Source organism: Acinetobacter sp. MF4640, assembly GCF_002018895.1.
Classification (GTDB): domain Bacteria; phylum Pseudomonadota; class Gammaproteobacteria; order Pseudomonadales; family Moraxellaceae; genus Acinetobacter; species Acinetobacter johnsonii.
In genome coordinates, this window is sequence record NZ_MVOM01000001.1 from 57,672 (window position 1) to 115,342 (window position 57,671).

The window sequence follows — 57,671 nt, forward strand, 5'->3', positions numbered from 1 at the left end:
TAAGGCATTATTATTACGTGAGTTAGCCGATAAGATGGGCATTTCTCTTGAGCAGGCGATTGCAGTGGGCGATGGTGCAAATGATTTACCGATGCTGTCGATTGCTGGCTTAGGTGTCGCTTTCCGTGCGAAACCGCTGGTGAGACAAAACGCCAATCAAGCCATTTCAAGTGTCGGCTTAGATGGGGTGTTGTATTTATTGGGTGTGCACGATAAAGATTTAAATCGTGCTTAAAGCTTGTCCCTGTTATAAAAAACGCAGCCTTTGAGCTGCGTTTTTTTGTTGCAAATTTAAGCGAAAAACGATGAGCGGTCAGTGAAAAATGTCGATAAAAACAACGATCAACAGAATTGGAAAAAATATTTTTAAGCGCTGAAAATACGGGTTTTATTTTGTAATGACACGCCAAGACTGAGCGCGTCTTTGTTTTGGAAAAGTTCAAATCTAAAAAAATGTAATGACAATATAATATGGCGACAAGGTATGTCGCATTCTAAAAATACAAGCCTTTTTTTCTTTTCAAAACTGCTCATAATGCATGCATAGAGTTTGAAAGCTACATAATCCATTAATTTTAAACGGTATCGGGGATGAGTTCAGCACAGTGTATCAGTCGCCTGAATTTATCTTAGACGGAGGTTTTTATGGTAACAGCGAATTTAGCAACCATCGTTGGCTTAAGTTTAGTCGCCGCTGCGTTAATTGCTGTTTTCTTTTCGCCTTATCGTCGCTGGTTGAGTTTTATGGTGGCGGGTATGGTGTTTTGGGGAATCTTGGAAGTCATTCGCCTAGGTGTGCAAGCAGTGTTTGAAATGCCGATCACTTATAGCTACTTAACTGCTTTAACTTCAGCGATGCTTATTGTGACGATGTTGCTTCTACGTGAAGACCGTCGCGCAGAACGTGCACTGGCGCAGCGCCGTTGTATTGAACATACACCTGTATATGAAGATGACCAACAGCAGTGTTCTAGCCGCTAAGTCATAACCTCATACCGTAAAAGAAGATGCCTAGAGCATCTTTTTTACGTTCTTACATGATTGTTATACAAAGCCTAGCGGTAAAAATGGCAACTTGTGGTAGCATTGAAAACAGTCAATTTATCAACAATTACAATAGGCTTTCATGTCATGAAACTATCTTCAATTCCTGTGGTTAAACTTCCATTGGTTGATGTCAGCACGGATCCGCTGGATTTAATGGTTACTGGTTTGGCACTTCGTATGAAACAGCTGGCGCGTACCAGTCCAAAATTTATTGAATTAGTTCATGAACGTCAGTTCCGTATTCAAATTGGTACGGATCTGGGTATGGCACGCCAAATTATTGTGAACAATGGTCAGATTGATACCGTTTCAGGTGATGTTGAAAAAGCCGATTTTATTTTACAGTTTGCGGACAGTGAGCAGGGTGTGAAAACTTTAATCAAAGGTGACCCAACCGCATTTATGACGGGCATGCAAAACGGCAGCATTAAAATGGAAGGTGATTTTGGTCTCTTAGTTTGGTTTAACCAAGTTGCAAAATTGGTTCCACCCAAGCTACCAAAGCCTGTGAAAGCAAAAATTAAAGCCGCTCGCGCATTTTTGAAAGAAAAAACAGGTAAGTAAAAAGATTTTTTAAACGTCTCGATTCCGTCTCCTTTATAAAAGGCAGATTGAGAGTGATGAAATCGAAAAGCCCTCTATCGAGGGCTTTTTTATGCATGGTGTTTTATTCGACTTCTAAATTGAAAGTCACGGGTCCATTATTGACCAAATGTACTTTCATGTCGGCAGCAAAAATACCTGTTTGCACATGCTCAAACTGGGTCTTGGCATAGTCAACCAGTTGTTCGTATAAGGCCTCGGCATCATCCGGTGGCATGGCCGGTCCAAAGTCAGGACGTAAGCCTTTTTGGGTTTGCGCCATCAAGGTGAACTGAGAAACCAGAAGAATTCCACCACCAGCTTGACTGACATTCCAGCCCATTTTGCCTTGTTCGTCGTTAAAAAAACGATACTTTAAAATTTTATCGATCAGTTTTTTGCCTTTATCTAAAGTGTCTTCTTTCCCAAGACCTAAGAAAACCAAGATACCGTGTTGAATTTCGCCTGTGGTTTCACCATCGACCACCACTTTGGCTTCGAGAACGCGTTGTAATAAGGCCCGCATGACTGATTCTATCTACCTTTTGATTGTGCAGACTGAAATTGTAGCAATTCTAGGGCAGCACAGGAGAAACATCGATTGAAAAAACAAGGCCGTTGCGTTGATATCCATAGCAATGTTTAAGTAAAAGAACATAGGCCAAGAGCGATGACAATAAAGACATCAACACTTGAATTCTGAATAGAGAGAAACAAGAGATGTACTGAGTAATTGGTCGAATAGCAAGACCGAATTACCAAAACATGGCTATGCAGCTTAAAAAAATGTGCTTTAATGCAATAAGTTGCTAAAAACCGAAAATGATATGTCTGCCATCATCCAATCCTTATTAGATACTGATCTGTACAAATTTACGATGCTACAGGTGGTTCTGCATAAGTTTCCCCAAGCGCATAGTGTGTACCAGTTCCGTTGTCGCAATTTGGATGACACGGTCTATCCTTTGGTCGACATTCTCGATGATTTAAATCACCAATTAGATTTGCTCTGCCAATTACGTTTTCAAGACGATGAGCTGCAATACCTGCGTGGTTTGCGCTTTATCAAAAGTGATTTTGTCGATTATTTAGAGTTGTTTCAGCTCAAACGCCGTTTTATTGTGGCCAGTATCGATCACCAAGGCCGTTTAGACATTCGCATTGAAGGGCCGATGGTTCAAGCTATGATGTTTGAAATCTTTGTGCTTGCCATCGTCAATGAGCTGTATTTCCGCCGTATTCGAACTGATGAGGTGATGGCTGAAGGTGAACGTCGCTTACAGGCCAAAGTGGCTTTATTAAAACACTATGAAACATCGCAGACCCCAAATGATCCCCCATTTTTAGTCTCTGATTTTGGTACGCGGCGCCGCTATAGTTTGGCGTGGCAAAAACATGTGATTGAAGTGTTTAATCAAGCTGCACCGCATATTTTCCGTGGCACCAGTAATGTCTTAATTGCGAAGCAATTGGGCCTAACCCCGATTGGCACCATGGCACATGAATTCCTACAAGCATTCCAAGCGTTGGATGTACGTTTACGTAATTTCCAAAAATCAGCACTGGAAACCTGGGTACAAGAGTACCGTGGTGATTTAGGTATTGCTTTGACGGATGTGGTGGGGATGGACGCATTCCTGCGAGATTTTGATTTGTATTTTGCCAAGCTGTTCGATGGTTTGCGTCATGACAGTGGCGACCCGTATGAGTGGGGCGATAAAGCCTATGCTCACTATAAAAAGCTGAAAATTGACAGTAAAACCAAAATGCTGACCTTTAGTGATGGACTGAATTTAGAGAAAGCGTGGGATCTGCACAATTATTTCAAAGACCGTTTCCAAGTCAGCTTCGGGATTGGCACCAATTTGACCAATGATATGGGACAAACTCCTTTAAATATTGTGCTTAAACTGGTCGAGTGTAATGGCCAGTCGGTTGCGAAAATCTCAGACAGTCCGGGCAAAACCATGACCGATAACGACACCTTTTTGGCATATTTACGTCAGGTTTTTGAGATTGCTGAAGCAGAAACCAATTAATTCAGAATATATACAATGCCAGAATCCGTTCTGGCATTGCGCATTAAAAAACTGGTGAATAGTGATATCTCTAATTCTGCTAAAAGAATGCAAAAAATCAGAATAATTGTAAAAATGAGTTGTGCTAAGATCAAAGCATGATCTGAAAATATACGAAATAATATGACACATTCTGCCTTTGATTTTGGCTTGTTGATAGACGCAGAGCAGTTGGTTCCGCATTTAGGGAATGACAAATTACGCATCGTCGATTTAAGTCGAGCTTCAGTCTATGACCAATTGCATATTCCACATGCTTTACATTTAAAGCCAAAATTTTTGGTGCGCCAAGATGAACAAGCCACCGGCCTACTTCCTGATGTAGAAGGTTTACAAGAGCTGATTCGTTATTTGAATATTTCACCTGAGCATCATGTGGTGGTTTACGATGATGAAGGTGGCGCATGGGCAGGGCGTTTGATTTGGAATTTACACTGCTTAGGTTTTGAAAATACCAGCTTGCTGAATGGTGGAATTCATGCATGGCTTGCAGCAGGACTTCCAACCACTTCCGAAGTGGAGCAGTTTGAACCTGTCAGTGCTTTAGTACAGGTCGATCAAGCCAAAATACAGCAGTATCGAATTGAATATGCTGAGTTATTAGAGAAAGTTCAAAGCGGCCAAGTCCAACTCTGGGACTGCCGCACAGAAGACGAATATACCGGCCTGCGCCTTGCAGCGCGACGCGGCGGTCACATTCCAAATGCACTACATTTTGAATGGAGTACTGCCCTTAACCGTGAAAATCATTTAAGATTGCACCCTTTAGAACGCACGCAGCAACGCTTAGAACAATTGGGTTTTAACTTAAATGAACCTGTGGTGGTGTACTGTCAGTCACATCACCGTTCAGGACTGGCTTATATTTTAGGTCGTTTATTGGGTTGGAATATTCAGGCGTATGACGGTGCGTGGAGTGAATGGGGCAACCGCCTCGACAGTCCTATCATTACCGGAGAGATGCCGTCTTGAGCCTCACATCACGCTTAAAAAAACAAATTTTCATTCAAGCTCAACGTGTTGTACCCCAACATCAGTTATCACGTGTCGTGGGCAGAGTCGCAGCCAGCGAAAATCCGATTGTGAAAAATGCGGTCATCACCGCGTTTAAAGCGCAGTACGGCATTGATATGTCGATTGCTGAGCAGAGCAATGCACTGAAGTTTAAGTCCTTTAATGAATTCTTTACCCGTGCATTAAAAGAGGGTGTACGTGATATTGATACCGATGTGACCAGTATTGTATCGCCTGCGGATGGTGCGATTTCACAGTTGGGTCCAATTGTGGAAGGGGATATTTTCCAAGCCAAAGGACAAAAATTCACCGTTGATAATTTAATTGCAGATCCGCAGTTGGCTGAACCGTTTAAAAATGGTCAGTTTGCAACAGTGTATTTATCGCCTAAAGATTATCACCGTGTGCATATGCCATTTGCAGGCACATTGACGGAAACCTTATATGTGCCGGGTGAATTGTTCTCGGTCAATCAAACCACTGCTGAAAATATTCCAGGCCTGTTTGCCCGCAATGAACGGATGGTCTGTTTATTTGATACGGAAATCGGCCGTATGGCCGTGGTCCTCGTTGGCGCCATGATTGTGGCGGGGATTGAAACTGTTGCAACAGGAAAAGTGAAGCCAACTGGTCGTTTAGAGCTAAATCAGCATAATTTATTCTTGGACAAAGGTGCCGAACTGGGGCGCTTTTACTTAGGCTCAACAGCTGTGGTACTGTTTGAAAAAGACAAAATGACGTGGGATGCCGCCTTTAAAGCCAACTCGACTGTGGTCATGGGTGAAGCGATGGGACATACAGTTTAATCGTTTCAGCTCTCGGTCACCGTCCTTGTTAAACGGACAGTGAGAGACAAAAAAGCACCGATATCGGTGCTTTTTTTATGTTTCTGAAGAAAGGTTTATTCAGGATTATAGGTGCGTTCTTTGGGAAAAATCACTTTAAAAATAGAGCCCTGATTTTCTTTGGATTCAATTTCTAAATGTGCTTGGTGTTGCATTAACACGTGTTTCACAATTGCGAGTCCTAAGCCTGTGCCACCCGTTTGTCGACTGCGCGCGCTGTCAACACGGTAGAAGCGTTCGGTTAAACGGGGTAGGTGCTTAGGATCAATGCCGATACCAGTATCTTCCACAGTAAAATAAGCCTGTTCACCATTGTCATGCCAACCCATGGTCACCGTTCCGCCTTTCGGCGTGTATTTGATGGCATTGGTAATCAGATTACTAAAAGCGCTGGCTAACTCCATATCTGAACCGATTAAGTCGCAGTGACTGTCGATATCGAGATTGAGCGTATGTCCATAATCAATATTATAGGCATGCGCATCGTCATAAAGTTGGTTCATTAAGCTAGGCATATCAATGATTTGATTTTTAGCAATTTGCTTGTCATTTTCTAGGCGTGACAGTAATAGCAAATCATTCACCAAGGCATTCATGCGTTTGGCCTGTGCTTGCATTTGGTCAAAGGCCCGCTTCCAACGTGGGTTGAGGTCTTCTTGGTCTGTAAAGGTCTCAATATAACCACTGAGTACCGTCAGCGGTGTGCGTAGTTCATGTGAAATATTATCGACAAAGTCTTTACGCATTTGTTCGAGATTGTGCATGCGGGTCACGTCATAGGCGACCAGTAAGCGACTTTCTCCACCAAATCGAGTCATTTTGACTTGAACATAATGTTCATCAAAACTGGATGACTTCATTTTTAAGCCATCTGGTGCAGCATCAATATTATTGTAATAATCCACAAAACTCGGTTGGCGTAATAAAGTCAAAATATTACGGCCACGGTCATTTTGTTCGATGCCTAATAACCGTTCTGCGGCAGGGTTCCACCATTCAATTTGTTGCATGTCATCGATCAGCACCACGGCTTCTTGCAAAGCGACCAATGATGACTGCGCCCGATCAATCAACCCAACCATTTCCGCTTGTACAATCCGTTCTTGGCGCTGTGCCCGATAGACATTGAACAATAATGCTCCCCAAATGCCCCCAAGGTTAGGTGGAACTTCGTAGGGACGATTGGAAATCCAGTCATTGACCAAATACAAAGAGCGCATTTGCAGAATAAAAAAAACGGCAAAGGCAAAGGAGATACACGTCCAAAAATAACCGACGCCAAAGCCAATCAAGCTTGCAATCAGCAAGAAAAAGGCAAGGAGACGTAAGTCCTGTTTGGCAAAGCCCCATAAACTGCTGTATCGCGTTTTTTTATGCTCGCGTGCGAGTTCAGGGACCGGGTAGGGTTCATACATAAAACAAAATTAACCTAGGGCGATATCCGCACGTGTAGAGAATCGATAGCCTGTACCCCGAACTGTTTGCACAAAGCGATCTGCAGCATAAGGCTCAAGCACTTTACGTAAGCGGCGAATATGCACGTCGATGGTACGGTCTTCAATATACACGTTTCCGCCCCAGACTTGGTCAAGAAGTTGTGCACGGGTGTAGGCACGCTCAGGATGAGTCATGAAGAAGGCCAATAAACGATACTCGGTTGGCCCCATGTCGAGGAAATTATTGCCAAAGCTGACCCGTTGGCTGACAGGGTCTAAGATTAAGCCATTGGCATCAATCGATTTTTCACCACTGAGCGCGTTAGCGCGGCGTAAAACGGCTTTAATCCGTGAAACCAATTCGCGGGTCGAAAACGGTTTGGTCATGTAGTCATCTGCACCAGCGTCCAGACCTTGTACTTTATGGTCTTCTTCACCACGTGCCGTGAGCATAATCACTGGAATTTCAGAGAGATTTTCATCGCGCTTGAGACGGCGACATAAGTCTACGCCACTGACGCCACCAGGCATCATCCAGTCGAGCAAGATCAAAGCAGGGCGCTGATCCACAATCATTTGGTGGGCTTGTTTTGCATCTTCGGCTTGTAAGCATTGAAAGCCTGCCATATCCAACGAGGTGTGAATCATTTCTCGAATGGGAAGTTCATCATCGACGATTAAAATGTAGTCATCTTTCACAACGCAATATCCTATTGTAGGTAACGGCAGGCCGTTTTAATTTTATGACAGGCTTATTACAAAGATTAATTATGACAGTATCATTGCAAAAAACAGACGATTGATGAAATTTGCAAAAAAATGTGACAAAAAATCGTCATATTGGAATTTAAAATTAATGGAAGTTTAATCTAAATTTCATTCGAAAATGCCGATCTCATCCAAGTGAAAAGTCTTAGACATCCAATTTTTCCCGTGTATTCGGGTCTGAAAAGGTTTCTAGGAGTGAAATAAACACAATACGGCTGGAGGTTAAAACTTCTTCAAAGGATTGTTTAAACCCACTGACCACCCAACGGATCGCAATTTGCGTAACATAGCCATTGAGGCCTGTGGCGACCAGCGAAATTTCTCGTTCGGAACGATTAATTTGCGGCATCATCAGCATGACAAAGGCCTGAATCATTCGGTCAAAACGGGTCATGGTTTCATGAATGGTGGCTTGGTTATGTAATTCTTGGACCAACATTGCATCGATATAAATAATACGCGCCATGCGGGGATTATCTTTTAAGGTGGTGAGCAGGGCACGCAGTCCAGCATCAATCATTTTGTGTGGATCTGAAGAAGCTTGCATGATGGCTTGCATGACATTGTGCTGTAACTCATCGATCAGCTTTAAAAAAATGGTTTGAAATAGTTGCTCACTTTTTTTAAACGACTCATAAAAATAACGTTCAGTAAGTTTGGCTTCATTACAAATATCTTTCACCGTCACGGCAAAAAAGCCGTGAGTGCCGTAGGCTTCAATTCCAGCTTCAATGAGTTTTTCACGACGCATCTGTTTACGTTCAGAAAGCGATAAGCCCTTGAATTGTCTTTCTTTGGTTTTATTGTTATCGCTGTTTTGTTGTACTGGTTCAGATGCCGTCATCAGATTTCATCGCCCTATTTGAAAGCCAAGGTTTTGCATAGTTTAGCAATAAACCACGACTCTACCTATGCGTAGGCTTTAATCTCTATGTGGTTTTCATGGACTTGACACTTTTGGCTATTAAATTTATGACAATTGATATTGTCAATTATAAAAAAAGCATCTACAGTCGATGTACAAAGATAAAGGACAACCACAATCTCATGAAGAATTTTAAAAATAAAGTTGCAGCCATTACAGGTGCAGGATCGGGTATTGGCCAACAATTGGCACTTTTATTGGCCAAGGCGGGCTGTCATGTTTCATTGAGTGATGTCAATGAGCAAGGGTTGGCGAAAACGGTTGAACTGCTACAAAGCAGCAATGTACGTGTCACCACGAAAAAATTAGATGTTTCGGACCGTTTAGCGATGCAAGCGTGGGCTGAAGAAACTGTACAAAATCATGGTTCTGTGAATATGATTTTTAATAATGCTGGTGTTGCTTTGGGTTCAACCGTAGAAGGTGCATCCTATGAAGAGTTGGAATGGATCGTGGGAATTAATTTCTGGGGCGTGGTCTATGGCACCAAAGAGTTTTTGCCTTATATTAAGAAAACAGGCGATGGACATATCATCAATATTTCCAGCTTATTTGGCCTAACCGCTCAACCGACTCAGTCTGCTTACAATGCCACTAAGTTTGCGGTGCGTGGCTTTACGGAGTCATTACGCCAAGAGTTAGATATGGAAAACTCTGGCGTGAGCGCGTTGTGCGTGCATCCGGGTGGGATTCGAACCAATATTGCCAATGCTGCCAAAGTGAATGACAGCTTGCGTAGCATCGGGATGAACCCTGAGAAATCTGCGCAGACCTTTAATAAATTATTACGCTGTCCACCCGAAGAAGCAGCGCGTCAAATTTTAGAGGCGGTACAAAAAGACAAGCGTCGTTTATTGATTGGCAACGATGCGAAAACCTTAGATTTGATTCAACGTATCTTACCGACGGGCTACCAAAAAGTGACTGCTTTTGCGACCAAATTAAGCCAAAGAAAGTCTTAATGTCGTGATGTAAAAAACCCGCCTTGGCGGGTTCTTTTATGCTTAATTTTAAAGAGTGTCATGATCAAAAACGTGTTCTATCAAATATCCGTTTAGCTTTAAATGAGCGTTTCAATGGTCTTTTTCTTCCAAACAAATTGATAATAAAGCCCTTGCATGATGCATAAGCTGACAAAGGCCAGTGCATAAGCATACCAAATCCCTTGCAGTCCCCACCATTCACTAAATAAGTAGGCACAGGGCACTTCAATCGCAATAATCGCAACGATATTGATCACCATGGGCATGGTGACTGTACCGCTGGCCCGCATAATGGAGGCAAAAATGGCACTGGCACCAAAGAATAAAATGGACCACAGCACAATGAACAACAGCTGTTGCCCTAGCTCAACTACTGCATGGTCCGTGATAAACAGTGCCATGAGGTATTTGGAGAAAAGATAAGCCAAGACCACCAAGGAGCCTGTAATGATAATGTTCATGCCAAGCGCGGTACGTGTGACTTTGGCCAACAACTCAGACTTGCCTGCGCCAATGGCTTGTGCACCAAAAATCGATGCAGCAATGGCAATCGATAGAGCAGGGAATTGAATATAATTCAGGACCTGATTGACCGCACCATAAGCTGCGGTCGCATCGGCCCCGTGGCGGTTGACTAGGCCCACAATCACAAGACCCGCGACGGAGGTGGTGATCATTTGAATGCCTGTTGGAACTCCTAAGCGGAGAATGATTTTACTCAGCTGGCGGTCAAAGCGAATATGACGTAGCAGTTGTGCATCAAGCCTGAGTGGGTGCTGTTTATAGTTCAAATAGAAATACAAAAAGGTCAGCACAGAAACAAAGCCTAAAATGGTCGCAATGGCAGGTGCAACAATCCCCAGTTTGGGAAAGCCAAAATAACCCGCAATCAGAACTGGCGTGACACAAAGCCCAATCAAGATGGTTATGCCAGAAGCAATCAGAGGTGTCGTGCTGTCTCCGACACCGCGTAAAATTGAGGTATAAATAATATATACAAACAGTAGGGGACTACCTGCCAACATCCATTGCACATAAGGTAGCGAGAGATGCATAACATCTTCATCGATACCCAAAGCCGATAAAATTGGTCGCGCAAAAACTACCCCTAAAAATGCAATAAAGCTGCCACCAATGAGAGTCATAAAAATAGTGGAGCCGACTACCGCACGGACTTTTTCAATATTCTGTGCGCCCCATGCTTGACCAACCAAGACGGTAGAACCCGCAGATAGCCCAATTACGAAGGCCATTAAGCAAAATAGGATGGGGAAGAACACTGCAACCGCTGCAATCGCCTGCACACCCATCATCTGTCCGACAAAGATGGTATTAATTGTACCCGACAGATTTTGCAGAATATTGGTGGCAATCAAAGGCATCAGGAAAATAAAAAAGGCTTTCCATAGCTTTTGCTGTTGCACCAATGGGGTGTGTACGGACATAAGTCATCCTGAGGTTATTTTTATTACATTTCTAAGGCTTACCCTAGCATAGTTCAGTGCTGAAAAGCCGATGTATTTCAGCAAGCGAAGCCTGTTCTTGTGCAAAAGCAAAGCTGAAAAAGATTTAAACGCTTTGCAAAATTTCTGCTGCCTGAGCCAAGGTTTGATCGGTCTTGGCAAAGCAAAAACGAATCATGCGCAAAGCTTCCGGCGCCTGCTGATAAAACACCGAAACAGGAATGCCAACAATGCCATGCTGCTCTGCCAAAAAGCGGCAAAATTCAACATCGTTTAAATCGGGACGAATGTGGCTGTAGTCGACATTTTGAAAGTAAGTGCCTTGCGAAGGCAGCCATTGAAAGCGTGAACCGGTTAAACCCTCAATAAAACGATCACGTTTTGTTTGATAAAAGCCCGCTAAGTTTTGAATATGCTCAGGATGTTGCTGCATATAATTGGCCAAAGCCAATTGTACTGGGGTGACTCCGCAGAAGTTGGCAAACTGATAGACCTGACGGAATAGTTGCATGAGCGCAGGTGTAGCAACGCAGTAGCCCGTTTTCCAACCGGTCACATGAAAAGTTTTGCCAAAGGACCCCACCACCACACTACGCTCACGCAGTTCAGGAAAAGACAGCGCCGAATAGTGACGTTGACCATCAAATACCAGATGTTCATAGACTTCATCGGACAGGACTAAAATATTGCTGTCGCGAATCAGTTCAATTAGGGTGAGCCAATCTTGCTTGCTCCAAATGGCACCACTTGGGTTATGTGGTGTGTTGATAATGATCAGTTTGGTTTTGGCCGTAATGGCTGATTTGACCTGCTCCCAATCGACCGAAAAATGCGGTGCTTGGAGCGCAATATGAATGGCCTTACCCCCGACCAAAGCCACACTTGGCGCATAGCTGTCATAACTGGGGTCAAAAATGATGACTTCATCATCCGCATGGACTACGGCTTGAATGGTAGCAAAAAGGCCAATGGTTGCGCCTGGAGTGATGGTAATTTCAGTCATCGGGTCGAGCTGAATCTGATCGCGTTGTGCAAATTGCTGCGCCAGTTGCTCGCGTAATAACCAGACTCCATCACCGGGAGCATACTGATTGAACCCACTTTGAGTGGCCTGTGCTAAAGCATCCAGCAGTTCAGCGGGGGCTTCGAAGTCTGGAAAACCTTGGGATAGATTTAGGGCATTTAAGCGCTGTGCCATGGCAGTCATGGTGCTGAAAATAGTGACGCCTTGTGCAGGCAGTTTAGATGAAGGCAACTGAATCATGAATGCTTAAAAGTGTCTAAATATCAGCCCAAAATAGCATATTCATCCCTTTTTACTTATGCAAATTTTGCATGTAGGGCAGGGGTAAAGTATGCATTTTTGTGGATTGCTTTTATAAGAGCAGTTCAACTGCCGCGCGAATAATCCCCAGTGCTAAGCCAATAAATGCACCGACCACCACACCATTGACTCGAATCATATGCAAGTCGCCACCGACTTCATTTTCGATCTTGTCAATCATCACACTGGAGTCCCATTCGTGAATACGTTCGCTGATAAAACGAATGACTTTTTCGCTGTATTGGTCGCTGAGATTGACCGCAATGCCGCTGAGGCGTTGATTAAGCAAGTCTCTGACGGCTTGATTGGAGATGATGTTTTCCCCGATTTGTTGAATGGATACACGGATGTTGTGAGCAATGCCAGAGTCTGGTTTTTGTAGGTCTTGTTTAATGGCATCACATAAAATGACCACTGCACCGCTAATAAAATTCAGCACTTGTGGGCTATCTAGCAGGGCATCTTTGGTTTGGTTTAAACGCTGGCTGGCTTTACTGTCTGTGTCTGCCAGTTCGAGCATGAGCGCGTGCCCTATCGCTTCAATCTTTTGACGCCACGGATGCTCAGGATCGGCCAACATCGACTCGACTCGTTGAATGAGTGAGTCGATGGTTCTTTGCTGCACATCGATGCCAATCCAACTGGCTCCTTTGGCCAGTTTCCAGACCCCGAGTTCTTTGAACAAGGTTCGGGTCAACTCACGACTTTGTTCAGGGTGTTGGGTCATCCAGTCATGCGCCAAGTCGAGTCCGCGTTGTAATACATCTTGATGGAAATCATTTTCTAGCACTGCACGCAGCATTTCACTGGCCAAATGATTGACTTGAGTGTTGCGCACCCACTGCACGCTGTTACTTTGGATAAAGCGTCCGATTTGTTCTTGGCCCACAAACTCAAAGACTTTAGGCACCGTTTGTTGAATGACTTGGGTGACTTGTAGATTGTTTTGTGGGTTGGCAAGCCATTGGCCAACCGCCAAAGACAGATCGGTACTTTGCAGGCTTTTTTCCACCACTTGTGGAGAAAGAAAATTCTCTTGTACAAAGCGGCCCATAGACTCTGCAATACGGTCTTTGTTACGGGGAATAATTTCGGTGTGATCGCGTAAAAACTTTGGAATTGGCATTTTCCCAAAGGGATTACGGAACAGCACAGTAATGGCATACCAGTCAGCCAAGCCGCCGACCACACCTGCTTCGGCGGATAACATTAAAATATGAATGATCCAAACCTTGTCTGTGGGGACAAACTTGGCAACGACCATCAGCAGCAGCCATGTCACCACTGCCGTGATTAAGGCAATGGTGGCAAAGCGTTTACTGCGTTTCAGACTCGATGGGACGGCTTGAAGTTCATTCATAGGCAGGCTCTATGCTTTATTTACTGGTCGACGCTGGACTGCTGGGTTCGGGCGGTGGGAGCACTTCACCAGTTGGACTCAAACCGTATTTTCCACCCAGCGATTTTAAAATCAGCGTGGCATCAAAGGCATCGCTTGGTGCAGATTTTTGGTCTTTAAAGCATTGAATGCTGTATGACACTTGTACGGGGTCAATGTCGACTACACGTGGTACATCGTAGAACGGATCAGGCCAAAAGGCTGGATGGCGAGAATAATAACCATATGGGTAGTAAGGCATTGGGTTTGAATACACCACGGCCTGCCTTGGGGGTTGGTTTTGGTTGCTTGGGTCATTCAGCACTTTAAAGAAGCGATAACCATTTTGCACTGTGGTTTGCGCGGCTTTGACCAGGGTAATTTCTTCAGCCGTGCCATAGCTCATATTTGGGCGCGCTTGGAAGCTGATGCGATAAGTCGAGGTGTTTAATGGCGTATTACTAAACCGACCTAACTGGTCGAAGGTTAAGGGCTTTGAGGGGGTAGAGGCACAGCCTACTAAACTCAGACCCGTCGCCAGTGCACAGGCGATTAAAATTTTCTTCATGAGATAGACTCCTTAGCACAGAGGGAGAAGCCGAACAGTTAAAAATGGCTGTTGGGCTGAGTCAAAAAATCCAGTTCTTCTTGGCTTGAGTTGCGGCCAAGGACTTGGTTCCGATGCGGATAGCGTCCAAAACGATCGATAATCACTTTGTGACGCTGTTCAAAATCGAGGTTAATCGGATTGCCTAAGTCTTCGAATAATTTTAAAGCATATTGATGAATAAGTTTCGATTCACTATGCATAAAGGGCATATATAAAAAACTACGTGGGTGGCAGTGCTGCATCCAGTTTTAGCGTGATGGCTTCTTGTGCCAAAGCCAAGGCCAAAGCGTCCTGAGCAAAGACCAAAGAACTGTTGCGATACAGGTTTCTCGACAGTTGGTCGAGCACAATAATTTCAGCCAAACGCCCCTCAGCACTACTGCGCCAAGACCATAGCTCAGCATGCGCCGCTTGTTGATGAATTGTCTTAAATTTTTCTTCGATGAGTGCATCGAACGCATCATTTTGGCTAAACCACCAGCTTTGGTTTTTGGGATCGAACCAAAAATCTAAAATTTCTTGATAATTCATAAAGTTTACAATTCTTTAGCATTTATTCTTCAATACAATCACACTTTTGATATGTCTAATAGCGTAACTTTGTGATAAATATTTTCCGAAAAAATAGAACAGATGGTTTACTTGAAAATAGGACTGGGTGTAATGTGCCGAATTAAAATCACGTTATACTGATATAAACTGATGATTTTATTTTATTCGTCGTTGTAATTGTTTCTTCCAAAAAGTGAGATTGTAATGGGTCAACCCGCATCTAAATCTACAGCTGTGTTACCGACTTGGGTCAATTCATCACTTTTGCAAGGGATGTTACGTGGGATTGAGCGTGAAAGTTTGCGCATGCAAAGTGATGGTTTTTTATCACAAGCCGACCACCCTCAAGCTTTGGGTTCTGCACTGACCCATCCGCATATTACGACGGATTATTCGGAAGCTTTATTAGAATTTATTACACCGCCCCAGCCCAGCATTACCGAGGCGTTGCACTATTTAAAAGACATTCATAGCGTGGCGCATCGTCATCTGGAACATGGTGAAAAGCTCTGGCCGCTGTCGATGCCATGTATGTTGGATGACAATGACGATAAAATCCGCTTAGCCCAATATGGCAGCTCAAATATCGGGAAGTTCAAGACCTTGTACCGTCATGGTTTAGGGGTACGTTATGGTCGCCGTATGCAAACCATTTCAGGTTTACACTATAACTTATCTTTTCCTGATCAACTGTTTGAACAATTACAACAACACGAAACAGATGAGGCACTAAAAGCCTTATCTGCACAAGACTATCGTAGTCACCGCTATTTTGGATTGATCCGCAACTTTATTCGCCTTACGCCGTTGGTGATGTTTTTGGTCGGAGCAAGCCCATCGGTCTGCCAGTGTTTTATGACAGGGCGTGAACATCATCTGTTGCCATTGCTGCGCGGGACCTTGTATTTACCTTATGCAACTGCTTTGCGAATGGGACGTTTTGGTTATCAAAACTCAGCACAAAAGCAGCTCGGGATTCATTACAACAATATCGACGGTTATCTCGAAGGCCTACAAAAAGCAGTCAAAACGGCTTATGCGCCGTTTAGTCGCTTAGGCCTCAACGATGCGCAGGGAGAGCCGATTCAAATTAATGATCATGTCCTGCAAATTGAAAATGAGTACTACAGTTTGGTGCGGCCAAAGCAAGTACCACAAGCAGGTGAAACTCCATCACAAGCGCTGAGCAATCGTGGTGTCGGTTATGTGGAACTGCGTGCGGTGGATGTGAACCCGTATAGCCCAATTGGGATCAATGAAGATACCGCAGGTTTCTTAGAAGTGCTGGCGCTGTACTGCTTATTGCTGGATAGCCCAGATTTATTAGCCGCAGAGCAAGATCAAATCGAGAAAAACCAAGCGGAAGTGGTCAATCGTGGTCGCGCACCGAATGCTGCAATTGCTGTGGGTGAGCAATCGTTCCCAATTGAAGCATGGAGTCAGTCTCATTTAGAGGCGATGCAAGAACTGGTTGTGTTGTTAGATCAGTGCTATGACACCACACTGTATAGTAAAGCGATGACAGTCATGCAACAGAGAGTCGCTGAAGTTGATGATACTTTGTCGGCGCAGATGATTGAAGATACTCTGGAAGCGGGTGGGACATGGGGCTTTGGTAGCCAAATGGCCGCACAACATGCATCGAGTTATGAGCGTCATCAGTTGAGTGCAGAGACATGGGCTTATTTTGACGATTTAGCCACGCAATCACTGCAACAACAACAGCAATTAGAGCAAGACGGTCAACTGAGTTTTGAACAGTACCTTGCACAATTTAGATAAAAAATTAAGAGGATTGACCATGCAATGGAGTTATCGCTTCGTGAGTGGTGTTTTGGTTTTAGCCAGTATCATTGGGATGGCCTTTGCCTTGTATTTAGAGCATGGCCCGCTACAGTTAAACCCATGTCCACTCTGTGTGTTCCAACGTGTGGGACTGATTGGACTGGGGATTATTTCGCTGATTGCCTTTTTGCATAACCCAGCATCGAATGGTTTTAAACGTTTTTATGCATTTTTAGGCAGCCTCTCGATCTTATGGTCCGCAGGTGTGGCAGCACGTCACGTTTGGTTACAGAGCTTACCACCTGATCAAGTGCCGAGCTGTGGCCCAGGTTTGGATTATTGGTTAGACACGTTGCCGCTGCGTGCTGTGTTTGAGCAAGTTTTAACAGGTTCAGGTGAATGTGCACTGGTAGATTGGACTTTCTTGGGTCAGTCTTTACCTGTGTGGTCTTTGGTGTTTTTTGTGGCACTGGCGTTGATTAGCCTGTGGCAACTGTTGCGTAAATATCCAAGCCACGCGAAGAAAAAATAATAAAGATAAAAAAAGCCAACGTGATGTTGGCTTTTTTATGAGGTGAATGAGGGGGCCTAGGTGAGCGCAATGCCCTCTAAGTCATCCAACCCGATCATATATTCATGCACTTGACCATATTCCGTTTCAGTTGGATTTGGATAGAACCAATTGACGATTTGTTCGGCAACACTGGCATGGGTGTGTAGCTCAAAATGGTTTAAGCCATAGAAAATGGCTTTATGTGAATCGGGGACTTTCAGTTGAAAGCGTGGATTCATATGCTCGCCTAAGGCACTTTTCACACTGACCAAATAATCCCCAATCACATTGAGCGCACGATATTTGCGATGTTCAAACTCAATGGTACCTGCCACCAAGAAGGTATTGATATGAGAGGGCAATGGAGCAGGTTTACGGTTGTCATCAACATGACCAATACGCGCTTCATTATGTTCCCAGTCATCGTCCCGCACACTGCCATGACGTAAGTCTAAAATACCGTTGCTGCGAATGTTGACGATATGCCCAATAATTTTGACAAAAGGGAAACGTCCCAATTTGTCCTGCAAATGAAAGCCAAAACGTTCTAAAGCCGCACCATGATGCGGAGAACCAATACAGACCATGTTTTCCACCACATGAATCCAGCTTTGCATATTTTGTTTGCCGTAGAACAGCGCACTGCGCGAAACCAGTCCGCCCATACTGTGTCCAATCAGATCAATTGAGCTAATCCGTGGGTTGCGGTTGAGTAAGTCTTGTAGTGAGTTGGCAAAGCTACGCCCATTGGCTGAAATACGACGACCCGTGTTGTAGTTGAGATATAGCATGGTATTTTGCGCGCGTTGCGCCAGCAGCTTTTCCCCTATACCGCCATAACGCGCCGTGCTCCAGTACAAATGGTTCATACATAGACCATGGACCATAATTACCACGCGACCAGACAACTCGCCTTGCTGGATGGCACCGTAATGATCATAAAACACCATCGGTAGCGCTACAGGGTTATGATATTTCAGTAAATAGTCACCCAAAACACCATTGATTGCACCGACTAAATAATGCATGGTTGGGGTTAAGGGTTTGCGATGCAAATTTGGAAATTTTTCAATGATATGACGCAAACTTGGCGCCAATAAATAGCTACCGTAGTTTTGCAAGGTATTGAAGGAAAACTGGTAAATTTCTTCAATTGACCGTGTCGACAGAAACTTCTTGGAACTGGTTTCATTCATCCCAAATATACTGATTAAAATTTCCCGTTGAATGGCCTGAATTAAATCGTGGACGACATCGCCTAAGCGGGTTGTCACCAACTGAGCAATCCCTTCAAGCAGGTCGGCTTGGCTGGGAGGAGTACGATCCCATTTACAATAGGTCTCGTGCAGAGGCGTTAAACTTGGCATTTTTTCTACCCTTGTGTTTCTGTGTCCAAAGGGACTTTATTTTTTTCAACGATCACGGTATAAATTCTTAGCACTCTAGCTTATCTAATTCATCTCGAACAACTTTTACAATAGCGATGAATACACAGATGACCTTATTTTTTTGTCTGACAATTTTTATATCCATACAAAATAATACAGTCGGCTGATGCCATCTCTTTTGAGTTCAATAAAAATGATGTAGAAGAGTAAATGTACAGCATGAATATTATTTATTTACATGGCTTTCAAAGCAGTTCTTTATCGATTAAAGGTCAATTGCTGAAACGCTATTGCGAATCTCGTCCACAGTGGCATGTGCATTTGCCAGACTTGAACATGCCGCCACATTTGGCCTTAGAAAAATTGGCCGCCTTGATTCAGGAATTGGATCAGGTGGTGCTGGTGGGCAGTAGTTTAGGCGGGTTTTATGCGACACAACTAGTCGCGAAGTTGGCAGTACCGGCTGTGCTGATCAATCCGGCTATGCAACCATGGCATTTGTTCCGAGATCTATTTGGTGCGACGCAACTGCCCTATAGAGTCAATGAACATTGGACGCTCGATGATGCGCAATTGGATTATTTAGAGCAGATTGAACTGCCATTTGTGCAAGATGCAGACAAAATTTTAGTGTTATTGCAACAAGGCGATGAAGTTTTGGATTATCGTGAAGCACAGCGCTATTATAATGGCGCAGCGCTCGTGATCTCGGAAACGCAAGGCAATCATGCGATGGAAGATTTCGCAGACAAAATACCGATGGCATTACAGTTTTTATCGGACTGCTTAAAATAAGGAAACAGTACAACGTGTCTCAATATACGGCTCAATCGCTTGAAGTATTATCTGGTTTAGATCCGGTACGTCGTCGTCCCGGCATGTATACCGATACCACACGCCCAAACCATTTGGCGCAAGAGGTTATTGATAATGCAGTCGATGAGGCACTGGCTGGTCATGCCAACAAAATTACCGTCACCGTTTATAAAGATGGTTCGCTCTCAGTCGAAGACAATGGTCGTGGCATGCCTGTCGATATTCACCCCGAATATGGTCAAAGCGGGATCGAGATCATCCTGACCAAACTACATGCTGGTGGTAAATTCAGTACCGACAACTACCAGTTCTCAGGTGGTTTGCATGGCGTAGGCATTTCCGTGGTAAATGCCTTATCTAGCCGAGTCGAAGTAGAAGTTCAGCGTCAAGGCAACCTCTATCAAATGGCGTTTGAGCAGGGTGAACCGACTGCGCCTTTGGCGGTGCTAGAAGGTAAAGCACCGAAGCGTGCGACCGGGACCACCGTTCACTTTTGGCCTGAAGCCAAATATTTTGATTCACCGAAATTTGCCCTGAAAGCGCTGAAGCACAACTTAAAAGCCAAAGCTGTTTTGGCGGCTGGTTTGCAAATCAATTATGTCGACCAAATCAATGACGAAAAAATTGTTTGGCAGTTTGAAAATGGCCTCGTCGATTATTTGATGGATGAAATTGAAGATCGTGAGATTCTGCCTCATCCAGCCTTTGTGGCAACAGGAGATGCTGAGCGTGCCAGTGCCGAATTTGCCATTTGTTGGAATGTCGATGGCGGCGAATTAGTACAAGAAAGCTATGTGAACTTAATTCCCACTGCGCAGGGCGGGACTCATGTGAATGGTCTACGTTCAGGCGTGACGGATGCGATGCGTGAGTTTTGTGAACTGCGTAATTTGCTGCCACGCAATATGAAGCTGTCAGCTGAAGACGTTTGGGATGGTGTGAACTATATTTTGTCGTTGAAGTTCCAAGAGCCACAGTTTTCAGGTCAAACCAAAGAGCGTTTATCCAGCCGTGAAGCGTCAGGCATTGTTCAAAACATTGCTAAAGATGCTTTTGCACTGTGGTTGAACCAAAACTCCGATATTGCCATGCAGTTGGCTGAAATGGCGATCTCGAAAGCAGGTCGTCGTCTGAAAGCTGCGAAAAAAGTTGAACGTAAGAAAATTGTGGCAGGGCCGACGTTACCCGGCAAACTGTCAGACTGCGTTGGGCATACCTTAGAAGAGTCTGAACTGTTCATTGTGGAAGGGGATTCTGCGGGTGGTTCAGCCAAGCAGGCGCGTGATAAAAACTTTCAAGCGATCATGCCTATTCGTGGAAAAATCTTAAATACGTGGGAAGTCTCTTCTGATGAAGTCTTGGCTTCGCAAGAAGTGCATAACATTGCCATTGCGATCGGGGTCGATCCAGGGTCGGATGATTTATCCGAATTACGTTATGGCAAGATTTGTATTTTGGCCGATGCTGACTCGGATGGTCTACACATTGCGACGCTGCTGTGTGCTTTGTTTGTGAAACATTTTCCAATCTTGGTTGAAGAAGGACATCTGTATGTGGCGATGCCACCGCTGTATCGAATTGATGATGCAAAAGATGTGCACTATGCCTTGGACGATGACGAGCTCGAAAGCATGTTAAAAAAATGCAAAACCAAGAACCCGCAAATTACTCGATTTAAAGGTTTGGGTGAAATGAACGCAAGCCAACTGCGTGAAACCACGCTGGATCCAAACACACGCCGTTTGGTGCAATTAGATTTGGATGACAGTCATTTTACTGCAGGTTTATTGGACAAATTACTGGCAAAAAAACGCTCCAGTGACCGTAAAGAATGGTTAGAGCAGAAAGGTAACTTGGCCGAGTTGGTGGTTTAATATATTGATAAGCCTGCGTAAAGTGGGCTTATCTATTATGATGACTAAAAACTAAATTGGCTTTAAGAGAATAAAAATGGAATATCAAGAAAAACATTTAGCGGAAAATATACGAAATGATATGGGCATGAATGAAGAAGAATTACAGGAAATGCGTGAAGCTGATGTGGATGATGAAACACTACATGCCTTAAGCTTAGCAGGGCGTGTCGAATGGAAAAAAAGAATTTTGTATTATGCCAATTTATTAAATTCTGAGATGAAAAAAATTTTAGACAATGAGTTAGCACTAGGTAATCGAATCAGTGATGCACATTGTGATTATCCTGAACAAGGCTCAATACACGTTACCCTTGCTGAAAAGTTTAAAGGAAATTATAAAGAACAAAATGTTAAATATACGAAAGGTAATGATCCACATTATTGGTTTGAAGATTACACATCACTAAATCAACCTAGGCATATGATTCTGCATTAAATGCATAAATTGTGTTATTTGAACACTTTTAATCTAAAAATAAAAAGCCCGTACATTGCGGGCTTTTTGTTGCGCAGATGGGCCATAAGATTGCGCTTAATCTGTGCACAATTTTTCAGTCAATCAATTGAATTAGGCGAAATGAATTGATTTGGAACAAATGATGTATACAAGTTTGTATGCAGAAAAGTAGCCATTTGGGCGAAAATCTACCTAAAATACAGTGCATTTAAAAATAAATAAATGATTGAAAAATATTAAAATAATTAAAATTTTTACAATGATTTTTATATCGTAAAACCCTGCTTGGCATAGAAATTGAATTGGCACTCATAGCGCGAATAACAATCATGCATTGCAAAATGCACCCTAAGTTTCAAGTTTGGAGAAAATCAAGATGTTCCAACAAAAATTACTCACTAAAACATTCCTTGCAACTGCAATGATGGGGACTATTGCTTTGACAGGTTGTTCAAAACCTGCGGAGAAAGCGGAAACAGCAACATCTGAGCCAACAGCGGCAGTGAGCAGTAGTGACACGATCAAAGTCGGAATTTTACACTCGCTCTCAGGTACCATGGCAATTTCTGAAACCTCTCTCAAAGACACAGCATTGATGACCATCAATGAAATTAATGCCAATGGTGGGGTACTGGGTAAAAAATTAGAACCTGTAGTGGTCGATCCGGCATCTGATTGGCCTTTATTTGCTGAAAAAGCACGTCAACTCATTACCCAAGATAAAGTCGCGGTGATTTTTGGTTCATGGACATCGGTATCGCGTAAGTCAGTGTTACCTGTGGTAGAAGAGTTGAATGGTTTATTGTTCTATCCAGTGCAGTATGAGGGGCAGGAGCAGTCGAAAAATATTTTCTATACAGGCGCCGCACCGAACCAACAGGCGATTCCTGCGGTGGAATATTTGATGAGCGAAGAGGGCGGTAAAGCAGAGCGCTTTGTTCTACTCGGTACGGACTATGTCTACCCACGCACCACCAATAAAATTTTACGTGCGTTCTTGAAGTCCAAAGGTGTGGCCGATGCGGACATCATGGAAGAGTACACCCCCTTCGGTCATAGTAACTATCAAACCATAGTTGGTAATGTGAAGAAATTTGCTGCGGGTAAGAAAACCGCGGTCATTTCAACCATCAATGGTGATTCTAACGTACCGTTCTATCGTGAGCTGGGTAACCAAGGCATTAAAGCTTCGGATATTCCAGTCATGGCCTTCTCTGTGGGGGAAGAAGAACTCCGTGGTATTGATACCAAACCATTGGTTGGACATTTGGCTGCATGGAATTATTTCATGTCGGTGAAAAATCCAACCAATACCGAATTTGTGAATAAAATGAAGCAGTATGCAGTGGAATATAAACTGCCGAATGCTGACAAAATCGTGACCAATGATCCGATGGAAGCCACCTATGTGGGCATTAATATGTGGAAACAAGCGGTTGAAAAAGCAGGCAGCACCGATGTTGATAAAGTTCGCGTTGCGATGGCAGGTCAAGAGTTCAAAGCACCTTCAGGCTATACCTTAAAAATGGATGCTGAAAATCATCATCTACAAAAACCTGTGATGATTGGTGAAATTCGAGGTGATGGTCAGTTTGACGTGGTCTATAAAACACCAAAAGTGATTAAGGCGGAACCTTGGAGTCCGTACATTCCTAAATAATTTTCTTAAGCGTTGAGCCTGCTGCGATTGCTGTGGGCTTTTCAGTCAGCAAACCCCGATACGGGATGTTTTAAGCAAGCTTAAGGAAGTCATATTATGAATCTTAAATTTTTTTGTGTCGCACTGCTGTGTGCCATGGCACAGCTCGTGAGTAGCAGTATTTGGGCTGAAGAGGCTCAACGTTCTGCTCAGACCCAAAGCGTATCAGCATCGAATGATACGATTCAACGTTTTGTCAAAGCCGAGTTTGCTGAGCGCCGTGCCATGCTCAACCAATGGCCGGGGACGATTGAAGAATTTGATCGATTGGTGGCACTGATCGACAGTGATGAGCTGTATCGGGACAGCGCAGGCACGACGTATATTATAAAAAATAATGAAAAATTATTGCGTTATCCCGATGAGCAAGTGATTGAAACTTGGCCGGGGGATTTGTCTCAGGTAACTTTGGTCAACACCTTACGTAAAGCCTTAAACTTTGGACAGGCACAGGCCAAATTAAAATCTGAAGAATCTGCCCAACGTTTAGCAGCCATTGATATTTTAGAAAATAATCTGTCTGAACTGAATGTTGCGCAGATTAATCAGCTCTATCTGCATGAACAAAATAATAAAGTTAAACAGCGCTTGGCACAGCTTAAAGCGCGCCTCGACTTTGAAAGTCCAGATGTTTTAGTCCAAATTCAGGCTGCTAAAGTTCTTACCGATTCCAACCGTCCCGAGGTGCTGGCACTGATTGAGCAAGCTTTAACTCAATCAAATTTGAACCCCGAACTCAAAGCTGTTTTGGCGGATGCCAAAAGTCAGATTAAAACACGGATTCAGGTCAGTGAATGGGCAGGGCATGTGTTTTCAGGTTTCAGTACGGCCAGTATTTTACTGCTAGCAGCGCTCGGTTTGGCCATCACTTATGGCCTGCTTGGTGTGATTAATATGGCGCATGGCGAGTTGATTATGATTGGGGCTTATACCACTTATGTGGTGCAAAGCCTGTTTAAGACCTACTTGGGTAGCTATGTCGATTGGTATTTGATTGCTGCCATTCCTGCGGCCTTTTTGGTGAGCGCGTTGATTGGCATGTTGATTGAACGGACGGTAATTCGACCACTATATGGTCGTCAGCTTGAAACCTTGTTAGCCACTTTTGGGGTCAGTCTGATTTTGATGCAATTGGTGCGGATGATTTTTGGCGCGCAAAATGTTGAAGTCTCGAATATTTCTTGGTTATCGGGTGGGATTGCCTTAAGCCCAAGTTTGATGCTGCCGTATAACCGGATTGCCATTATTGTATTTACGGTTGCGGTGCTACTGCTGTTGGTTTACCTGCTCAATAAAACCCGCTTTGGTCTGTTTGTTCGTGCAGTGACACAAAACCGTCAAATGGCTCGTGCTATCGGTATTCGCTCTAGCCGTATCGATATGTTGGCCTTTGGGCTGGGTTCTGGGCTGGCTGGTCTAGCGGGCTGTGCCTTAGCGCAAGTGGGCAATGTTGGGCCTGATTTGGGTCAGAACTATATTATCGATGCTTTCTTGGTTGTTGTTGTGGGTGGTGTCGGGCAAGTTTGGGGAGCTGTACTGGCGGCACTTGGTTTAGGGATCAGCGGTACAGTCCTTGAAATCGGGATGGGGGCTGTTCTTGCAAAAATTATTCTACTAGTTCTTGTGATTTTGTTTATTCAAAAACGTCCACAAGGTTTGTTTGCCATCAAAGGCCGTTTTGTGGAGTAAGCGTATGAAAATCACTTCTTTATTTTCCGATAAACCTTATAGTGCGCTCGCTATTGCGGTCTGCTTTGCGGTGATGCTGATCCTGCCTTGGTTACATTTACTACCAGTCGATTCAGCCTTTCATCTCTCTGCGTATTGGGTCACCTTGATTGGCAAAATCATGTGCTTGGCTCTGGTGGCTTTGGCGTTGGACTTGGTTTGGGGTTATGCAGGCATTTTAAGCCTAGGCCATGGCTTGTACTTTGCCCTTGGTGGTTATGCCTTCGGCATGTATCTGATGCGCCAGACGGCAGGTGACAGCCTGCCTGACTTTATGCGTTTTTTAAGCTGGACTGAACTGCCGTGGTATTGGGTGGGTAGCAATCATTTCTTATGGGCTTTGGCCTTGGTGGTGTTGGTTCCCGGTGTGGTGGCCTTCATCTTTGGTTTCTTTGCCTTTCGCTCCAAAATTAAAGGCGTGTATTTTTCGATTATTACGCAGGCGATGACATTTGCTGCGGCACTGTTATTTTTCCGCAATGAAACAGGCTTTGGCGGAAACAATGGGTTTACAGGCTTTAAGACTATTTTAGGCATGGACATCACTTCTGCACCCATGCGTGCCACCTTATGTTCCTTAACGGCTTTGGTGTTGATGCTGTGCTTCGTGGGGTTGCGTCATCTCATGAATAAACCCTACGGTCGTGTGCTGGGGGCAATTCGGGACAGTGAAAACCGCTTGCAGTATTTGGGCTATCGTACGCTGTGGTACAAGCTTTCTGCATGGGTGCTGTCCGCAGTGATTGCAGGTATTGCAGGAGCATTGTATGTGCCTCAGGCTGGCATTATTAACCCAAGTGAAATGAACCCCGTTAATTCGATTGAAATGGCGGTGTGGGTGGCTGCGGGTGGGCGTGGGACTTTGATTGGTCCAATTTTGGGTGCAGGGTTAATTAATGGCGTGAAAACCTATTTCACCGTGGCTTATCCAGAAGCATGGTTATTGATCTTGGGTGCTCTATTTATTGTGGTCACCATTTTCTTACCCAAAGGTGTCATTGGTCTATTTGACCGTTTTAAAAAGGAGCGTAGCGAATGAGTGAGCTAATACAACCTCATGGTGGCCATGCTTCAGACGGCTATGGACGTCCCAAAGAACAAGGTGCCGACTTCAGTCATGGGATTGCACTGTACTTGGAAAAAGTCAGTGTTTGGTTTGATGCTTTTCGTGCCTTAAATGATTTATCGCTATACATCCAAGAAGGCGAGCTACGCTGCATCATTGGGCCCAATGGGGCAGGTAAAACCACACTAATGGATGTGATTACGGGCAAAACCCGACCGACCGAAGGCTCGGTTTTTTTTGGGCAAAACTATGATTTGGCCAAGATGAGTACCGAGCAAATTGCGGAAGCAGGCATTGGGCGTAAATTTCAAAAACCAACGGTATTTGAAAACTTTAGCGTGATGGAAAACTTACTGCTTGCTGCACCAAAAGATAAGCGGGTGAAGAAAAGCTTTTTTAGCAAACTAGATCCAGACGCACAGCTGGCTTTGGAGGAGTCCTTAGCGCAAATTCGCCTAGAAGAATGGGTAAACAAACCTGCGGGGCTGTTGTCACATGGGCAAAAGCAATGGTTGGAAATCGGCATGCTGCTTATGCAACGTCCTAAGCTGATTCTACTCGATGAACCCGTGGCCGGTATGACTGATGCCGAAACGGAACGAACCGCTGAGCTATGTTTAGAGCTGAAGAAAAATCACACCTTGGTGGTGGTTGAACATGATATGAGCTTTATCGACACCATCAGTGAAAAAGTGACGGTACTGGCTCAAGGGGCGATCTTAGCCGAAGGTACATTGGCTGAGGTACAGGCCAATGAGGATGTGATTGAGAAATATTTAGGACGTTAAGGAGCCGACCATGTTAGAAGTCAAAGACGTCAATCAGTTTTACGGTGGCAGTCATATTTTAAGAGATGTTTCATTTCAGGCCCCTGTGGGAGAGTGCTCCGTGGTGCTGGGGCGGAATGGCGTTGGGAAAACCACCTTACTGAAATGTTTAATGGGGATTTTACCGATCAAGTCCGGACAGATTCTACTTGATGGTCAGGACATCTCGAAAATGAGTCCCGAGCAACGCGTGCGTGCAGGTTTGGCTTATGTGCCGCAAGGGCGTGATATTTTTTCAACCTTAACAGTTGAAGAAAATATCCTGATTGGTATGGCCAAGTTTAAGGGGGCGAAAACTCGAAAAGTACCTGAGCATTTGTATGAAATATTCCCGGTATTAGAGGAAATGAAACATCGTCGCGGTGGGGATTTATCGGGTGGGCAGCAGCAGCAATTGGCGATTGCACGTGCTTTAGCGTCAGAACCACGGGTGTTAATATTGGATGAACCTACAGAAGGCATTCAACCTTCTATTATCAAAGACATTGGTCGAGTGATTCGTAAACTGGCGGATGGCGGCGACATGGCGGTGGTTTTGGTCGAGCAGTTTTATGATTTTGCCGAGGAGCTGGCCGATGCATATACCGTCATGGCCCGTGGACAAGTGATTGCGCAAGGGGCAGGCTGTGAAATGCCTGCAAAAGGTATTCGAGAATTGGTAGCGATTTAAGCTTTTTTATTCTCCCCCTCTTCCAAAGGGAGAGGGGGAAGCCTCCCTTTTAAAAGGGAGGTTTGGAGGGATTTATTGTTTTTAAATCTCAGTATTTTCATCCCATAAAAAATAAATACCATACTGACCAGTTCGGAACTCACCACCAATAGCTTTTCCTGAATCGGTAAGAAAATGTTTTCCATTTTCTGTAAGGTTTAAATAGCCTTTATTGACTAATTTTTCTAATAAGTCTGGGGTTTTAATTCCAACTTTTGCTGCGAGTTTTGCAGTCGTTAGTTTGGTAAAAATTATTTCTTCTTCGCTTTCTTTCATCTCTGAAACTGGAGAAGCTTCAGCTTTTACTTCATCTAGAGTAATACGTACTTCATCACTAATACGGATAATCCTTTGAGCTTCCTCATAAGCATCTTTGAAGACTTCATTATCTTCATACTTACGGACTAAGATCCCCATTTCATTGTTATTGACTTGGCTGAACTCATAAAGGTTTAGACTTGAAATAATACATTCACTTTCATTGATATAGCATTTTGCATGTAAGTTTTTGCAAAAGCTAACGCGAACATAATCCAATTTTTGCATCCATTTAATTTCGTCTGGGTGTAAATCACTTTTTCCATAGACAATACGAATGTCAATTTTGAGACGATCTTTATCTTCGAGTAATTCCTTAATTCGGTCATTTAAACGGAGATAAGGACTAATTAAAATAAGGCGTTCTTTTGCATTTTTGATGAGTTCTTCAAGAAAAAAATTAGTACCACTTGTATTTAAAAATTTTGCCATTTATCCCTCTGATTATTTTGAATAATTAAATGAGATATTAACGCATAAATACTTGGTTAGGGATGATCTAGACGTGTAATTTGAATTTTTTCATCAAGCTGAAAAATATCACAATGATGTTCTGTCCTCTCCAATCAAAACCGAAAACTCCCTTGAGGGATTCGATTGTTTGAGTCTCAATATATACATTTGCTAGGAGGGGTAAATTATAGTCTGTGTTGGCCGGCCTTTGGGTTGGAAGTAAAGGTTGGTCGTCTTTAACTTTGTATGAAAAATTACTCATACAAATTGTTTGAGCAGTGTGCTTTTAGACGCGTTAAGCTAAGGGAAAGCAACAACAATAAGAGCAGCCATATGGACACATTATTATTAAGTATTCCGCCCAATGCTTTGGAAACGTTGATTTTAGAATCTATTTCTGTCGACGATGTGCTGAATTCGGAGCACATCGAGTCACATCTGCTTTTAGGTAAAAACTGGAAAATCTTACAGACCTTATTGGAAGGCAGTTTTAAGTCTGGCACTTCTTTACTGGCTTTGAGTTTGCAAGCCGAGCATCACTTGGCAGAGCGCCAAAAACAACTTACAGAGGTACGTTATAACACCGCGGTGCGTGTGGTTGAAGTCCAGGAAGCTTTAGAAAAACTGGATATCGAAGACTTTAAAAAGCATATGCAAACCAATTGTTTGAAACGCTTAGAACAGGAACATGGTATTCAGACCGAATCGATTGAATTGCAATTTGCCGAGTTGAGTTTAGTCTTTGCTCAGCTCAGAAACTTTTATGAACATGCGGCCAAGCATACCTATGCCGTGATCAGCGTCACCAGTGATAATTTAGTCCCGACCTCACTGATTTAACAGCAGTTGCATCAACACCAGATCACGCCATTGCCCAAACTTTTGTCCGACTTGGGGCATATAGCCAGTTTGTACAAAGCCAAACTTTTCATGTAAAGCAATTGAAGCCAGATTGGCGTGGTCAATCCCTGCAACCATGACATGCATGTGCTGCATTTTTGCTTGTTCAATCAAATACGCTAAAAGCTGTTGACCTAAGCCCTGACGGGCATAGTTGGGCGAAATATAAATCGAGTGCTCAACGGTATAACGATAGCCTGAAAAATTACGGAAGGTGGCATAGTCTGCAAAACCTGCAATGGCCTGCGTTTCTTGGTCTTCCACCACGCAAAATGGAAATTGGTTTTGTTGAAAGTGTAGTAGTTGTTTTTGGAAATGCGCTAAATCATAGGCATGTTCATTCCAAGTGGCCATGCCATGTAAGACTTCTGCATTATAAATATTTTGGATCTCGGGCAGATCGTGTTCAGTGGCTGGACGAATGAGAAAAGACATGAGGGCAAGGTTGTATGCGTTGGGAGGGTTATCATGCTGCTTTTGCATAAAAAAAAGCAAGACAGAAGTCTTGCTTTTGGATATTCACAAAAGTGAATTAGAAGTGGTATTTGATTAATGCACTTACGTCATTTTGGTCTAAACCTTTGATGGCGTATTTGTTGTTCCAAACTGAGTGCTCAACACCCACATAAAGACGTGTATCTGGAGAAATGTGTTTACCTACATTCCATTTCCATTGAGTTGTCCAGTTTAATTCACTTGCATGAGTTGCATTTTCACCTGTTGACCAGTCAAGGAAGCCGTCAATAAGAAAATCTTCTGAACCAAGTTTAACTGGGATACCGTAGGCAGCAGTCATTTGGTAGTCATCAGTCATCCCTTTTTCATTGTCTGCTTTGTAGAAGTTAAGCTGAGCATATTGGAAATAAGGAATAGCAAGATCAAAACCAATACCATAGAGGTAGTTATTGAAGTCTGCACCTGGGTAGTTAGAGCTGTTCGCTTCCCATGTTCCTGCAATTAAAATATCTTTGATCGGACCAGCTTCTAATTTAGTCCCTGTCACTGTGCTTAAGCTTAAACGAGGAGAAAGCTCGAAATATGTGCTGTTTTCAAAGTCATTGTGAGCACGGTCAGCAAAACCGAAAAAATCACCATATTTTAACTTAGCAGTATATTCTACAGTTGCTGTCGTTTGCTGGTTGTTGTCACCCATATTTGCAGGATGAGCATAGTTTTCACCATATAAACCAGTGATGCTAAAGTCTTGCCAAATCGGCGCAGCTTGAGAGATTGCCGCAGCAGAAGATAATGCTACGAAAGCAGCAATTTGAGTCAGTTTCATGAATATTTCCCCAAAAAATCGGATACAGGATACCGATTATTAAGCAAAAATAAAGCCAAATTTGACGAATGTCATGGAAAATAAACTTGAAAATGAGCCATTTTTTATACTTTTTTTACCAAATGGTTTAATGTTACCTTTCAGGCATGACACTTAATTTGATATGGAGCTTCTTGGAAAAAATGTTAGGTGATTGAATAATAAATTTAGCAATATCGACATGATACAGCTCGGGAAAATCCTAGAATGGAACAGGGTTTGCACTTATTTGGGGATGTTTGCAAAGAATGAATGATCGATGTTTGCAGTCATTCCTGCCGTAATTGAAGTTGTCATAATCATTAGATTTTTTTGTTTATTCTAGCCAATGAAGTCACTTGAATAGTTAGAAGATGGAATCAAATCCATCTGTTTTTAGCCATGCAAGTAAGGGCTTGTCACAATAAGTATCCTTTTCATATTTTTTTAAAAATATCACTTGCATAATTTTCAGTTAGGCCCGATATTCAAAGGAGAAGGACACAGATCTGTAGACTCAAAAGTGTTCATCATTCAATCGATGGAGGTTACATTCCAAAGCAATTGAAGATGGTCGAATACTGTTAAAACAGTAAGTTACAAGTGTGCCAAGAGATAAAAATCTTCGTACAAAAAAAGAGTCGAATAAAGAAAGAGAGAGGATGTTATTTTATGAACATAGAAATCCGTACAGATAAAAACATTCAAAATAGTGACCGTTTAATTAGTTATATACGCGAAGAGCTGAATCAAGAATTTCAACGTCACAGTGAGCGAATTACCCACTTTTCAGTGCATCTAAGTGATGCCAATAGCCATAAAGGCGGAGATGACGACATTCAATGTATGATTGAAGCGCGTCCAGCAGGTTTAAAACCCGTGGTTGTAAATCATAAAGGTCATAATGTCGATACTGCGATTCATGGCGCGATCGATCGCCTGAAACGTAGTTTAGAACATACCTTTGAAAAAAATGATAAACCACGTGCTGGCCAACCTGTATATGCAGATCAGGATGATGGCCTAGTTGATGATGAGGAAGATTAAACCTCACCGAATTTAAAAAAAGCCCCTCAATCAGGGGCTTTTTTAATGCTGGGCACTCACTTTTATCCAACATTACGGATAACAAATGTCCCGTTTATTCGGCATAATAGAATAAACTGAATTGAAGAGCGTCATCTCCATGTTAACCGCGCAACAACAAGCTTTCGTGCAAGCACTTGAAGAATTAGATCTTCAACAAGTTCAACGTCTATTGACTGATGGGTTAAGCCTCAATTTTATCGATCCTGAAAAAGGACCTGTGATTTCTGTTTGGTCAGACGGCTTATTCAAATGGTGGGAAGCGATTTGCGAAGCGTATGAAGCAGGTGCACCACTGTCAGAAAAAGAAAAACAACAGACTCTAGCGGTCCATTTAGACATTTTAGAACAACTGATTCATGGCAAAGCAAACTTGCATTTGTGGGATACAGAAGAAATTTATGGCCCACTTTGGGATGCTGCAAGTGCTGCATGTGCGCCAGCGGTCAAACGGTTGTTGGATGAAAAAGTTGATCCAAACAGCAAAGATGAAGATGGCTTAACTATTTTATCTTCAATTAGCGATTTATTCTTTGATTGTGAGTTTGACGAAATTAATTGGGCCGAAGCATTGGCTGAAGAAAAGCAAACCTTAGAGTTGCTTCGTCAGCATGGTGCAAAAATGACAAAAGAATTAGCTTAAACAGCGAGATCATCATGATGCAATTAAAACATTTAGGTTTATGTGTAGCCGCTGGGTTCAGTATGAATGCGATGGCCGCAGATTTTTCTTTTGACCGTCCGGGTTCGGGTATAGGGACAGGGATTACGCCTGTGGGACAGTTGGCTTGGGAGCAGGGCTTGGCCAATGCGCACTATGCTGAATCGACCACGGCTGATGGTGAAAAAGTCAAAACCACCAGCTTAAATGCAGATATGCTATTGCGCACAGGTTTAGCTGAAAACATCGAATTACAATTGGGTTGGGCTGGACCTTCTTGGCAACAAGTGAAAGTGGCCGGCCACAAGTCTGAAACAGACGGTTTGGGTGATGTCAGTGTCGGTGTAAAAGCGGCGATTCCTTTGGATGATGAACGCTTGAGTATGGCGATACTGGCTGAAGCGATTATTGCCACAGGTAATGATGGTTTCACCGATGAAGATGATATTTATAGCCTATCATCTGTGGTGGCATACGATTATAGCGACCTCGTGTCGACATCCATCACCATGCGTTATGAAGTGCAAAATAGTGATTGGGCCATTTCTGCGATTCCGACTTTAGAATATCAATTTACCGATAAACTCAGTGGTTTTTCTGAATTGGTTTACCGTAAAGCAGAAAGTCAAGACAATGAATATGCGCTCGGTACAGGTGTCATGTATGCGGTGAATAATCGGATGCAGTTGGACGCAAGTGTTGGTGTTGACTTAAATGGTGCAGATAAAAGTTATTATTCAGGCCTTGGCGTTTCATACTTATTTTAATTAGAAAAAAGAACATATTATGAAAAAGCATCTTCATCTGAAACAGGGGATGAGCGGCAAAACGTGGTATCTGGCGCTGTCAGTATTGATCATCAATCTGTGTATCTGGGCCAGTATCCTAAACGTTCATGCGGAAACTCCACTTCTTTCAGCTGAAGATGCTTTTCCATTTACAGTGGAATCCACGACTGAGCATACGGCTCAACTGCACTGGAATATCCCTGAACAGTATTATCTGTATCAGCACAAATTTGAAGTACAGCAGGCGGGTCAGCCCCTTAAGCTTGAGCTGCCGCCTGCGCATGATTTGTATGATGAAAACTATGGACACACCCAAGTTTATTATCAACAAGTGCAATTTGACTTAGACACGCAGGCTTCACAAACTTATAAGGTGACTTGGCAAGGCTGTGCCAAAGATCGCATTTGCTATCCACCGCAAAGCATTGAGTTTAAAACGGATGTCAATGGCTTGGTCAGCCTACAAGACCAAGCAGGTGGATCAAAACGACTGTTAGATTTAGCCGCGCAGTCGAATCCGAAATTTGAGCCTATCAACCCAACAGTCACTGCTGAACCCGCCGCAACAGCTTCCGATGCGATTGCTGCGCAAGACCAAATTTGGTCTGAAGAGTTAGCCAAAAGCTCATTGGCCTATGGTTTATTGCTGTTCTTTGGCCTCGGGATATTACTCGCGTTTACGCCGTGTTCTTTGCCGATGTTGCCGATTTTAACCTCATTAATTATTCGCGATAGCAAAGGCCTCAAAGCATGGATGATTGCCTTGGTCTTTGTGTGCAGTATGGCAATGGTCTATGCCATTTTGGGCTTGGTGGCCTCATCTGCGGGTTTGAACTTCCAGCGTTGGTTACAACAGCCATCCACCCTGATTGCTTTTAGCATTCTTTTTGTTTTATTCGCGCTCAATCTATTTGGTTTGTTTGAACTTAAACTGCCACAAGCCGTGGTGAATAAACTTGATCATATCCAGTCTATGCAAAAGGGTGGAAGCCTGATCAGCGCTGCGATGATGGGCATGATCTCTGCGCTGTTAGTTGGACCGTGTATGACGGCACCTTTGGCAGGCGCTTTACTGTTTATTTCGCAAACACAAAGTCAGTGGCAAGGGGCAATTTTGTTGTTCACCTTAGGCTTTGGTATGGGGACACCATTGTTATTGGCAAGCGTACTGGGTGCTAAGGTATTGCCTCGTGCTGGGCTGTGGATGAATCAGGTTCGGGTATTCTTTGCTTTCATCATGTTGGCTTTGGCGCTGTATTTTGTGCGTCCTTTGCTTTCTGAAACATGGATGCAAGCACTGAGTCTGCTGCTAGGCTTGAGCTTTATTATTTATGTGTTGTATCGTTTGATGTGGCATAAAACTCAGTTGCGTATGCTGTACATCGTGGCTCTAGTCATTGGCGGGACGTACATTGCCTATAGCCAATATCAGCAGAGTCAGCGTTTCTTTGAAGCGCCAGTGGCTGCATCTGCGCGTTGGCATGTGGCAGCGACGGCAACGGAGTTTAAGCAGCTCTTGGCACAAGCACCAAAAGGTCAAAAGATTATTGTCGATGTCTATGCGGATTGGTGTGTTGCTTGTCAGCCAATCGAACACCGTATATTAAAGTCTGCAAAGGTACAGCAAGCGCTTGCGCCATATTATTTGATTAAATTGGATTTGAGTCATTACGATGCAACCCATCAAGTGCTTTTAAACCAGTGGGATATTTTAGGACCACCGACCTATTTATTCTTAGATGCCTCACAACAAGAAATTCGTGGTTTACGTTTAACGGGTGCATTTACTGAGGCTGAACTGCTAGCTCAATTACAACGTTTTTAACCTGAAGGAGAGCGGGGGATGCAACGTTTATATATTGCCAATAAAAATTACTCCAGTTGGTCGATGCGAGCATGGCTGGTCTTGACTGCATTTAACATCGATTTTGAAGAGGTACTGGTTCGCTTTGATGCGACAAATCCCAGTTTTAAAGAGCAACTGTCCCTCATTCATGCCAATGCCAAAGTGCCCGTATTGGATGTGGGCGAATTTAAAATTTGGGATTCTTTAGCCATCTGTGAATATTTGGTCGAGCAAAATCCAGATTTAGCCCTGTGGCCCAAGCTGACCCATTTGAGAGCACAAGCACGGAGTATCAGTTGTGAGATGCACAGTAGTTTTATGGCACTACGCCAATTGTGCCCCATGAATATTCAAGCGCAGTACAGCATAGCTGAGGGTCAAGCTTTGTGGGCGCAGCATGCTGAATTAAGAGCAGATGTCGAACGAATTGAACAAATTTGGGCACAGCGTTCGGATGAGCATACCTTTTTATTTGGTGATTTTTCTATAGCCGATGCCTTCTATGCCCCTGTAGTGATGCGTTTCAAGAGTTATGCACTACCTGTAGCCGAACGCAGCCAGCAGTATATGCAACACATCATGCAGCATCCTGCGGTTAAACAATGGGTCGACGCGGCACGGGCAGAAGCCGTTTAGTTAGGTGAAATATGCTGTGTGTCTGCACATGCGGCGCTATATTTGATCTCACTGGGATTGATTTCTAAATAGCATTTGATTTGATTACGTCCACTGGCTTTAGCGGCATAGAGTGCTTTGTCTGCTTGATCCAAAAGCTGTTGCGGTTTCAATTTATCCGCCGCTAGGGCAATGCCGAAACTGGCAGTAATGCGAATTGCACGTCCATTTTCATTTTGAATCACTAAATCTTCAATGGCTGCACGGCAACGTTCCGCGATTTGACGAGCTTTAAGAGCAGAGGACTGCTTTAAAATGAGTATAAATTCTTCACCCCCAAAACGGCCCACTACATCACTTTCACGCAAATGAAGGCCTAATTTTTGACTTACGGCAATCAGAACCGTATCTCCCATATGATGTCCAAATTGATCATTGATATTTTTAAAGTGGTCGAGGTCTAAAAGCACGATGGCATAGGGGCAATTTTTATCATGATGCAACTCATCTAAGCTTTGGTTAATACTGCGGCGTTTCAAGGCGTTGGTGAGTGGGTCGGTCTGACTTAAATGTTGAATCAGTCGCTCACGATGCCGCCATTGGCTGAGTAAGATTTCAAATAAAATCAGACAAGTGACAAGAATAGGGGCAATGAAATACAGCATTGAAAATAACCAAAACCCATTATAAAACAGCTTGCCGTTAATGGTGAAAAGTGGAGAGTAGGGCATGACATCTATAAAACTGAGATAGCCTGAGAAGACCAAAAAGCTGGTTGCGAGAATCAGCATGATATAAATGATTTTGCGTTTAAACAGGACTAAGCCCACGGTCAGCAAGCACATGTAGGTAATCATAGTCATTGGGCTTAATACGCCGACGAAATAGCTGTCTTGGCAAAGAGAAATGACAAAAATGCCGATCGCGACATAGGGTAAAAAACGCTGCACCCATACGCGATCATGTAGGACATAGCAGGGATAAATCAGTCCTGACAAGGTCAGTAAAAAGATAGAGTTCAGTACAAATTAGATGCGTACAATATCGAGATTGACCACCTGCCAATATTGCGGGTTCAGTAGGATAAAGCTATCCCAACCGAGCCAAGCAACATGAATAATGCAAGCCAAAACCAACATCAGAATGCACTTTTTCAAGGTGCTCCAATTCATGATGACTTCCTCTTCAAGTAGATAATGAGAAAGTTTGCTGTTGCTTAGCTGTTTAGATATTGAGAACCATGAACTCATTCAATCGTTTCATCCTCATACTTTCATATTCTTTTTAATTTAAATAGTGTAATTAATTCTTAAAATTGAATTCAAAGATAGCATCTAAAACCATAGAAAAAATATCCCTATAAAAAGGGAAAAGTGTTCTATTTTTGCAACATAGTGTTTTAAATAAACCAATTATTCTAAGAGAAGGATTCTTTTAAGATGCAACTATTCAATAAAGATTATGCGGGAACATCCCATGAAAGTTTTACACATCGATTCAAGTATTATGGCGGATGCCTCTGTATCTCGTCAGTTGAGCCAAGCGATTGTTTCGCAACTCAGCGAAAAGCATGCGCAAGTTGAGGTTGAATATTTGGACTTGGCAACGCAACCGATTCCACATTTAGACGCAGAAATTTTAATGGGTCAAAATGCAGAACAATCGGCTTTGGGCGAACGTATTATTCAACAGTACTTAGATGCGGACGTTGTGGTGATTGGTGCGGCGATGTATAACTTCGGGATTACTTCGACTTTAAAAGCATGGATTGATCGCATTAGTGTTGCAGGTCGTACCTTTAAATATACGGAAAATGGCCCTGTTGGTTTGGCTGGTGACAAGAAAGCCTATATTGCCAGTAGTCGTGGTGGTGTCTATGGTGAAAATAGTCCTGTTGACTTCCAAGAAGGCTTCTTAAAAACTGTCTTTAATTTTACTGGTGTGACCGATGTTGAAATCATTCGTGCTGAAGGCGTGAATATGGGCCCAGAGCTGAAAGACAAAGCCATTGCAGCAGCTTTAGCGCAGGTGCAAGCGATCTAATAACAATAACTGTAGATCCATGATTCCTCATTTGGTCAGCGTTAAGCTGACCTTTTTTTATGCGGAATTTGTCTAGTCTTGGTCGAGCGCTTGAGCAAAGGTTGCGATGTCATCCAATGCCATTTTAGCTTCTGGAAACCATGCATTAAACATTTGAAAGTTATGCCACATGCCTGTGTATAGTTTAAATGTCACATCTATGCCGGCCTTGGTCGCTTTATCTCTAAACCGCTGGGCATCGTCCAAGAGAATTTCTTTCGAACCGACTTGTACAAGGGTCGGTGGGAGGTCTGCTAAATCATCAAATAAAGGTGAAACGAGCGGGTCCGCTGGGTCAATTTGCTCAGGAACATAATAGTCGATGCCTGTTTCAAGAGCTTCGATGGATAACAGTGCATCGAGCTTGCTGTTATAGCGAATAGACTCACTGGTTAAGCTTAAATCCAAAAACGGCGAAAGTAGAATTAGTCCACTGACTTGAGGACGTTGCTCATCACGAATCCGCAGCGCCAAGGCTAGGGCCAAATTTGCACCACATGAATCCCCCGATAAAATAATATCTTTGGCTTGTATCCCTTGCTCCAATAACAGCAGATAAACATCAAACAGCGCATCAATGGCTTCAGGATAGGGGTGTTCGGGTGACAACGGATAGTCAAGGTGAATGACTTGCATTTGTGTACTGGCTGCAAGGTCTGAGACAAACGCACGGTGGGTATTCATTGAACCCAAAAAGAAAGCTCCACCATGAATATGCAAAATGAGCTGAGTGGCTTCAGTTTCAGGTTTTAACTCTTCCGCACGCAGGCCTGCAAGACGTAGAGGACGAATCTGGATCGACTTATTGAGCGGAAATGCACGACACATTTGTTCAAGAAGAAAACGCTGACTACTGGGTGGGAGACTAAAGCGACTTGGGGTTCGAATCGTGGTTTTTAAAAACTGCTCTGTAATGATTTGTTTCCATGGATCGGCAATCTTCATAGTTATTCCATTTTGTTATTTGTTTTACCTTGAGTTTGTGTATTTACCAACATAATTTACAAGGTTACACTAATTGGTCACATTGAAAAATTGAAAAATTGTTGTGACTTTTTAATAATGATAGTCGTCTATACTAGACTAGGGAAATGACAAAAATGAAAAAAATTGCACTTGCACTAAGCGTACTAGGATTAACCGCTCTAGCTCATGCAGCAGATCCGCTGAATGGCACTGTTTGGAAAACGATTGATGATAAAACTAAACAAGCGAAAGCCTTGGTTAAATTCACTGAGCAAAAAAATGGAACTTTAACTGCGAGTATTCAAGGTATTTTGACGCCAGGTGAAGAAAATGCATGTACCAAGTGTGAAGGCCCATACAAAAACAAATCGTTGAAAGGTTTAACGATTGTACATGGTCTGAAAAATGTGGGTGGTACAAGCTATGACGGTGGATCAATTTTAGATCCGCAAACTGGTAAAACCTATAAATTAAAAGGCAACATTGCTGCTGGTGGTAAAAAACTAGAGCTTCGTGGTTATATTGGCGTGGCTGCGTTAGGCCGTAACCAAACTTGGATTCGCGCGAACTAATCCCATCCAACAAAAAAAGCCGAGCAATTGCTCGGCTTTTTTGTTTTGTTATGCTTTTAGGGCACGAATTGCATCTTCATTGAAACCCACAATAAAACCTTTCGGGGTTGCAATTACGGGACGCTTAATGAGACTGTTATGTGTGGTGAGGGCATCAATTAGTCCTTGCTCTGAAGCTAAAGCAGTGTCTTGTTCTGTTTCAGTCAACTTACGCCAAGTGGTCCCTTTTTTATTCAGGACTACATCTGCCCCAATCTGATCAAGCCATGTTTTGACAGTGGCAGCATCAATGCCTTGTTTTTTATAATCATGAAACTCATACGCTAAACCTAACTCATTCAGTAGGTCGAATGCTTTTTTCATTGAATTACAATTTTTAATGCCATACACATTTAACATGGAACACCCTTTTGAATTTTAAGCTGGGTTTAGAGTAACGGAAAAAGCACAGCAGCTCTAGTGTCGCGATTTAAGTCAACAGCGTCATCGTCTTGTCATAAAAGCGTTTTAGAATTAAATCAAAGAAAAATAGAATATAAAAAGAAGAAGCATTAAAAAGGCAGAGACTAAAAAAGAGAAAACCCGCATTTAATCATCCTGATCATGCGGGTCTCATTACAACGTCCATTGTCACATCCTTGAAAACCAACTATTTCCATAGTTCGTTTTAATTTCATCCTACGGCGTCCTGTCCTTGTGCTGTCATCCTGACATCGTCCCTTTGCCGTGGAAACATAATGCACTGATTGATTGATCAGAAAAAGACTCAAAAAACGGCAGATAATGTAGGTCAAAAACTCATATTCAGTAAACAAGTGTTCACTGAATATGAGCTAAATACTTAAATTTTTCTAGATTTTGTAGTCAATAATGACAGGTGCATGGTCGCTAAACCATGTTTCTTTATAGACCCAAGCATTGACTGTACGGGCTTTCCAGTCAGGTGAGCACGCTTGATAGTCAATGCGCCAGCCCACGTTCTTCGCACGGGCTTGTCCACGGTTTGACCACCACGAATAAAGCTCAGCTTCTGGACGTACTTCACGGAAAGTATCGACATAGCCAAGTTCATCATAAATATGATCGAGCCAAGCGCGTTCGTGCGGTAAGCAGCCCGAGGCTTTTTGATTGCCTGACCAGTTTTTAATGTCGATGCGTTTATGCACGATGTTGTAATCACCACAGACAATCACGGATTTATTTTCATCGCGCCATTGTTTCAAAATTTGTTTATATTCTTCTAAGAAGTGGTCTTTACGTACTTGTGCTTCTTCACCAGAAGAACCCGATGGTAAATAGAGTGAACAAATATGCACGTTTTGGTCTAAGCCTAAGTCAAACTCAGCCGAAATAAAGCGGCCTTGAGAATCGGCCAATTCAAAACCAAGCCCATCAGTGACTGAAACAAATGGTAAACGGCTATAAATAGCAGTGCCAGCATACCCTGGACGTTCAGCAGGGAACAGGTGAGTATGCCAACCTTCAGGTTTAAATTTATCGGTCCATTGTTCGTGGGTGATGCGCGATTCTTGCATGCAAATCACATCAGCATCTGATGTGGCAATCCAATCAAAAATCCCTTTTTTTTCTGCAGAACGTAGACCATTTACGTTAATTGAAACCACACGTAAAATTTTTTGATCACTTGGATAGCTACTCTTTGGTATCATGCGCAAGTCTTACCTCAATTTGAAAATACGGAGCACCGCATGACAACGCAAGCGACATTTAACCCTCAAGCTTTTATCGAACTCGCATTATCACGTGGCGTGCTTAAATTTGGTGAGTTTACTTTAAAATCGGGTCGTGTGAGTCCTTATTTTTTTAATGCCGGTCTACTCAATGATGGTGAAGCCTTGTCATTACTGGCGTCTGGCTATGCAGCCAAACTGACAGAATGCAACAATGTTGAGGTGGTCTTTGGTCCTGCGTACAAAGGGATTCCTTTTGTTGCTGCAACAGCTGTGGCTTTGTCACAAAATCATGGAGTGAGTGTACCTTGGGGGTTTAACCGTAAAGAAGCCAAAGATCATGGTGAAGGCGGGGTCTTGGTTGGTGCATCCGTTACAGGCAAAAAAGTCTGGATTATTGATGATGTGATTACTGCGGGGACAGCGATCCGTGAAGTAGTCACCATTTTGAAAAATGCGGGTGCGCAGATTGCAGGTGTGTTGGTGGCATTAGACCGTCAAGAAAAAGGTCAAGGTGAACTGTCTGCGATTCAAGAAGTCCAAAAAGAATTGGAAATTCCTGTGCATGCATTGGTGACCATGAAAGATTTGATGAATTATTTAGAGGCTAAAGGTGAGACAGAGGCTTTAGCAAAAATGGAAGCCTACCGCGTGAAGTATGGCGTCTAAACGTTGAAACGAAAAAAGGAAGCTTCGGCTTCCTTTTTTATTCGCTCTCTTTTTCGGCTAGTGTTTGACTATGCGCACCTTCCCAGCCAATCATCGCGGTTTTACGTGTTGTCCCCCACATATAGTTGCCACGTTGCCCTGAAGACTGAATGACCCGATGGCATGGAATTAAAAAGGCAACGGGATTGTTACCAATTGCTGTTCCGACCGCTCGTGAGGCACGCTCTTGCCCAATCTCTTGGGCAATATGTGCATAACTGCTGAGCTGCCCCATAGGAATTTTAAGCAGACTTTGCCAAACCTTGAGCTGAAAGTCGGTGCCTTTCAAATGCAGTTTAATCTCTGATAGGCTGTTTTGATCTTGCTGAAAAATCGCGAGCGCTTTGCGTTGTAATTCATCCTGATCTTCAATAAATGTCGCACGTGGGAACTGTTTTTTCAGATAGGCCAATGCATCCCGATCTACTTCGGTAAAGGCCATATGACAAATCCCTTTAGGGGTCGAGGCAATAATGACGGAGCCAAAAATGGTTTCGGCAAAACTATAGTGAATGTGGAGTGCTTCACCGCCCTGTTTATATTCTGCGGGCGTCATCCCTTCGATTTGGACAAATAAATCATGCAATCGGCTGGTACTAGAAAGGCCAGTGTCAAAGGTTGCTGCAAAAATATTATTTTCTGTGTGATTGTTCAAAACCGACTTTGCATATTCCACACTAACATATTGCAGAAATTTCTTCGGGCTAATGCCTGCCCATTCGCTAAAGATACGCTGAAAATGTGTAGGACTTAAATGCACGTGTTCAGCAATCTCAGCCAAACTGGGTTGCTGTTTGAAGTTTTGTTCAATGTATTCAATTGCCTTTGCCACACGTGCGTAATTGCTACGTTCTGTCATGATTACTCGCGGAAATCATTTAACTTAAGAAAACAGTAACAAATCCAGTCAGGCCTGAAAATCCGTTTCATGCGCTTTATCAGAAAAGGTTAGAAGCATGCATCGATTGGCTTAGGCACCCCTTGATAAGCATAAAAAAGCGGAACAGTGACCTGTTCCGCTTGAGATGGCGTTTTAACTAAAGGGGTTTAGAACTGGTAGTTCAAACGCATGAGGAAGCTACGTGGTGTACCTGGCATAGAGTCCGAACGCCAATATTCTTTATTGGTCAAGTTACTGACAGCTAAGGTCAGGTTCCATGGATCAGCACTATAACCAATGGCTGCATCGACACGATTGAAACCATCCATCTTGGTCAAGTTATTGATGTTTGGATAGTAAGAGCCCACATAAGTCACACCGACTTCACCATGAAGTTTTTCGGTAGGTAAGTAGCGGACAAATAGGTTGCCTGTATTTTTAGAGGTGTTAGACAATTTATTACCTACATTTTGAGGGTTTTCTTTGTCTTTTTTAACTTCAGCATCAGTATAGCCATAACCACCGCGGACAAATACATTATCCAGTACACGACCAATGAAACTAAATTCTAAGCCTTTAGATTGGTGTTCACCACCCACAGCCCATACGTCTGGAACATCTGGGTCTGGGCGGTAGCGAATATTCTTTTTACGAATATCATAAACAGAGAACTGTGTATTTAGGCGTTCATCGAACCAATCACTTTTCACGCCAATTTCGTACTGTTCGTTATATTGTGGTTCAGCATTAAAGATACTCATATCTTGGTTTGCTGATGAAATTGGGTTTACACCCATAGAGCCACCAAAGGGAGCAAAACTTTTACTGTATGATGCGTACAGACTTTGATGTTCATTCGGCTGCCAGACCACGCCGACATTTGGGCTAAATGAATCATCATCGACAGATCGTTTACGTTTATCTGCATCAACATTTGGTAGTTTGCTGGTGGTAGAAAAATCATAGCTGTCGTAGCGCATACCGAGCATGATTTTGAATTGTTCATTTAAGCTGATTAAGTCTTGGGCAAAGAAACCTAAACTTGTACCCTGATTATAATTGTGCTGACTAATTTTAAGTGGACCTGTACCTCGACTGGCTTGGCGTTCACCTGTAATTGGGTCTACATAACCATAAATTGCAGAACCATTTTGATTGGTATTGGCTAGACGCGGTTCGCGCTGTTCATAGCTCCAGTCACTGCCGAAAACAAGGTTGTGTTTAATTGATCCCGTGTTGAATTCGCCTTTAATATCAAAAGTATTACTTGTTGTTTTATTGTCTGTTTGTTGCCAATAATAGATTTGAGAGATGTCGCCTACATGACCTTGGCATGTAGCTGCGTTACGGATTACAGTATTTGCAGTTGCGCAGTAGCCACCTAAATAAAAATGATCAAAGTTTTGTTCGGCTTGTCTGTAGCTCGCAGCCCAATGGAAAGTCCAATTTGGCGCAAATTCATAACTTACATCTGAACGAATGACTTGTAGTACATCATCAACGTAATCGCCTTTTTGTGCAAAGCCCGTTTTAATGGATGTTCCAGCAGGTAAAACACTATAAGAAGGTCCACGGTCTGGTACTCGACCTAATTTGTCATAAGTATATTGTGTGGTCCACGTAAGGGTTTCATCATCATTTTTATAAGTGAAACTTGGCGAGATCATTTCAATTTTACTGTCGATGCCTGAACGGAAACTATCCGCTTCACCGTATTCACCCGTCAAGCGCACAGCCCAGTTGTCATTTACGACTTGGTTAATATCTGCTGTTGCACCGTAGTTATCATATGAGCCTACGTAAGTACCGACTGAGCTTTTTGAGTCAAAGTTGGCATATTTACTCACCATATTGACCACACCGCCGCCTGCACTACGACCATATAACACCGAGGCAGGGCCTTTTAAAATTTCAATGCGTTCAATGTTGGCCGTGCTGCGACGCACTTGGCCACTTTCACGAATACCATCACGGTAAATATCGCCAGAATCCGCAGAGAAACCACGAAGAGTAATGCCATCACCGCGCATATCGTAGCTAGTGGAAACCCCTGGTGTGCCTTGTAGCATCACACTGAGGTCGTTAGAGCCATAGATTTTATATTTCTGTACATCGATGGTGTCGATGGTTTGAGGAATGTCTTTTTTCTTTAAACCATTACGGGTGACATTGGCCTGATCATAATCGACATAGCTTTTGATTGGATCAAGTTCACTCATTGCCTCAATTTTCAAGGTGGGCAGAACTGCTGCTGTATTCGATTTGTTTGTCGTCGCTTGAGATGAGGGATTCTCATTATTTTGTAGCGTCGCTTCATCCGCATAGGTTGCATGCGCATTTAAAATCATAAAGCTGAGAAGGCTATATTTGAATAGGTTTGAACCACAAAGCGGCTGTGGTGAAAATTTCATCATGATTTAAGGCTCGGAGAGAGTGAATTGCCAATAAAAATGAGAAGTATAATCATTTACTAAAAATGAACAAGACTTATGGTAATATTCATTTTTTCTACATAGTTTTACTGGGTTGAAAAGTACAGCTGCACAGGCTTTTTAATTTTTCTAAAAAATTGATAAATAAGCATTAAAATTTGAAGAAAATACAAAAGAATTATTTTTGTGCATTTTCCATGCATTTTTTACAGCTTAAAAGAACGCCTATTTTTTCTTGGCGTCCTTGCTCAGTTTGTACCCAAGGGCGGTTTTGCCACGGTGGAGTATGGCGGACATGTTGTGTATGGCCACAAGCAAGCTCAGCCACCCAATGATGTTCTTCATCGAGATGAAAACCGACAATCGCTTGTTGCACTTAATTATCTCGCCTGTCGTGTTGAGGCTGTTCTAAGCCGTTTAAAAAACGCTGACACAGTTGATGGATGGCTACCAAATCATCGGGATCTAGACCTAAAGAACACGCCAGCTCAAATGGAATGGCCATAATTTTATCTTTGGCTAAGAGTGCTTTTTCCAGCAGAACGACTTTTTTCATACGTTCATCTTCTTTGACAGCAACACGCTTTAAAAACTGTTTTTCTTCTAGTTTTTTAATAATTGGGGTTAAGGTGCCTGAGTCAAAAAAGGTTTTTTGTCCAATCTCGGTCAGCGTCACATTGTCCTGCTCGTATAAAGCCAACAAAACAATAAATTGCGGATAGGTCAGATCGTAAACCTGTAAGCGTGGACGGTATTGACGAACCATGGCATTGGTTGCGGAATACATGGCAAAACACACGCGGTTTTCTAAAAGTGGGATGTCCGCCATGTTGCATGTCCTTGGGGTGTTAATGTCTGTAAAGCAGTATAAATGAAATAGGGATAAAAGTGTATTGTGTATAATAATCTTGCGCACAAGTTAATTGTGTGCGATATTTATTTGAGGTTGAGATCGATTCAGAACTTGAAGCGACTTTAATTAATGACATTTTGATGAATGGAAGAGATGTAATGACTACAATTTATGATTTTCAGGCCGAACTGTTGGAAGGTGAGCAAAAGAATCTGGCCGATTATCAGGGCAAGGTTTTATTGGTGGTGAATACCGCTAGCCAATGTGGTTTAACCCCGCAATTTAAAGGTTTGGAGCAGTTATATCAGGACTATCAACAGCAAGGCCTGCTGATTTTAGGTTTTCCTTGTAACCAATTTGCGCAGCAAGACCCTGCGAGTAATGAAGAGATCGGCAGCTTTTGCCAGCGTAACTATGGAGTCTCTTTCCCAATGTTTGCCAAAGTTGATGTGAATGGTCCTACAGCACATCCGCTGTATCAGTATTTAACCACTGAAGCTAAAGGTATTTTAGGTAGCCAAAGCATCAAGTGGAATTTCACTAAGTTTCTCATTAACCAAAAAGGACAGGTGGTGAAACGCTATGCGCCGATTGTTAAACCTGAAAAAATTGCCAAGGATATTCAACGCCTTTTGACTTAATGGAGAAAGTGTGGAAAGGAGCTGTCGCGTGGTAATAGACATATACTCCCTTTGTTGAATTAAGCAGTTAGCATTTGATTTGTTACTGTAATGTTTTGTAGTTATTTGAATAAAATAGATTTTTTAATCTTTAATTATTACACAACTTGTTGCACCCAAACCTGAAAACTTCGCTATACTTTTTGCCAAGTTTAAAAAATTTGAGCGTGAGAATTATGCGTGTACTGGTAGTGATGGACCCGATTGAAACGGTGAATCTGAAAAAAGATTCCACCATGGCCATGTTATGGGCAGCAAACCGTCGCGGACATGAGCTGGGTTATGCATTACAACACGATTTATATATCGATCAAGGCAAAGCCTTTGGTCTGATTTCTCCCTTAAAAGTGTTTGAAGATTACGATCATTATTATCATTTGGGTGAACAGCAAAAAGAGTCCTTGGCCGATTACGATGTGATTTTGATGCGTAAAGATCCACCATTCGACATGAACTTTGTCTACACCACCTATATCTTGGAACAAGCGGAACGTGAAGGCGCGTGGATTATCAATAAACCACAGTCCTTACGTGACTGTAATGAAAAACTGTTTGCCACGCAGTTCCCCGAACTGCAAGTCCCTACATTAGTGACTTCACAACAAAGCCTGATCCGTGAATTTATCAAAGAACATGGTGATGTGATTGTGAAGCCTCTCGATGGGATGGGTGGCATGGGAATTTTCCGTTTATATCAAGATGGTGTGAACATTGGCTCAACTTTGGAAATGTTGACGGAAATGGGCACACGTCCGATTATGGCGCAGCGTTATATTCCTGAAATTGTGGAAGGGGATAAACGTATCTTGCTGGTCAATGGTGAACCTATTCCGTACTGTTTGGCGCGTATTCCACAAAACGGTGAAGTCCGTGGGAATTTGGCCGCAGGTGGTTTGGGTCAAGGACGTCCTTTGACTGAAAACGACAAGGCGATTGCTGCAAAAGTGGGACCCTTCTTACGTGAAAAAGGTTTGGTTTTTGTCGGACTTGATGTGATTGGCAATTATGTGACCGAGATTAATGTCACCAGTCCAACCTGTATTCGTGAGATTGATGCGCAATTTGGTACCTCGATTGCCGATGATTTATTTGATGTCTTGGAAGTAGGCAAAGCCAGCTAAAACGACAGAAAAGGAACCTGAAATGGTTCCTTTTTTACTTCATGGAGATGGTTGGTTTTGAAATAGAGCTGTGCTTTGCTGCAAAGTGTATCAATTTGGTTGAAAATAAAGCGGATTATGTTGCCAGACACTACAAATTTTCATCCTACTCAAATGTATGCACTCAGATTGTATTTCTAGGCGCTAAAATGACGCGAATTGGGCTTTAGAATGATGTTAAATAATTGATTCCAATCACCTTCCTGGTTTTAATTTTAAATCTAGCCAATTGCGCTGTCGAGCCTGATTGTGTGCTGTAGTTTGAGTAAAAATGCACATCTGATAACAAATCTAGTTTAAACTTGAAAATCAGTAGAAAAAAACAATCAAATGCCTGTTGAAAAAAAGTAAATAATCTTTCGCGGCTATGCGTTTGTGATTACAATTGATCGCTTAAAATTGAATTTTGTTTCCATATTTTTAGAATTGAAGAATTAGACTGTGACCGAAGCAACACAAACAAAGCCGAAACATGTAATGATGATGGCTGCCGGAACGGGCGGGCATGTTTTTCCAGCACTTGCTGTGGCTAAGGAATTACAGCAACAAGGCTGCCAAGTCTCGTGGCTTGCTACGCCTACAGGTATGGAAAATCGCCTGCTTAAAAATCATGATATCCCAATTTATCAAATTGATATTCAAGGTGTGCGCGGCAATGGCTTAGTCCGCAAAGTATTGGCACCCTTTAAAATTTTAAAAGCCACTTTAAGTGCAATGCGTTACATGAAGCAGCTCAAAGTCGATGCCGTCGCGGGCTTTGGGGGGTATGTCGCTGGGCCTGGTGGATTGGCTGCGCGCGCATTGGGTATTCCTGTGATTATTCATGAGCAGAATGCGATTGCGGGTTTTACCAATACGCAGTTATCACGTATTGCCAAAACAGTGTGTCAGGCTTTTCCAAACACCTTTGCGACACAAGATAAAATTGTGACCACAGGTAATCCCGTCCGCAAAGAGATTACGGAAATTTTAAATCCGTCTTGGCGTTATCAAGAACGTGAAAAAGCTGGAGCTACGCTTCGAGTTTTAATTGTGGGTGGCTCGTTGGGTGCACAAGCGTTAAATGAGCGTGTTCCTGAAGCATTGAAGCAATTGAATGTGCCGTTAAGCGTTTATCATCAGTGTGGTCAAAACCATGCAGATACGACCCAAGCGCGTTATGCCGATGCCCCTGAACAGCTTCAGGTTGAAGTTCACCCTTTTATTGAAGATATGGCCAAAGCCTATAGCGATGCCGATTTAATTATTTGCCGTGCTGGGGCGTTAACCGTGACCGAGATTGCGACTGCGGGTGTGGCTGCGGTTTTTGTTCCGCTGCCAAGTGCAGTGGATGATCACCAAACGGCCAATGCAAAGTTTTTAGCCAATATCGGTGCAGCCAAAATTTGCCCACAAGCAAGCATGACGCCCGAGAGTTTAAAAGAATTATTATTACCCTTGATGAACCGTCAGTTATTGTCTGAAATGGCAGTGAAAGCACGTCAGCAAGCACAACCCGATGCAACCCAACATGTGGTTCGTTTAATTCAAGCATTGTAAACCGAGTATTTTATGTCGCCATCTACGCCTGCTGATCAAGCAAAAAAGTTAATTAAAGTGCCAGAAATGCGCCGTATTAAGCACATCCATTTTATTGGGATTGGTGGTGCGGGTATGTGTGGTATTGCTGAAGTGCTCAAGAACCAAGGCTACAAAGTCTCAGGTTCAGATATCAAAGCATCAAAAACCACGGCTCAGCTTGAAGAAAACGGCATCAAAGTCTATATCGGGCATACCGCTGAAAATATTCAAGGGGCAAACGTGATTGTGGTGTCGACTGCAATTGATGCAGAAAACCCAGAAATTAAAGCAGCCATTGAAACGCGTACACCTGTGGTGCGCCGTGCAGAAATGCTGGGTGAGCTGATGCGCTACCGTCATGGGATTGCTGTTGCGGGAACGCATGGTAAAACCACGACCACTAGCCTTGTCACGTGTATGTTGGCAGAAGAAAATCTCGACCCAACTTATGTGATTGGCGGTTTGCTGAATCGTACTGGTGTGAATGCAGCACTGGGCGCGAGTCGTTTTATCGTGGCAGAGGCAGATGAATCAGATGCTTCATTCTTGCATTTGCAACCAATGGCCACCATCGTGACCAATATTGATGCAGACCACATGGACACCTACGGTGGTAGCTTTGATGTCCTAAAAGATACCTTTGTACAGTTCTTACAAAAACTACCGTTTTACGGCTTGGCTGTGGTGTGTGGCGATGATGCCAACATTCGTGAAATCATGCCGCGTATTGGTCGTCCATTGATCACGTATGGTTTTAACGAAGACAATGACATTCGTGCAGTGGATATTGAACAAGAAGGCATGCAGTCGCACTTTACCGTATTGCGTAAAGATCGTGAGCCTTTACGTTTAACCATCAATTTGCCGGGTTTGCATAATATTTTAAATGCGCTTGCAGCAATCGGTATTGCAACCGATGAAGGGGTATCTGATGCTGCGATTGCACGTGCGTTAGAAAGTTTCAGCGGCGTAGGCCGTCGTTTCCAAGTCCAGGGCGAATTTGACATCGACGGCGGTAATGTGAAATTGGTGGATGACTATGGTCACCATCCAAAAGAAGTCGAAGCGACCATTAAAGCTGCACGAGCAAGCCATCCAGACCGCCGTTTAGTGATGATGTTCCAGCCGCACCGTTTTAGCCGTACCCGTGACTGTTTCGATGACTTTGTGGATGTATTGTCACATGTCGATCAGCTGTTGCTGCTTGAAGTCTATCCTGCGGGTGAAAAACCGATTGTGGGGGCAGATAGTCGTTCATTGGCGCGTAGTATTCGTTTACGTGGCGATGTAGAGCCGATTTTGATCGATCCAGTCGAAGGTAATTTGCAGCATGCGTTGAAAAAAGTGTTACAAGCGGATGACTTGTTATTGACGCAAGGCGCAGGTAATGTGGGGGCTATCTCGGTTGAGCTTGCAAGCAATCATTTATATTTAAAATAATCACGTTTTGTGATTACTCAATGAATAAAACAGTCATAAAGTTTAAGGATATCAACGTGTCAAATGCTTCAAAATTCGGCAAAGTAGCGGTGTTGCTTGGTGGTAAGTCTGCTGAGCGTGAGGTTTCTCTAGATAGTGGTGCAGCTGTACTTGAAGCATTGGTTCGTTCGGGTGTAAATGCAGAAGCTTTTGATCCGCAAGAGCGTAGTGTGACCGAATTGGTCGGTTATGACCGTGCGTTTATTGTGTTACATGGTCGCGGTGGAGAAGACGGTCAAATCCAAGGGGTCTTGGAGTGGCTCAATATCCCGTATACCGGAACAGGCGTACAGGGTTCTGCTATTGGCATGGATAAAGTTAAAACCAAGCAAGTTTGGCAGGGTTCAGACTTACCGACAGCACCCTATCGCATCATTAGCCAAGAGTCAGATTTAGCTGAAGTGGTGGCGAATTTGGGTCTTCCACTGATTATCAAACCGGTACACGAAGGTTCAAGTGTCGGCATGAGTAAAGTTGAAAAAGCAGAAGATTTGGCAGAGGCAATTGCCAAAGCGACCCAACACGATGCTGTGGTGATGGCTGAAAAATGGATTACGGGACGCGAGTTCACTATTTCATTTTTAAATGGTCAACCGCTACCTGTGATTCGTCTACAACCGCCTGCGGATGTGGCTTTTTATGATTATGAAGCGAAATATCAACGTAATGATGTGGAATACGGAATTCCGTGTGGCTTAAGCACTGAAGAAGAGCAAAAGTTGCAAGCGCTTTGCCTCCGTGCATTCCAAGCGGTGGGAGCAAGTGGTTGGGGTCGTATTGATGCGATGCAAGATGAGCAAGGCAATTTCTGGTTACTAGAAGTGAATACAGTACCTGGGATGACCAGTCACTCTTTGGTGCCGAAAGCTGCAAATGCAGTGGGTTATAGCTTTGATGCGCTTTGTGTCCAAATTTTAGAGCAAACACTGACAGGTGCGGCTCACTAAATGGCGCAATTACCTGCTTCTATGCGCCGTAAACGCGCAGCGATTACTTCGATACACGATAAACCACCGACGCGTAAGGAAAAGCTTGCCAACTTCGGTGGTTGGGTGATGTTGGTCGTTGCCGTGGCGGTGCTGTTGGTTGGTATTTATGGCTTATATCAAGTCATGACAGATGCACGAGTGGCCGAACTTGATGTAGTAGGTGTACGTTCTGAGGCGGAAAAAAATCAGGTGATGGGACATGTTTCACCAGCCATTACTCATAATTATTTCACCTCAGATTTAGAAGAAATTCGTGATCGAACTTTAGAGCTGGCTTGGGTTGATCGTGTGGTGGTTTCGCGCGCATGGCCGAATGCGATTCGCGTTCGCGTCATGCCACGGCATGCAATTGCACGTTGGGGGACAGGGCGTCTCTTAAGTGACAGTGGTGACGTATTTAGCGAAGTGACACCGAAAAATAATCAGAATTTGCCTTTATTACACGGCCCAATCAGTCAGTCTAAAATGATGATGCGCCGTTATAATGAAATTAATCAATTATTCCAGCCAGTCAACCTTCGTTTAAAAGAATTATATTTAACGGAGCGTATGACTTGGTTTATGCAGTTCGATTCAGGTTTACGTGTTATCGTAGATCAGGATCAAACCATGAGTAAGCTGCAACGTTTGAGTTATTTGGCTCAAAGTGATTTGAAGCCAGTTTGGGCCAAAGTATCTGCCATTGATTTGCGTTATCGGAATGGCTTGGCCATCCAATGGAAGAATGCTGCCGCACCAAAGATAGCAAATGGTCATTTTGTTGTAACGATTGATGACACAAGCATTGCAGGCGGAGCAGCAGCAAAGCCATAATACTTGGCTTTAAAACAGAGGCATAAAGCCATAAATTAAACAAACATGTGATGGTAGTAGTAAATAATGAATGAAGCGGTTCCCTCAGTTGTTGCGATTGACATTGGGACGCACAAAGTTTCAGTTTTGATTGGTAAGGTACATGCGCCAGACAATATCCAAGTGATAGGAATGGCAACTGCTCGTAACCGAGGCATGAATAAAGGAAAAATTGTAAGTCTTGATAAAGTCATTACAGCGATAAAAAATGCCGTGCAAGAAGCAGAAGATATGGCTGAATGCCGTGTCCATTCCGCGTGGGTCTCAATCCCAAGTGCCGAGTTAAAAAGCTTTTATGCCTCTGGACGAACGCCAGTTGAAAATACTGACCATACAATTACAACAAGTGAAGTGGTTCGTGCATTAGAGTTGGCCAAAGCCAGCCACATGACCTCGGATCATTATTTGGTTAGTGCTGTTCCACTGGGCTTTGAGCTGGATGACTCCACTGAGTGGGTACAAAACCCAATACGGATGTCTGCCCACAGCATGATTGGTCATTATCAGTTGATGATGTTACCAATTAGCACCATGCAAAACCTTGATCGGGCCTTAAAAGGTGCGAACATCGGGGTGGAGAAACTGGTGGTGTCTTGTCTGGCAACGGCAGAAGCGAGTCTACTCAAAGATGAAAAAGAGTATGGCGTTTGTTTAGTCGATATTGGTGCAGGTACCACCAACATTGCGGTGTATTTGGATGGTCGTTTGGCGTTGACACATACTTTGCAGCGTGGTGGCGAACATGTCACCCGTGATATTGCAGCTGTGTTACAAACCACCACTGAAGAAGCTGAGCGAATTAAATTACTCTATGGGTGTGTCGACATTAAGTCGGTTAAACCGGACCATATGATTCAGATCCAAGGGATTGATGGTCCGCAAACGATTAGTCGTATTGAGCTGACTGAAATCGTGATTGCGCGTTATGAAGAAATCTTAGGCCAAGTTCGCCAAGAGCTAGAGCGTAATGGTGCGATTCATGGTTTGTATCATGGTGTGGTGTTAACTGGTGATGCCAGTCAAATTGAAGGGATGGTGACGTTGACTCGTCGTATGTTGGGTGTGTCTGCGCATTTGGGTAATCCACCTGTGCAAGTGACAGCAGATGAGCAAAATATTGCCGCACTGCGTCGCTCTCAGTATGCCACTGCCGCAGGTTTATTGATGTTTAGTCAGAGCGAAACACAAGAAACCATAGTGGAACCAGAAGATACAGAAAAACTGTCCCTGATTAAACGCGTTGGACGTGCTTGGTCTGGACTCAATGAAAAGCTGAAATCTGTTTTTTAAGTTGAATTTTTTTGGAATATTGTTAAGAAGTTGTACAACGCATCGCTTAAACTTGACAAGCTATGGCTTGCACAGCATGCTTAAAAGCAATTTTGTTTATTAAGATCAAGGCAGTATACGGGCTTAAGTGACTGCCAATAACGAATTAGGAAATCTATAGGTCATGGCCTCATTTGAATTTTTAGAAGATGATCAAACCGATAGCAACGGTCAAGCCCGTTTTACTGTGTTTGGTGTTGGTGGTGCAGGTGGTAACGCCGTACAACACATGCTTGAGTCAGATATTCAAGGTGTAAAATTTGTATGTGCCAATACGGACAAGCAAGCGCTAGACCGTATGAATGCACAATTCAAAATCCAGTTGGGTGAGCAAAGTACCCGTGGCTTGGGTGCAGGTGCCAATCCAAATGTCGGTCAAGCAGCGGCTGAAGAAAGTCGTGACTTGATTCGTCAACACCTTGAAGGCACTGACATGGTGTTTGTCACTGCCGGTATGGGTGGTGGTACAGGTACAGGTGCTGCGCCGGTAGTTGCTGAAATTGCTAAAGAAATGGGCATTTTAACTGTAGGCGTGGTAACGACACCGTTTAATTTTGAAGGTAAACGTCGTCTTCAGTCTGCGGAGCAGGGCATTGAAGCATTAGAAGCGCATGTTGATTCGTTAATCATCATTCCAAACCAACGCTTGTTAAAAGTTTTCCGTGACATCTCAATGAAAGATGCCTACAAAAAAGCGGATGATGTCTTGTTAAATGCGGTCCGTAGTATCTTTGATTTGGTAGTACGCCCAGGTCATATTAACCTTGACTTCGCTGACTTGAAAACTGCGATGAGCACACGTGGTTATGCCATGATGGGTGCGGGTTTAGGTCGTGGTGAAAACCGTGCACGTCAAGCGGCTGAACAAGCGATCCGTAGCCCATTGCTAGATAATGTCACCATTATGAATGCCAAAGGGATTCTGATTAATGTGACGGGTGGTGATGACGTTACGTTTGGCGAAATCGAAGAAATTACCGACGTTGTAAACCAAATTGTCGATCTAGACGAAGGCCAAGTCTTCTATGGCACCGTATTTGATCCAGATGCGCGTGATGAAATCAGTGTCACTGTCATTGCAACCGGTTTGACTCGAAATTCAGCAGATTCTGCTGAGCCAGTGAAGCGCCCAAGTGCACATGTGCAGGTAGCACAACATGGGCATGCAGCGCAAGCGGTTGTTGAAGATGATGATGTGCCTGCAATCCAGCGTCAGAACCAAGACGTGGCTGCTGCAGCAAGTTCTGCATCGACAGTGAGTGCTGCACGCTCAACTCCAATGAGTATTCAAGATTACTTGAAAAATCAACAACGTAAGTAGTGTTTGTCTATGTGGTTAAGCCGCATGTGATGAAGAAAAGGTAGTCTCTGACTACCTTTTTGTTTTTTATCAATGGCTAAATATGCTAACGTATAGCGGTTTAGTGGTGAGATGATATGAAACATGTTGAAACAAAGAACTCTACAACGTGTCGTTAAAGCAAGCGGCATTGGTTTGCATAGTGGTCAAAAAGTCTTAATTAACTTTGTGCCACATCATGCGGACGGAGGAATTGTGTTTCGTCGTATCGATCTCAATCCACCCGTCGACATTCGTGCAAATGCGATGTTGATCCAAGAAGCCTTCATGTGTTCAAACCTAGTTCAAGAAGATGCCAAAGTCGGTACCATTGAACATGTTATGAGTGCAATTGCAGGTCTGGGTATTGATAACCTGATCATTGAAGTGTCTGCCTCTGAAGTACCAATTATGGATGGCAGTGCAGGTCCGTTTATTTACTTGCTCATGCAAGGCGGCCTTAAAGAACTGGATGCCCCTAAAAAATTTATAAAAATACTCAAACCTGTTGAAGCACTCATCGACGACAAGCGCGCCATTTTCCGCCCACATGAGGGTTTTCAACTCAACTTTACCATTGACTTCGACCATCCCGCTTTTAAGAAAGAATATCAGTCTGCCACTATTGATTTTTCAACCGAAACCTTTGTTTATGAAGTCAGTGAAGCCCGTACTTTTGGTTTCATGAAAGATTTGGATTATCTCAAAGCCAATAATCTCGCTTTGGGGGCGAGTTTAGACAATGCCATTGGAGTCGATGAAACCGGTGTGGTGAATGAAGAAGGTTTACGCTTCTCAGATGAATTTGTTCGTCACAAAATATTAGATGCGGTGGGGGATCTTTACTTGCTCGGCCACCAAATTATTGCCAAATTTGATGGATATAAGTCTGGGCATGCTTTGAATAATCAATTATTGCGCAATGTCCAAAGTGATCCAAGCAGCTATGAAATTGTAACATTTAATGACGAAGATCAGTGTCCAATTCCTTATGTGAGTGTGACTTAAGTCATTGTCTTTATTGTGTGATGTTATATTGTAACAATAAAAAGTGTGATGAATTGATCATTTTAAAAACGCAATTCTGAAGCTAGTCGAGACGAGGTTACTTTTTTTTGCTTGCCAAACGGCGCATTGCTTGGCTAAGCTTAGGGTCGCTCACAAAGTCAGCAGCACCTCGAATTAAGTCTTGAGTTTCTGTGCTTAGCGATCTTGAAATAGATTGTATCTTTGCGGGTGTTTGAGAGGGGATTCTCAAACGAACTTGGAGTTTTTGTAGGTCTTTAAACTCATCAAGTTCCGACAGTTGTGCAATATATTGTTTTTGAAGGTAACCAAGTTGACTAATCATCGCTTGATTTTCGCCGGTAATCGTCAAAATACCATATTGATAACAAACAACCTGCCACTGCTCTGGTTGCGGTAGGATAGGTTGAATCAGTTTTGTAAGTTTCTGCCATGCAGTCACTTGCTTTGAGAGAAACGTTAAGTTTCCTGTTTTTATGTGTTTTCTGGTTTGTTGAAAGAGATTCACTGGTTCGGACATACATATTTCCTTCATGTTAATGTCTTAATCTTATGCGCTTCTTTCGGTAGATATCAAGGACGAGATCACGCAAGAAACATTCGTAAGAACAGTTTTAAGAGGTTTTTTATGCATATGCGACGTATTTTGTTGGCTTTTTCTTTTGCGGCATCGGCTGCTTCAGTAGCCTTCGCTGATTTGGTAGAACTCAATACAAATAATGCATCTTCGGATCGAATTGAGCAATTGACACGCACTTTATCAGAAGGTGCTTATACTGAATCTAATGATATTGATGTTCCTGCCGAAACGAAAATGACCGTTCAGCTCCGTGAAAAAACGGTTGAACTTAACAACGCTTCACTGTCGAAAAAATACGGTTCAGAATTCTCTGCAAAAAGTTTTTCAAATAATGCATATTCGTGGTTAGTGACACACCCACTTCCAAGCGCACGTGTGAGCTCAAGTTACGGCGGCCGTACTATGAATGGTCGTGCTGAGCGCCACTCAGGTCTAGATCTTGCTGCGCCAAGCGGTACACCGATTTATGCGACAGGTCCAGGGATTGTGACCAAGTCAGGTTGGGGTACGGGCTATGGTCAATACGTTGAAATTAACCATGACAATGGTTACATCACGCGCTATGCCCATGCATCAC

General features: G+C 43.2%; 55 protein-coding genes and 3 pseudogenes (2 of these 58 cut by a window edge). 36 read left to right on the forward strand and 22 right to left on the reverse strand.

What is annotated here, in order from left to right; translation table 11 throughout:
* The 3 genes from serB to MF4640_RS00270 form a co-directional block, all read left to right on the forward strand.
* A protein-coding gene (gene serB, locus MF4640_RS00260; protein WP_078388279.1) for a phosphoserine phosphatase SerB crosses the window boundary here: on the forward strand, window positions 1–235 show its end. 986 nt of this gene lie to the left of the window's left edge; the window shows 235 of its 1,221 coding nt (coding positions 987–1,221); the start codon falls outside the window, past its left edge; the stop codon is at window positions 233–235.
* Window positions 236–645: 410 nt separating this feature from the next.
* Entirely contained in the window at window positions 646–981 is a 336-nt protein-coding gene (gene aciT / locus MF4640_RS00265) for a ciprofloxacin tolerance protein AciT (protein WP_004691806.1), read from the forward strand.
* A 150-nt stretch (window positions 982–1,131) separates the two neighbouring features.
* Window positions 1,132–1,611, forward strand: coding sequence for an SCP2 sterol-binding domain-containing protein (locus tag MF4640_RS00270; RefSeq protein ID WP_078388280.1), 480 nt, complete (start codon window positions 1,132–1,134; stop codon window positions 1,609–1,611).
* 103 nt (window positions 1,612–1,714) lie between these two features.
* Here the strand turns inward: MF4640_RS00270 and dtd are convergent, their stop codons facing one another.
* On the reverse strand, window positions 1,715–2,155 hold the full coding sequence (gene dtd / locus MF4640_RS00275) for a D-aminoacyl-tRNA deacylase (protein ID WP_078388281.1): 441 nt from the start codon (window positions 2,153–2,155) through the stop codon (window positions 1,715–1,717).
* A 301-nt stretch (window positions 2,156–2,456) separates the two neighbouring features.
* Between dtd and pncB the strand changes: the two genes are divergently transcribed.
* The 3 genes from pncB to asd all read left to right on the forward strand — a co-directional run bounded on the left by pncB (window position 2,457) and on the right by asd (window position 5,527).
* A complete protein-coding gene (gene pncB, locus MF4640_RS00280) occupies window positions 2,457–3,668 on the forward strand; it encodes a nicotinate phosphoribosyltransferase (RefSeq protein ID WP_078388282.1) in 1,212 nt (403 codons plus the stop codon).
* Between the two features lie 162 nt (window positions 3,669–3,830).
* Entirely contained in the window at window positions 3,831–4,679 is an 849-nt protein-coding gene (locus MF4640_RS00285; protein WP_078388283.1) for a sulfurtransferase, read from the forward strand.
* Window positions 4,676–5,527: an archaetidylserine decarboxylase gene (gene asd / locus MF4640_RS00290; protein ID WP_078388284.1), complete on the forward strand. Its 852-nt coding sequence runs from the start codon at window positions 4,676–4,678 to the stop codon at window positions 5,525–5,527. Before MF4640_RS00285 ends, asd begins: the two co-directional genes overlap by 4 nt.
* 95 nt (window positions 5,528–5,622) lie before the next feature.
* Here asd and phoR read toward each other — a convergent pair whose 3' ends face one another.
* The 3 genes from phoR to MF4640_RS00305 form a co-directional block, all read right to left on the reverse strand.
* Window positions 5,623–6,981, reverse strand: a complete 1,359-nt coding sequence (gene phoR / locus MF4640_RS00295; RefSeq protein WP_004691795.1) for a phosphate regulon sensor histidine kinase PhoR — start codon at window positions 6,979–6,981, stop codon at window positions 5,623–5,625.
* A gap of 9 nt (window positions 6,982–6,990) precedes the next feature.
* The gene (phoB, locus tag MF4640_RS00300) at window positions 6,991–7,701 is read right to left on the reverse strand and encodes a phosphate regulon transcriptional regulator PhoB (RefSeq protein WP_004691794.1); all 711 of its coding nucleotides are present in this window, start codon (window positions 7,699–7,701) and stop codon (window positions 6,991–6,993) included.
* Between the two features lie 214 nt (window positions 7,702–7,915).
* Window positions 7,916–8,614 carry a TetR/AcrR family transcriptional regulator gene (locus MF4640_RS00305; RefSeq protein ID WP_078388285.1) on the reverse strand — a complete coding sequence of 233 codons (699 nt, stop codon included), beginning with the start codon at window positions 8,612–8,614 and terminating at the stop codon, window positions 7,916–7,918.
* Window positions 8,615–8,817: 203 nt separating this feature from the next.
* On the opposite strand from MF4640_RS00305, the gene MF4640_RS00310 reads away from it, so the two are divergent.
* Window positions 8,818–9,657, forward strand: coding sequence for an SDR family NAD(P)-dependent oxidoreductase (locus MF4640_RS00310; protein ID WP_078388286.1), 840 nt, complete (start codon window positions 8,818–8,820; stop codon window positions 9,655–9,657).
* A 98-nt stretch (window positions 9,658–9,755) separates the two neighbouring features.
* Here the strand turns inward: MF4640_RS00310 and MF4640_RS00315 are convergent, their stop codons facing one another.
* The 5 genes and pseudogenes from MF4640_RS00315 to MF4640_RS00335 all read right to left on the reverse strand — a co-directional run bounded on the left by MF4640_RS00315 (window position 9,756) and on the right by MF4640_RS00335 (window position 14,984).
* Window positions 9,756–11,123, reverse strand: a complete 1,368-nt coding sequence (locus MF4640_RS00315) for an MATE family efflux transporter (protein ID WP_078388287.1) — start codon at window positions 11,121–11,123, stop codon at window positions 9,756–9,758.
* Window positions 11,124–11,247: 124 nt separating this feature from the next.
* Entirely contained in the window at window positions 11,248–12,405 is a 1,158-nt protein-coding gene (locus MF4640_RS00320) for a methionine aminotransferase (protein WP_078388288.1), read from the reverse strand.
* Between the two features lie 112 nt (window positions 12,406–12,517).
* On the reverse strand, window positions 12,518–13,825 hold the full coding sequence (locus MF4640_RS00325) for a DUF445 domain-containing protein (RefSeq protein ID WP_078388289.1): 1,308 nt from the start codon (window positions 13,823–13,825) through the stop codon (window positions 12,518–12,520).
* A gap of 16 nt (window positions 13,826–13,841) precedes the next feature.
* Window positions 13,842–14,411, reverse strand: coding sequence for a CC0125/CC1285 family lipoprotein (locus MF4640_RS00330; protein WP_058951504.1), 570 nt, complete (start codon window positions 14,409–14,411; stop codon window positions 13,842–13,844).
* Between the two features lie 38 nt (window positions 14,412–14,449).
* Window positions 14,450–14,984 (reverse strand): annotated as a pseudogene (locus MF4640_RS00335) (DUF924 family protein).
* 225 nt (window positions 14,985–15,209) lie between these two features.
* On the opposite strand from MF4640_RS00335, the gene gshA reads away from it, so the two are divergent.
* On the forward strand, window positions 15,210–16,787 hold the full coding sequence (gene gshA / locus MF4640_RS00340; protein WP_078388290.1) for a glutamate--cysteine ligase: 1,578 nt from the start codon (window positions 15,210–15,212) through the stop codon (window positions 16,785–16,787).
* 19 nt (window positions 16,788–16,806) lie between these two features.
* Entirely contained in the window at window positions 16,807–17,322 is a 516-nt protein-coding gene (locus tag MF4640_RS00345; protein WP_058870537.1) for a disulfide bond formation protein B, read from the forward strand.
* A gap of 56 nt (window positions 17,323–17,378) precedes the next feature.
* Here MF4640_RS00345 and MF4640_RS00350 read toward each other — a convergent pair whose 3' ends face one another.
* A complete protein-coding gene (locus MF4640_RS00350) occupies window positions 17,379–18,710 on the reverse strand; it encodes a hypothetical protein (protein WP_078388291.1) in 1,332 nt (443 codons plus the stop codon).
* Window positions 18,711–18,950: 240 nt separating this feature from the next.
* Here MF4640_RS00350 and MF4640_RS00355 point away from each other — a divergent pair, with 240 nt between their 5' ends.
* The 8 genes and pseudogenes from MF4640_RS00355 to urtE all read left to right on the forward strand — a co-directional run bounded on the left by MF4640_RS00355 (window position 18,951) and on the right by urtE (window position 27,910).
* Complete coding sequence (locus MF4640_RS00355) at window positions 18,951–19,526, forward strand: YqiA/YcfP family alpha/beta fold hydrolase (protein WP_078388343.1); 576 nt, start codon at window positions 18,951–18,953, stop codon at window positions 19,524–19,526.
* A 14-nt stretch (window positions 19,527–19,540) separates the two neighbouring features.
* Window positions 19,541–21,421 carry a DNA topoisomerase IV subunit B gene (gene parE, locus MF4640_RS00360; protein ID WP_062031885.1) on the forward strand — a complete coding sequence of 627 codons (1,881 nt, stop codon included), beginning with the start codon at window positions 19,541–19,543 and terminating at the stop codon, window positions 21,419–21,421.
* Window positions 21,422–21,497: 76 nt separating this feature from the next.
* Window positions 21,498–21,899, forward strand: coding sequence for a hypothetical protein (locus tag MF4640_RS00365; protein WP_078388292.1), 402 nt, complete (start codon window positions 21,498–21,500; stop codon window positions 21,897–21,899).
* A gap of 397 nt (window positions 21,900–22,296) precedes the next feature.
* On the forward strand, window positions 22,297–23,580 hold the full coding sequence (gene urtA, locus MF4640_RS00370) for an urea ABC transporter substrate-binding protein (protein WP_078388293.1): 1,284 nt from the start codon (window positions 22,297–22,299) through the stop codon (window positions 23,578–23,580).
* Between the two features lie 213 nt (window positions 23,581–23,793).
* A pseudogene (urtB, locus tag MF4640_RS00375) lies at window positions 23,794–25,308 on the forward strand (urea ABC transporter permease subunit UrtB); the annotation flags it as partial.
* A 4-nt stretch (window positions 25,309–25,312) separates the two neighbouring features.
* The gene (gene urtC / locus MF4640_RS00380) at window positions 25,313–26,386 is read left to right on the forward strand and encodes an urea ABC transporter permease subunit UrtC (RefSeq protein ID WP_005401483.1); all 1,074 of its coding nucleotides are present in this window, start codon (window positions 25,313–25,315) and stop codon (window positions 26,384–26,386) included.
* On the forward strand, window positions 26,383–27,201 hold the full coding sequence (gene urtD / locus MF4640_RS00385) for an urea ABC transporter ATP-binding protein UrtD (protein WP_078388295.1): 819 nt from the start codon (window positions 26,383–26,385) through the stop codon (window positions 27,199–27,201). Before urtC ends, urtD begins: the two co-directional genes overlap by 4 nt.
* 10 nt (window positions 27,202–27,211) lie before the next feature.
* Entirely contained in the window at window positions 27,212–27,910 is a 699-nt protein-coding gene (gene urtE, locus MF4640_RS00390; RefSeq protein ID WP_078388296.1) for an urea ABC transporter ATP-binding subunit UrtE, read from the forward strand.
* Between the two features lie 81 nt (window positions 27,911–27,991).
* On the opposite strand, the gene MF4640_RS00395 is transcribed toward urtE, so the two are convergent.
* Window positions 27,992–28,699 (reverse strand): phospholipase D family protein, encoded by a 708-nt coding sequence (locus MF4640_RS00395; protein ID WP_058870529.1) that lies wholly within the window; start codon window positions 28,697–28,699, stop codon window positions 27,992–27,994.
* A 354-nt stretch (window positions 28,700–29,053) separates the two neighbouring features.
* On the opposite strand from MF4640_RS00395, the gene MF4640_RS00405 reads away from it, so the two are divergent.
* Entirely contained in the window at window positions 29,054–29,560 is a 507-nt protein-coding gene (locus MF4640_RS00405; protein WP_078388297.1) for a DUF1877 family protein, read from the forward strand.
* Here MF4640_RS00405 and MF4640_RS00410 read toward each other — a convergent pair.
* Both MF4640_RS00410 and MF4640_RS00415 read right to left on the reverse strand, forming a co-directional pair.
* On the reverse strand, window positions 29,549–30,103 hold the full coding sequence (locus MF4640_RS00410) for a GNAT family N-acetyltransferase (protein WP_078388298.1): 555 nt from the start codon (window positions 30,101–30,103) through the stop codon (window positions 29,549–29,551). The genes MF4640_RS00405 and MF4640_RS00410 overlap by 12 nt on opposite strands.
* A 49-nt stretch (window positions 30,104–30,152) precedes the next feature.
* Complete coding sequence (locus tag MF4640_RS00415; protein ID WP_078388299.1) at window positions 30,153–30,902, reverse strand: outer membrane protein OmpK; 750 nt, start codon at window positions 30,900–30,902, stop codon at window positions 30,153–30,155.
* A gap of 690 nt (window positions 30,903–31,592) precedes the next feature.
* Here MF4640_RS00415 and MF4640_RS00420 point away from each other — a divergent pair.
* From MF4640_RS00420 to MF4640_RS00440, 5 genes are all read left to right on the forward strand, one after another.
* The gene (locus MF4640_RS00420; protein WP_004691760.1) at window positions 31,593–31,967 is read left to right on the forward strand and encodes an HPF/RaiA family ribosome-associated protein; all 375 of its coding nucleotides are present in this window, start codon (window positions 31,593–31,595) and stop codon (window positions 31,965–31,967) included.
* A 139-nt stretch (window positions 31,968–32,106) separates the two neighbouring features.
* Window positions 32,107–32,649: a hypothetical protein gene (locus MF4640_RS00425; RefSeq protein ID WP_078388300.1), complete on the forward strand. Its 543-nt coding sequence runs from the start codon at window positions 32,107–32,109 to the stop codon at window positions 32,647–32,649.
* A 14-nt stretch (window positions 32,650–32,663) separates the two neighbouring features.
* Window positions 32,664–33,434, forward strand: coding sequence for a transporter (locus MF4640_RS00430; RefSeq protein WP_078388301.1), 771 nt, complete (start codon window positions 32,664–32,666; stop codon window positions 33,432–33,434).
* Between the two features lie 19 nt (window positions 33,435–33,453).
* Window positions 33,454–35,280: a protein-disulfide reductase DsbD gene (dsbD, locus tag MF4640_RS00435; RefSeq protein WP_078388302.1), complete on the forward strand. Its 1,827-nt coding sequence runs from the start codon at window positions 33,454–33,456 to the stop codon at window positions 35,278–35,280.
* 18 nt (window positions 35,281–35,298) lie between these two features.
* On the forward strand, window positions 35,299–35,937 hold the full coding sequence (locus MF4640_RS00440; RefSeq protein ID WP_078388303.1) for a glutathione S-transferase family protein: 639 nt from the start codon (window positions 35,299–35,301) through the stop codon (window positions 35,935–35,937).
* On the opposite strand, the pseudogene MF4640_RS00445 reads toward MF4640_RS00440, so the two are convergent.
* Window positions 35,934–37,166, reverse strand: a pseudogene (locus tag MF4640_RS00445) (GGDEF domain-containing protein). The gene MF4640_RS00440 and the pseudogene MF4640_RS00445 sit on opposite strands and share 4 nt — an antisense overlap.
* A gap of 226 nt (window positions 37,167–37,392) precedes the next feature.
* Between MF4640_RS00445 and MF4640_RS00450 the strand changes: the two are divergent.
* Window positions 37,393–37,959 carry an FMN-dependent NADH-azoreductase gene (locus tag MF4640_RS00450; RefSeq protein ID WP_039890677.1) on the forward strand — a complete coding sequence of 189 codons (567 nt, stop codon included), beginning with the start codon at window positions 37,393–37,395 and terminating at the stop codon, window positions 37,957–37,959.
* 72 nt (window positions 37,960–38,031) lie between these two features.
* Here the strand turns inward: MF4640_RS00450 and MF4640_RS00455 are convergent, their stop codons facing one another.
* A complete protein-coding gene (locus MF4640_RS00455; protein WP_078388304.1) occupies window positions 38,032–38,943 on the reverse strand; it encodes an alpha/beta hydrolase in 912 nt (303 codons plus the stop codon).
* A 155-nt stretch (window positions 38,944–39,098) separates the two neighbouring features.
* On the opposite strand from MF4640_RS00455, the gene MF4640_RS00460 reads away from it, so the two are divergent.
* Window positions 39,099–39,536 (forward strand): DUF2147 domain-containing protein, encoded by a 438-nt coding sequence (locus MF4640_RS00460; protein ID WP_005401494.1) that lies wholly within the window; start codon window positions 39,099–39,101, stop codon window positions 39,534–39,536.
* 48 nt (window positions 39,537–39,584) lie between these two features.
* On the opposite strand, the gene MF4640_RS00465 is transcribed toward MF4640_RS00460, so the two are convergent.
* The gene (locus MF4640_RS00465; RefSeq protein ID WP_078388305.1) at window positions 39,585–39,935 is read right to left on the reverse strand and encodes a Spx/MgsR family RNA polymerase-binding regulatory protein; all 351 of its coding nucleotides are present in this window, start codon (window positions 39,933–39,935) and stop codon (window positions 39,585–39,587) included.
* 452 nt (window positions 39,936–40,387) lie between these two features.
* Window positions 40,388–41,206, reverse strand: a complete 819-nt coding sequence (locus MF4640_RS00470) for an exodeoxyribonuclease III (RefSeq protein WP_062031929.1) — start codon at window positions 41,204–41,206, stop codon at window positions 40,388–40,390.
* Window positions 41,207–41,245: 39 nt separating this feature from the next.
* On the opposite strand from MF4640_RS00470, the gene pyrE reads away from it, so the two are divergent.
* Window positions 41,246–41,896 carry an orotate phosphoribosyltransferase gene (gene pyrE, locus MF4640_RS00475; protein ID WP_078388306.1) on the forward strand — a complete coding sequence of 217 codons (651 nt, stop codon included), beginning with the start codon at window positions 41,246–41,248 and terminating at the stop codon, window positions 41,894–41,896.
* 37 nt (window positions 41,897–41,933) lie between these two features.
* On the opposite strand, the gene MF4640_RS00480 is transcribed toward pyrE, so the two are convergent.
* From MF4640_RS00480 to MF4640_RS00495, 4 genes are all read right to left on the reverse strand, one after another.
* Window positions 41,934–42,794, reverse strand: a complete 861-nt coding sequence (locus MF4640_RS00480; RefSeq protein ID WP_078388307.1) for a methylated-DNA--[protein]-cysteine S-methyltransferase — start codon at window positions 42,792–42,794, stop codon at window positions 41,934–41,936.
* 188 nt (window positions 42,795–42,982) lie between these two features.
* Window positions 42,983–45,229 (reverse strand): TonB-dependent receptor, encoded by a 2,247-nt coding sequence (locus tag MF4640_RS00485; protein WP_078388308.1) that lies wholly within the window; start codon window positions 45,227–45,229, stop codon window positions 42,983–42,985.
* A gap of 196 nt (window positions 45,230–45,425) precedes the next feature.
* On the reverse strand, window positions 45,426–45,623 hold the full coding sequence (locus tag MF4640_RS00490; protein ID WP_078388309.1) for a DUF3565 domain-containing protein: 198 nt from the start codon (window positions 45,621–45,623) through the stop codon (window positions 45,426–45,428).
* Window positions 45,624–46,076: a MarR family winged helix-turn-helix transcriptional regulator gene (locus tag MF4640_RS00495; RefSeq protein WP_078388310.1), complete on the reverse strand. Its 453-nt coding sequence runs from the start codon at window positions 46,074–46,076 to the stop codon at window positions 45,624–45,626.
* A gap of 182 nt (window positions 46,077–46,258) precedes the next feature.
* On the opposite strand from MF4640_RS00495, the gene MF4640_RS00500 reads away from it, so the two are divergent.
* The 9 genes from MF4640_RS00500 to lpxC all read left to right on the forward strand — a co-directional run bounded on the left by MF4640_RS00500 (window position 46,259) and on the right by lpxC (window position 56,496).
* Window positions 46,259–46,741 carry a glutathione peroxidase gene (locus tag MF4640_RS00500; RefSeq protein WP_078388311.1) on the forward strand — a complete coding sequence of 161 codons (483 nt, stop codon included), beginning with the start codon at window positions 46,259–46,261 and terminating at the stop codon, window positions 46,739–46,741.
* Between the two features lie 215 nt (window positions 46,742–46,956).
* Window positions 46,957–47,901 (forward strand): glutathione synthase, encoded by a 945-nt coding sequence (gene gshB / locus MF4640_RS00505; RefSeq protein ID WP_078388312.1) that lies wholly within the window; start codon window positions 46,957–46,959, stop codon window positions 47,899–47,901.
* Window positions 47,902–48,381: 480 nt separating this feature from the next.
* A complete protein-coding gene (gene murG / locus MF4640_RS00510; protein ID WP_078388313.1) occupies window positions 48,382–49,479 on the forward strand; it encodes an undecaprenyldiphospho-muramoylpentapeptide beta-N-acetylglucosaminyltransferase in 1,098 nt (365 codons plus the stop codon).
* A gap of 12 nt (window positions 49,480–49,491) precedes the next feature.
* Window positions 49,492–50,940: a UDP-N-acetylmuramate--L-alanine ligase gene (murC, locus tag MF4640_RS00515; protein WP_005401502.1), complete on the forward strand. Its 1,449-nt coding sequence runs from the start codon at window positions 49,492–49,494 to the stop codon at window positions 50,938–50,940.
* A gap of 56 nt (window positions 50,941–50,996) precedes the next feature.
* Window positions 50,997–51,926, forward strand: a complete 930-nt coding sequence (locus MF4640_RS00520) for a D-alanine--D-alanine ligase (RefSeq protein WP_078388314.1) — start codon at window positions 50,997–50,999, stop codon at window positions 51,924–51,926.
* Window positions 51,927–52,781: a cell division protein FtsQ/DivIB gene (locus MF4640_RS00525; RefSeq protein ID WP_058870508.1), complete on the forward strand. Its 855-nt coding sequence runs from the start codon at window positions 51,927–51,929 to the stop codon at window positions 52,779–52,781.
* A 66-nt stretch (window positions 52,782–52,847) separates the two neighbouring features.
* Entirely contained in the window at window positions 52,848–54,110 is a 1,263-nt protein-coding gene (gene ftsA / locus MF4640_RS00530; protein ID WP_004691727.1) for a cell division protein FtsA, read from the forward strand.
* Between the two features lie 163 nt (window positions 54,111–54,273).
* A complete protein-coding gene (gene ftsZ, locus MF4640_RS00535; RefSeq protein WP_078388315.1) occupies window positions 54,274–55,470 on the forward strand; it encodes a cell division protein FtsZ in 1,197 nt (398 codons plus the stop codon).
* A 123-nt stretch (window positions 55,471–55,593) separates the two neighbouring features.
* On the forward strand, window positions 55,594–56,496 hold the full coding sequence (gene lpxC / locus MF4640_RS00540) for a UDP-3-O-acyl-N-acetylglucosamine deacetylase (RefSeq protein ID WP_062031958.1): 903 nt from the start codon (window positions 55,594–55,596) through the stop codon (window positions 56,494–56,496).
* A gap of 97 nt (window positions 56,497–56,593) precedes the next feature.
* Here lpxC and MF4640_RS00545 read toward each other — a convergent pair whose 3' ends face one another.
* Window positions 56,594–57,034 carry a hypothetical protein gene (locus MF4640_RS00545; RefSeq protein ID WP_058870506.1) on the reverse strand — a complete coding sequence of 147 codons (441 nt, stop codon included), beginning with the start codon at window positions 57,032–57,034 and terminating at the stop codon, window positions 56,594–56,596.
* A gap of 108 nt (window positions 57,035–57,142) precedes the next feature.
* On the opposite strand from MF4640_RS00545, the gene MF4640_RS00550 reads away from it, so the two are divergent.
* Window positions 57,143–57,671: the 5' portion of a M23 family metallopeptidase gene (locus MF4640_RS00550; protein ID WP_078388316.1), read on the forward strand. Its footprint extends 155 nt past the window's final position; only the first 529 of its 684 coding nucleotides appear in the window; its start codon is at window positions 57,143–57,145; its stop codon lies beyond the right edge, outside the window.

Coding starts and splice junctions, on each gene's coding strand:
- MF4640_RS00365 (WP_078388292.1), top strand. CDS start 21,498: ATGGAATATCAAGAAAAACATTTAGCGGAAAATATACGAAATGATATG.
- MF4640_RS00450 (WP_039890677.1), top strand. CDS start 37,393: ATGAAAGTTTTACACATCGATTCAAGTATTATGGCGGATGCCTCTGTA.
- MF4640_RS00395 (WP_058870529.1), bottom strand. CDS start 28,699: ATGGCAAAATTTTTAAATACAAGTGGTACTAATTTTTTTCTTGAAGAA.
- MF4640_RS00420 (WP_004691760.1), top strand. CDS start 31,593: ATGAACATAGAAATCCGTACAGATAAAAACATTCAAAATAGTGACCGT.
- ftsZ (WP_078388315.1), top strand. CDS start 54,274: ATGGCCTCATTTGAATTTTTAGAAGATGATCAAACCGATAGCAACGGT.
- MF4640_RS00500 (WP_078388311.1), top strand. CDS start 46,259: ATGACTACAATTTATGATTTTCAGGCCGAACTGTTGGAAGGTGAGCAA.
- MF4640_RS00455 (WP_078388304.1), bottom strand. CDS start 38,943: ATGAAGATTGCCGATCCATGGAAACAAATCATTACAGAGCAGTTTTTA.
- aciT (WP_004691806.1), top strand. CDS start 646: ATGGTAACAGCGAATTTAGCAACCATCGTTGGCTTAAGTTTAGTCGCC.
- gshB (WP_078388312.1), top strand. CDS start 46,957: ATGCGTGTACTGGTAGTGATGGACCCGATTGAAACGGTGAATCTGAAA.
- ftsA (WP_004691727.1), top strand. CDS start 52,848: ATGAATGAAGCGGTTCCCTCAGTTGTTGCGATTGACATTGGGACGCAC.
- MF4640_RS00425 (WP_078388300.1), top strand. CDS start 32,107: ATGTTAACCGCGCAACAACAAGCTTTCGTGCAAGCACTTGAAGAATTA.
- MF4640_RS00345 (WP_058870537.1), top strand. CDS start 16,807: ATGCAATGGAGTTATCGCTTCGTGAGTGGTGTTTTGGTTTTAGCCAGT.
- urtC (WP_005401483.1), top strand. CDS start 25,313: ATGAAAATCACTTCTTTATTTTCCGATAAACCTTATAGTGCGCTCGCT.
- MF4640_RS00480 (WP_078388307.1), bottom strand. CDS start 42,794: ATGACAGAACGTAGCAATTACGCACGTGTGGCAAAGGCAATTGAATAC.
- MF4640_RS00405 (WP_078388297.1), top strand. CDS start 29,054: ATGGACACATTATTATTAAGTATTCCGCCCAATGCTTTGGAAACGTTG.
- MF4640_RS00485 (WP_078388308.1), bottom strand. CDS start 45,229: ATGATGAAATTTTCACCACAGCCGCTTTGTGGTTCAAACCTATTCAAA.
- urtD (WP_078388295.1), top strand. CDS start 26,383: ATGAGTGAGCTAATACAACCTCATGGTGGCCATGCTTCAGACGGCTAT.
- urtA (WP_078388293.1), top strand. CDS start 22,297: ATGTTCCAACAAAAATTACTCACTAAAACATTCCTTGCAACTGCAATG.
- MF4640_RS00495 (WP_078388310.1), bottom strand. CDS start 46,076: ATGGCGGACATCCCACTTTTAGAAAACCGCGTGTGTTTTGCCATGTAT.
- lpxC (WP_062031958.1), top strand. CDS start 55,594: ATGTTGAAACAAAGAACTCTACAACGTGTCGTTAAAGCAAGCGGCATT.
- gshA (WP_078388290.1), top strand. CDS start 15,210: ATGGGTCAACCCGCATCTAAATCTACAGCTGTGTTACCGACTTGGGTC.
- MF4640_RS00430 (WP_078388301.1), top strand. CDS start 32,664: ATGATGCAATTAAAACATTTAGGTTTATGTGTAGCCGCTGGGTTCAGT.
- dsbD (WP_078388302.1), top strand. CDS start 33,454: ATGAAAAAGCATCTTCATCTGAAACAGGGGATGAGCGGCAAAACGTGG.
- MF4640_RS00325 (WP_078388289.1), bottom strand. CDS start 13,825: ATGAATGAACTTCAAGCCGTCCCATCGAGTCTGAAACGCAGTAAACGC.
- pncB (WP_078388282.1), top strand. CDS start 2,457: ATGTCTGCCATCATCCAATCCTTATTAGATACTGATCTGTACAAATTT.
- MF4640_RS00460 (WP_005401494.1), top strand. CDS start 39,099: ATGAAAAAAATTGCACTTGCACTAAGCGTACTAGGATTAACCGCTCTA.
- MF4640_RS00270 (WP_078388280.1), top strand. CDS start 1,132: ATGAAACTATCTTCAATTCCTGTGGTTAAACTTCCATTGGTTGATGTC.
- MF4640_RS00355 (WP_078388343.1), top strand. CDS start 18,951: ATGAATATTATTTATTTACATGGCTTTCAAAGCAGTTCTTTATCGATT.
- MF4640_RS00310 (WP_078388286.1), top strand. CDS start 8,818: ATGAAGAATTTTAAAAATAAAGTTGCAGCCATTACAGGTGCAGGATCG.
- MF4640_RS00525 (WP_058870508.1), top strand. CDS start 51,927: ATGGCGCAATTACCTGCTTCTATGCGCCGTAAACGCGCAGCGATTACT.
- MF4640_RS00305 (WP_078388285.1), bottom strand. CDS start 8,614: ATGACGGCATCTGAACCAGTACAACAAAACAGCGATAACAATAAAACC.
- MF4640_RS00410 (WP_078388298.1), bottom strand. CDS start 30,103: ATGCAAAAGCAGCATGATAACCCTCCCAACGCATACAACCTTGCCCTC.
- MF4640_RS00315 (WP_078388287.1), bottom strand. CDS start 11,123: ATGTCCGTACACACCCCATTGGTGCAACAGCAAAAGCTATGGAAAGCC.
- MF4640_RS00545 (WP_058870506.1), bottom strand. CDS start 57,034: ATGTCCGAACCAGTGAATCTCTTTCAACAAACCAGAAAACACATAAAA.
- urtE (WP_078388296.1), top strand. CDS start 27,212: ATGTTAGAAGTCAAAGACGTCAATCAGTTTTACGGTGGCAGTCATATT.
- MF4640_RS00465 (WP_078388305.1), bottom strand. CDS start 39,935: ATGTTAAATGTGTATGGCATTAAAAATTGTAATTCAATGAAAAAAGCA.
- MF4640_RS00470 (WP_062031929.1), bottom strand. CDS start 41,206: ATGATACCAAAGAGTAGCTATCCAAGTGATCAAAAAATTTTACGTGTG.
- murC (WP_005401502.1), top strand. CDS start 49,492: ATGTCGCCATCTACGCCTGCTGATCAAGCAAAAAAGTTAATTAAAGTG.
- MF4640_RS00440 (WP_078388303.1), top strand. CDS start 35,299: ATGCAACGTTTATATATTGCCAATAAAAATTACTCCAGTTGGTCGATG.
- dtd (WP_078388281.1), bottom strand. CDS start 2,155: ATGCGGGCCTTATTACAACGCGTTCTCGAAGCCAAAGTGGTGGTCGAT.
- MF4640_RS00415 (WP_078388299.1), bottom strand. CDS start 30,902: ATGAAACTGACTCAAATTGCTGCTTTCGTAGCATTATCTTCTGCTGCG.
- MF4640_RS00350 (WP_078388291.1), bottom strand. CDS start 18,710: ATGCCAAGTTTAACGCCTCTGCACGAGACCTATTGTAAATGGGATCGT.
- MF4640_RS00285 (WP_078388283.1), top strand. CDS start 3,831: ATGACACATTCTGCCTTTGATTTTGGCTTGTTGATAGACGCAGAGCAG.
- MF4640_RS00330 (WP_058951504.1), bottom strand. CDS start 14,411: ATGAAGAAAATTTTAATCGCCTGTGCACTGGCGACGGGTCTGAGTTTA.
- pyrE (WP_078388306.1), top strand. CDS start 41,246: ATGACAACGCAAGCGACATTTAACCCTCAAGCTTTTATCGAACTCGCA.
- MF4640_RS00320 (WP_078388288.1), bottom strand. CDS start 12,405: ATGATTCAGTTGCCTTCATCTAAACTGCCTGCACAAGGCGTCACTATT.
- phoR (WP_004691795.1), bottom strand. CDS start 6,981: ATGTATGAACCCTACCCGGTCCCTGAACTCGCACGCGAGCATAAAAAA.